Origin of the sequence: Escherichia sp. TW09308 (genome assembly GCF_000208565.1) — a bacterium.
Lineage (GTDB): Bacteria > Pseudomonadota > Gammaproteobacteria > Enterobacterales > Enterobacteriaceae > Escherichia > Escherichia marmotae.
On record NZ_AEME01000001.1, the window covers coordinates 4,137,440 to 4,195,110 of the forward strand.

Genomic DNA, 57,671 nt, shown 5'->3' on the forward strand with positions numbered 1-57,671 from the left:
TCGCCAGAAAATCCACGCCAGCAATCACGAGATAAAGAAAGCGTAAAACGCAGATCGCCAAACCAGAGTTGCCAGGTGGTGGATTGCATATCTGGTTGCGCGAAGACCTGCAAACAATCAGCAAAAGGTAACAAGGGTTCCAGTAAGCGCAGACGATGCAGCCCGCCAATACAAATCGCATTGACTGATTTTACGGGCGAAAACTGTGGTGTCGTACCACGCACCTGTAAATAGTAATCGGTTTTCACCTGCCCTTTGGGTAATGAGCGAAACAGTTGCTGCGCCTGGACTTTTGTGAACTGGTGACCTTTTGCTGATTGCGCAAGATAGACCTGCACACTACTCAAGCCTTTGATCCATTTCACCGGAAGTGGCACTTTGCGTTCAATAACCTTGTGATTTTCCAGATGTAACCCCACCGATTTCTGACCGACGGATAATGTAACATCTCCACTATTGCTTACCCCCGCTAATGCCGAAAGCATGGGCTGGTTAAAATCGACATTGGTCGTGCCGCTTTGTAAAAACTCACCGTTTAAGCCATCGGGCAAAATATCAAGCCGCACATAAACTCCGGCACAATGAGAAAAGCCTTCAAAACGCACCCGTTCATATCCTGCGCTGACAATAGGATCTTTCAGTAGCGCCAGTTGCGCAGGCGAAAGGTTAAAACTCGACTTCACCACATTGGAAAGTGCAATTAAACAGCGCGCCATCATAAAAGGTTGCCTGACCTGGCCGATAAAAAAACAGGGCGCGTCAGACGCCTTTTGAATCTCGCTGTATTTCGCCAGGCGTAATTCATCTTTACCGTTCGTTTTGTGCAAAGCGGATGGGATGTTGTAACTATAAGTGAGTATCTCTTCCATTTATGACTTCCTTGTAAGTTCGTGTTGCAGCTCGTTGAGCTTTTTATAGTTGGTGATTTTTACCGTACTCAAATGGCTATCCATTGCACTTACCATCTCAAGTAATGCCTGATTGTGGCGGAAACTGATATTGATAAGCGACTGCATGGCGAGATCGGTGAAGCGTTTGAGTGGTGCCCAGCTCTCTTTTTCAAGCTGCCCCAGAATGTCGCCGATATGGGCAGAATTGATACCTTGTGGGTAACGTAGCTTCTCAATCCATAACTCTCCGGCAAGTGCACGGACAGTTTTGTCAGAGTGAAGCATACAAAGCGCGGTAAGCAAATGCCCTACTGGAGAAAGTGGCAATGGTAGATCATACAGGGCCTGAAGGATCTCCAGATTCGATTTCGTTGATGAAATGTTTGGATCATGAAAATTCATTTCAATATAACGCATGAGTGTGACATCACCCTGCCAGGGGAAAGCATACAGCGTTCGCCGCTTATACTCTCCGCCAAAGTAACTGTATTTATCGCAAGGCATGAAACTGTCAGCATAGAACAAAGTCATCTCCAGATTTTGAACAGCCGTTGTGACGTCAAAGTTGAATGTTCGAACAGGGAGGTGAGCTTTGTTTTCCTTGATGAACCAGGGGAACATATTGCTTAATAACGCCATCGGTAACGCATGTTTTTCCAGCAATGCATACCCGACATCAAAAGAGGTTGTATCAGCGTTCACCGCACTGCGGGTAATAATGGCCGCCAGTTTCCATTCATCATGCGCAACGTGTGCTAATGCGTCTTGCTCACCGGATAACAAATATCGCACTAATGCAGCATATCCGGGGTTAAGTTGTGAAATGTCAGGCTGATTGCCAATAAATACACACCGTTGAATCGCAAGTTGCATATCCTGACTACAAGGCTCCACACCCGCATTCTGGTATTGCAAAAGGCGCTGAACAAACACCGCCGGGTCAATAAAGCAAGGTAGATGCGTGGGTGTTGAAAGCAAAGGCAGATTTGCCTGGTTTGTTAATAACAACAGAATATTTTTGAAAAACGCAATCCATGAGCGGTTTCGTTTTTTGTTCTCTGTATCATAGGAATGAAACCCCCAGTCTATCTTTTTCCATTTGTCAGTTGTATTTTTTAAACTCTTAAAATCTTCATACATTATTTTAATTTTTGCTGTCTGTAGTGGAAAACGTGAGATAAGTTCTGCCGCATATTCCATAAAGAAAAAGCCCAGCATTCCTTCAAAAAAAGAAATATGTTCAGATGCCTCAAGCGCCTGCATAAACGCCGGTTCCAGTTGGTTCACATTCTCTTCATTAATTTCAGGAGCAAAACGTAATAATGCGGCTGGTAACAGGTCAAAGTGATACGACTCGACGTTATGAAATGCCTGGCCTGCCAGGAAGACAAAATCATCCCAGGTTTCAATTTCTGCGATACGGTTATCTTCACGAATCAGTGGAAATACGGGAGAAAGTTCAGCAGATTTATCGGACGTAAGCGGCGTAACATCAAGAAAGTCGGTTAATAAATCACGAGCGCCTGTAAGCAGATTATCGCCATAACGACTTAATAACGAACTTATTTCTGGTTCTAAGGGACTGGCATATTTTGCAATTAACTTCGCTGCTTTATTTTGTAGCCCGATATCTTTGCTGAGGAATACCGTGGTGAGGTGTTGGCAGATTTCAAATTTTTTATCAGGGTGCAGTTTCGCCAGTTTATCAGCAATCGTTAATGCGCTATCGACAATACCTTTAGTGGTGAAAGAAAATAACTGTGGAAGGCAGGAGATAAACTCATCATGGTGAAATTGCGGATGTTCGGATATTTTTTTGATTGCCTGCAATGCCGTAGTGATAGGTTTACTGTGCGGGCAATAATATGTTGAAAATAGCGCCTCCTGAAGTTGCAAACATTCGTCCGCTGTCGGTTGCAGTGAAGAAAATAACGTTGCGTACCAGCATGTTTGTTCACGATTAAAATTACGATTAACCGCGAGCAAACTTTCTTTTAATACTTTTATTCTGTTGATGCGTTTTTCCGTGATATATTTTTTGAAGAAATATATCCATTTTCGTCCCCCGGCATCCTCAGGTTTACTTTCCTTTGGATACCACTGATCTGACCATGAAACACTGCACGGATAATTAAACACCATCCAGATATGATCGTCTAAAGAAAAACGATGGTTTTCAAGAGTTGATGCTGAAGTAATTTTATTAACAATAACCTGCGGTGTAATATTACCAACATATTTTTCGGCAATCCAGTCGCAGAGAGTGGCATAATCTATTGAAAAATCTCCACCTTTAATATCACCATTAATATAATCAGTAAGCCATTCCGGGCAGTGCCATTTGAGTGTTTGTTTAACTGCCTCATTAGAACTCAACAAGTTACGTTCAATATTTTTACAGTCTTTTCGTGCATAGCAACTGATGATCGCCACGCTAAGCATCTCTAACTGATTTTTTGTACCATCTTGCTGGTAAGTTCTTCCACGAAAACCACCGATGCTTACTTCATGCCATTGATACTCGCCTAATCGTTTCACGTCTTTCTTTATAAGCGGCACTAAATTTTTCCGCTGCTTATCATCCAGCGACTTCAGAAATGCTAATAATTGTTCTGAATTCCCTGATTCAATGATTTTGCTGTAATGCTCTTGAGTCGTATCCATTATTCTCCTCTCTGAATATCTTTTTTTATACGTACTAAATTAGCTTTTACAATGCAGCACCAAACCTTCAAGTTCCTGCCGTAGTTCAGTCAGCTTTTTGTAATTGGTGATTTTTACCGTGCTCAAATGGCTATCCATTGCACATACCATCTCAAGTAATGCCTGATTGTGCCGGAAACTGATATTGATAAGCGACTGCATGGCGAGATCGGTAAAGCGTTTGAGTGGTGCCCAGCTCTCTTTTTCCAACCGTCCAAGGATGTCGCCGATATGGGTAGAATTCACACCTTGTGGATAACGCAGCTTTTCAATCCATAGTTCGCCAGCAAGAGCACGCACCGTTTTGTCGGCGTGAAGCATGCAAAAAGCGGTAAGTAGATGACCCATGGGTGAAAGTGGCAAAGGCAGTTCAAGCATGGCCTGAAGCAGGTTAATGATCTCTCTGGCTTCTTTAGAAGCATTTTTAAAATTAATTGCTATGAAGCGCGCCAGCATTGCCTCACTATGCCAGGGGAAAGAGAATAATATTCGCTTTCGATCTGCACTATGGCCTTCAGGAAACCGCATAAAACTATATTCATAAAATAATGTTGAATTTTCATCGTGCCAATAACGGGGAATATCAAAATGGAGTTGCTTATAAACAATTTCTTTATTGGTATATTGATTCTGGTTAACTTTTGTTAATAATTTCCAATCATACTTATTTTTCAATATTTCTACCGGAGTGTCTCGCTTCGCCAATAACAAATTCCCTCTGGTATAAGAATCAACATCGGGTAAAAAAACCTGACGTGTTAAAATTGCAGTAAGCACTAGATCATCATCATTTACGGCGTCCAGAGAAGAAACATTACCAGAGCGCAAGTAGTTCATCAGTTCTGAATATTGGCGGTTAAAATCATTGGGCAACAGGCTTTCTGTGCCTGGAACACATCGCTGTATCGCGAGTTGAAAATCGAATCCGCAAGGTGATTCTCCAGCCTGCTGGTATCGATATAGACGGTCAATTAAAATACGTGGTTCAATAAAACAGGGAAGATGAGTTGGTGTCGAAAGCAACGGTAGGCCGCTTGATTTTTTAAGTAATGTAAGTGTGTTTAATAAAATATTAATCCATGGCTGAAATACTGCTTTCGTTGATTTCTGCCACTCATTAAATCCCCAATTTAGCTTTTGATACTTATCTTGATGATTAATTAGCTCATGATATTTTTGACATTGCCTGTCAATATTTTCATTGTGATATTTTGTTTGGATAAAATCTGCAAACTCCATAAAGAAACTTGCCAGTATTTTATCGAAACTTCCTTGAGTACCTGACCAGGTATGAAGTGTTTTCAAAGCATTGGCAAAAGCGGGTATCAATTGTTCAATATTGTCTTTATTAATTTGTTCTGAAAAACGTAACAGTGCCGCAGGGAGTTGGTCAAAAGAAAAGGAGTCAAGATTATGAAACGCCCTACCAACCAGGAAAATAAAATCATCCCAGGTTTCAATTTCGGGGATACGATTATCATCACGAATCAGCGGCATAACCGGGTACAATTGTACCGCTTCATCAACAACCATGGGTTTGATATCAAGAAAGTCAGTTAATAATTCCCGAGCGCCAATAAGTATGTTATCGGCGTAACTCATTAATAGTGAGCTTAGTTCAGGTTCAGTAGGGCTACCGTATTTGGCAATTAATTTTGCTGCTTTATTTTGCAAACTGGCATCTTTATTTATAAAGACTCCCGTCAGATGTTGACAGATTTCCGCCCTTTTCTCGGGATTCTGCTTCGCAAGTTTATCGGTAATGGTTAAGGTGCTATCAACAACGCCTTTGGTCGTTGACGATAACAGTAATGGTAATTGGGTAAGAAACTCATCACGATGAAAATCGTCGTTATCAAGGATCTTTTTGATAGCCTGTAGGGACGTCGTAACAGGTTTACTATGCGGACAACAAAATGTTGCTATGAGTTCATCCTGAAGTTGCAAGCATTCATCACCAGTCGGCTCCAGTGCGCTGAATAATGTGGCATAAAAATTCGTTTGATCTTTATTAAAACCACGATTAACGGCCAGAAGGCTTTCATTAAGAAGGCGGAAGCGATCTAAGCGTTGGTTTTTTGTGTATGTTTTTATAGACTCCAGCCATCGGGTAGAAAGATAGTTCGGATAGTGAAATACTAACCAGATATGCTCTTCAAAATAAAAGGGATACTTTTCCAGTGACTCATGTGGAGGAACTAATGTTTGTGCTATTGTTTCATCCTCCAGAGTCTGACGTTCCAGATACCCCTGACTTAACCATTCGGCTAACTCTTCATAAAATATAAAACCGTAGCCACGTTTATGAGATTCCTGTATATACAAGTTTATAAATTTAGCAAACCATGGTGGACAATACCATTGAAGCACTCTGTTAATAGTATTATTTTGGCGAACTAATTGTGGCGAAAGTTTTTTTATATCATTCCACGTAAAACAACTTAGTATAGCGACACCTAACATATCTAATTGAACAGCAGTAGCCTTATACCGCCCACTTTGTCGGTCAAACTGTTCGTATAACCGTTTTACATCCCTTTTAATCAACGGCACCAACGTATTGCGCAGTTTTTCATCCTGCGTTTTCAAGAAAGCAATAAACTGCTCTGAATTTCCCGACTCAATAATATTAGTGTATTGTTCTTTAATATCGGTCACTCTTCACATCCTTGTAGAGTAAATTCATTAAGATAAGCTATTAATTTTTTATAATTAATGGGGAGTTCTTTGTCACCAGCCAGTGTGATGCAATTCTCAACAATTTTCTTTTGGAATTTTCGTACTGCTGGATCGCTGTTGTGGTTATCAAGATATTCTATAAATCTATTAACCGGAGCATACTTATTCATCAATAAATAAGCAATACATTCAGACAGATAGTGACTGTCTATAAAGTTATGCTGGATAGCCAATTGTATATATTCAGCGGCCAAATTGCGGCTAATTTTTTTCTCAAAAAGTAAACAAACTGCAATGTAGATCCAACCTGCGTGATGAACGTGAAGTTGTTTTTCAAGTAAATATTGCAAAGGGTATAAACATTCTTCAACCCCATCGACTTCGTTTCCCGTTGCTGTATCTGGAACAAAAAAACTTAACCAGCAATCTGGATAATTTGGCACCAGGGATAAATAATACAAAAAGTCCTTCCAGTGACAACACTCATCACGACGGAGACTAATATAGTAATAATGAGCAGGATAAGAGTGAAGACTATCTCTCTTCCCGTAATGAATCACACTGTTATTTAATACCAGTCTGTACCAGGTTTTATATTTATTCTTATCAATTAATATGCGATATGTACAGGTAAATGGTTGGAGGATGCCAGGCCAACTCACCAGCTCTTTGGCGATAGATTCATATTGTGGAAACACCCCGTTTGTAGTTCGGGTACGTGTAATCTGCGTCCAGAGTGGTAAAAACGCATCATTTGTTGCCGATATTTCATCAGTGATCCCCAACAAATATTGCACCGCCTGGGCATATTTCCCTGTTAACATTAATGCCTGTTGCTTCACTTCTGCTATTATCTCGCCAGGCAAAATACGATTACAGGCGACAATTAAATCATCAAGATCAACCGGATAATTCTCGCGTTCGTGGGCCAATAATCGCTCCACCAATATTTGCGGCGAAACATAGAACGGCGTGTGACTTGGTGTTGCCAGTAACGTTAAGTGGCAGTTATCACGCAGTCGCGCCAGCACCAGTTGGTTTTGGTTCTGTAAATGCGGTAAACGCCGTTCATGCCACTCTGGCGTTGATGCGTATTCATCATTAAACCACTGCTGAAAAAAATCCCGCAGGCTATAGAGTATTGATGATCCGAGATACTTTTTATGCAATTTTTTATAATAGGGTTGCAATTGTTTTTTATAATCACCAGGAAGTTTATCTTGCAAAGCAATAATCCCGGCATAAAAAATCTCAATATCCAGTTCTTCTTTATTTTCCAACATTTTTCCTGTTTGAAACAACACCCCATCCCAGCTATCAGGAATAATGACCATCTCATGTTGTAGCATGGGAATTACATAACCTTCGCCCAACGGTGAATCACATTGCAACAGTGCCAGTACACTGTGCTTTAAGCTCCCCAACCATGGCTCAGCTAACGCGGCCACATCCTGTGCTGATTGGTATTTCATCATTAATTCAACTGTGCGTAGTTGTAATTTTTCGGTGCGCTGAATTAAGGTGCCAGATACGTTTTTCGCCAGTGTTGTACGATATTGGGGATAGCGTTCTGCCAACACCTCGGCAATATCAAGTGCTAAGAATAATATTTTATCGCATTTTTCACGTCCGCTAATAACCGGAAAATACTGCATAAATGATGAATGGTCAAACTCAGGATGACAGCAAAATGTTTGTATTATCTGAATAACAAAATTTACTACCGTATTATTACTGGCATTCAGTCCTAAAAATAATAATTGCTGGTTAGCAATCCATTCATCCTCTTGCGGGTTAAACATCTTTATTAGACGAATATGCCAGTTAAGGCGATCTTTTTTAAAGTTATTTGTTAATGAAGTTAATAATTCCTTGATTAATTGACGAGGCAGAAGATTTTCCGCAATCAGTTGCATAAACACATCATCCCAGTACTCGGTAACAACACCACACTGATGTGAGTTGTCGGCCTTATGGAAGTGGCTTTGCAAAAGCACTGGGACGTCATATTGCGGGAATGGTAAAATGACCTTTTCTATTACCTGTGAATTCTCCCGCATCCAAACAATTTCATTCTGAGCATTACGAGTATAAATCTCAATGTGAAATAATGCGTTGGCAAATGCTGATTCGTCAAAAATAACCCAACCATGTTTATAGCAGCTCCATAGAAGGCGGATATCTGGGTATGTATGCGGCGTGCGCAAACAATCCTTAAGCACACTATCCAGATAATCAGGAGGGGAATGGGTAAAAAAAGTAATTAGTGCATCGTGTATAGTATGATAACGACTTCTGCTAACTTCATGAAGCAATGTATGTTTCACTGGCCAGCTAACTGGAAACATTTTTTGTTCTGCATAACTGCGAGCACAAACAATTTTTGTCAAAGAGATTACATCGTCTACACATTCACCCAAACAAAGTGATTTATAATCAAGCGTCAACAATTCCTTTAAGGTAGTAATTCGCTCAACTTCGGTTAATGACAATGCCCAGTCTACAATGGCTGAATAATTTTTTTGTTGAATGAGTTCTACAGGTATCATCAGATAGTCTCTTCCATGAAGTTTTATCAATGATACCAGGTTGTTTACCTGTTTTATCAGCCCCCGAAATTCTGATTTTTATAATTTACTTCGTAAGTGTGTCTCCCACAAAAGCCTGCAGCTCCTCCACCGTGCCATTAAACACATTAAAATCCACCGGACCATTTACGCCATCCACCTGTCCACGGTCGGAATGCTGCCAGAAATGCCAGGCCAGGCCGTCATTGTCCGGGCGTCGCTGATAATAATGGGCCACCCACCACGGGTATTCATTGAAATATCCCGCCAGATTCGTGTGATAAAACGTCGCCCCCGCATAAATAATCGGCTTTTTGCCCGTGCTCTTTTCAACCATTTTTAGCCACTGACTTACCCGCTTGCGTAATTCTTTTGCCGATAATTTCCCACGTTCTTCTACGTCCAGCACCGCTGGCAGATCGCCTTGTGAGAAATCCACCGTTTGCAGAAATAATCGCGCCTGAACGGAAGCTGAGACCGACGGAGAAAAATAGTGATATGCCCCGCGCAATAAGCCATTTTTGTAGCTTTGACGCCAGTTACGCGAGAAATACGGGTCTACCAGCTTTTCGCCTTCCGTAGCCTTAATAAAAGCAAACTGTAAGCGGATACCGTTGTCGCGCATTTTTGCGACACGTTGCCAGTCGATCCGCGCCTGCCAGCGTGAAACATCAATACCATGAATGGTGTAATTGGCAGGGATTCGAATAGCAAAAGATTTGACCGGGCGATAACCATAAAAGTGGATGTAGTCTTTAATCTGAATTGCTGTCGACCAGAAAAAATTCACCGTCTGACGAGGATAAATCGCCACGATGGAAATTAGCCCCAGAGCGCAGAACAAGGCGGTGAATTTTTTTCGACTGGCTATTTTTAGCTGCATTGGTTTCATCCCTGAATTTCAGCGCGAACACGCTGAAAAATGCCAAAGCAGCTATAGTATGATGCTCACCACCAGGCGTGAAAGTGGTGAACCGGACCATTCCCGTGGCCAACTTCCAGCGTATCGGCCTGGGCTAACGCCGCTGATAGCCAGCTTTTTGCTTCCTGTACGGTGTCAGCCCAATTCGTGTGACGCGGACGCAGCGCTGCCAGCGCCGCAGATAATGTACAACCAGTGCCATGCGTGTTTTTGGTCATAATACGCGGTGCGGTAAACCGTTGTTCGCCGTCGCGGGTAAACAACCAGTCCGGGCTTTGCTCATCATCCAGATGACCACCTTTCATCAACACGGCACCACAGCCCATCGCCAATAATTCACGCCCCTGCTCCAGCATTTCCTGTTCATTACGCGCGTGTGGAGAATCGAGTAAAGCAGCAGCCTCCGGCAAATTTGGGGTGATTAATGAAACCGTGCGGCAATAATTGACTGCGTAGCGTGGCAACCGCCGAAGGTGAAAGCAGCGGATCACCGCTTTTAGCCAGCATAACGGTATCCAGCACCACGTTTTGGATCTGGTAACGTTGCAGCCGTTCTGCCACCGCTTCAACAATATCCGTCTCTGCCAGCATGCCGATTTTGGTGGTATCGATTCGCACATCGCTGAACACTGAGTCGAGTTGTGCGGCAACAAAGTCAGGCTCAATGCGATACACCGACTGTACACCGCGGGTATTTTGCGCCACCAGTGCGGTGATTACCGAACAACCATAAGCGCCAAGTGCCGAGAAAGTTTTAAGATCGGCCTGAATCCCCGCACCACCACTCGGATCAGTACCGGCAATCGTCAGAGCGTTAACCCGTTTCATGCCTGCACCTCCTGCGTCAGTTGCCAGAGCGCATCAAGGAAATGGGGGATAAAACTGCCCGGCCCTTCGCTTCTGGCGACCGCACGTTCTCCGGCTTGTTTCATCCAGTGGCAGGCAGATGCAACATTTTCCAGCGTATCGCCCGGTAATGCACAACTGGCAGCGACAACTGCCGATAATGCACAACCAGTTCCTACCACTTTGGTCATTAACGGATCGCCGCCGTGAATGCCAACGATGCGACGACCATCGGTAACATAATCTACCTCGCCCGTGACCACGACGACAGCCCCGGTTTCATTCGCCAGTGTTTGTGCTGCGGGTAACGCGTTGGCTGCGGCGTCGGTGGAATCCACACCGCGACCACCATTGGCGATACCAGCTAATGCCATAATTTCAGAGGCATTACCGCGTATCGCCGCTGGCTTTAACGATAAAAGTTCGTGGCAAAAATGACGGCGATATTCGAGTGCGCCAACCGCGACCGGATCAAGCGTCCAGGGGGTTTGGGAGCGTGTTGCCTGTTCTACGGCAGCACGCATCGCTTGTGCTCGTAGCTGCGTCAGTGTGCCTACGTTAATCAACAAGGCACTGGCGATGGCCGCAAACTGACTGGCCTCTTCGGTTTCGATAACCATCGCTGGCGATGCACCGAGCGCCAGTAAGGTATTGGCAGTAAAAGTTTGCACCACATCATTGGTCATGCAATGCACAAGGGGAGAGTGTTGGTGAAAGAGGTGTAACATGCGCGCAGATTGCGCGGAACTCAGCAGGTCGACTTGCATAGTTTGCTCCTGCCATAACGTGAAGAAGCAATGACCTGATGGTCTGTGACTTCCCTACGCTGGCATTATCCAGATCAGGTGATACGGGTATTTCTCAGCCTTCACGCAGAAGGGCACCCCGAGTCGTTTGGTTGAATCTCTATATTTTGTGCCAGCTTAGGGGAAGTGGCTTGCAGATGCAAGCTCGCCTCCATTAATTGCTTCTTCTCTGTGTACCCCATTTTGTACCCCATAGAAGGAATGAAAAAGAAACAATTAACGACTATCATTCAGATGGTGAAAACCATTGATTATATTAATTAGCTAATTAATATTATTTTTCTAAATTTGATAGGTGAGATAAAAAATGACAGAAACCCAGATCTACGAGAACATTAAGCAAGCCATTAGCAGCGCACCACGAAATAGCCAAACGATGGAAATGCACCTCCAGATGATCAAATATGCTGACCATCTTAAAAAGGTTACGGCAAAAGAGTTTTGTGGAGGTGTAGGATTTAAAGCCAGCTTTGGTACAGAGTTCAGCAAAATGAGAAATCTTACCGAGCGACTCAAAGCTGCTGGACTTGACACCACGAAGTTATAACAAACAAATCATCAATATATTACTTTCGTTTTCCAGACTTACTTGCATATGTTTCTAAGGCCAGAAAGAACAATAACCAACACATAGCTAATACCATAATATTTTCATTTTATATTACACAGAGAGATTTTTAGAGAGTGGAATAGATGAATTCTATTTTATTTTTCACTAAATATTGAATCATAACCCTCCTTATTAAAATGGAATATCAAAGTCTTCATATACTTTGGAATGTTTCTTAGAAAAATATGCCTCAATACCATTTGGTAGCTTTAACCTGTGCTTATAGGCTAACGATGTTGCAAATTCTATAAATGATGCTCCTCCTGTTCTTGTATGCTTCTGCTTGATAATAAGAGAGGCAAAATTTTCTAACACATCCTCCCTATCATTCGTTACCTTTTCATCAAATATTGGTGAAACAGGAGTTTCTTCCGTCTCCCACGGTAAAGGCGCATCCAACCAATCATCAAGAACATCAAAAGAAGGCTGTTTATGGCCTTTAGGTTGTTCCTGTGCTTCTTCTGCCTCAGAAAGATCAGAGAGTGATGATTCTCCTGGGGGAGTAATATGTGCATCTGTGAGAGGTAGCGCACGTAATTTTAAAGGACGTTTTGGAATTCGTTCTCCGACCTCTTCTAAAAGACCGATTTTAATCATAAGACCAATCAATTCATTAACTGTCTTACGGCTACAGCTACAAACTTTACTTAACTTCGTTTGTGTTTCAAAACATATTCCCCCTGATTTATCCCAATCTGAAACATAGCAATATAATTTTTGCATTTCTGCACTAAACTTAACTTTTCCACCACCAACACTTGAGGAGTAGATAAACTCAATCTCACAAAAGTAATGAGGTATATTCAAAGTTCGGTCTTTAATTTCTCCTGTTTGTTTATCAACATACTGGTATTTTTCACGAATCAATTTAATTTTAGACATTAGAATAATCTCCTTATAAATCACGCTTAATGCGCTACTAAAGTGAATGAGGATCATTTACCTTTTTTTGTTTGATATTCTCTGCTGCTTCAGTAATGATTCCTAACATCAAATCACTGACCATAATTTGCCTTTTCTTGGCTTCAGCAAATAAAACCTTGAAGGTTTCAGGGTCAACGTGTAGGTAAGTGCGCGGAATTGGTTTCTTAGTTTCGAGCATAGTTTTCTCCTTCTCTTCTTTACTCTGTTTCAGATTCTTTTTCATTTTTTCGCAGTTCATCAATAATTTTTAGTGCTGCATCGAAACATTTTTCACGCTCTGGATAACCACAACGGCGAGCGGTGTTCCTGTACATCCTTACTTTAAAGCGGTTGATCTCACCACGTTTCCAGGCTTCCACTACATCCTGTGGAGTGAAATATTTCATTAATTAACCTCCTTATTCTATTTGGTTAAAAGAAAAAACACCTTGCAAACCTGACGGCTTCAAAGTGCATTGATTTTGATTATTTATAGAAAAGGAAACTATTCTTATCCCTCTAATACCTATTATTACATAGAAAGAGACATTTGTCAATATCTTTTCATAAAAAGTTGATATTTTTAATGTAGTTACATTTTTTCTTAGCAATTCGTGCTCTTATATGTAATGCTATTCTTTATTACCAGCCAAAATGCGCTAAAACGCGTTCTAACGAAGTTTTGATAAAAGCAATACATTCCCTTATGTAATGGCTGCTTAGCTCGCCAGAAGCTTATTTAAGGGGCTTAATTTGTATTTGTCAGGTATATGAAAAGGTGATGGTAGATATAAGATAGAGAGTTCTTAGATTAGTTACTTTATAAAACGTTCTGTAAAGCCCTGTAGTGAGTTTATATATGTAGACAATGCGTTTCTATTCCCTACCCTGCTTAATGCTGTTAGAGAAGCATTTAGACCCCTTATTTTTAATTAACTAAAGTATCCTCTATACCTTGTGTTATGAAAGACCTCTGAATCCTTCATAAAACACATTATGACGCAAAGAACACTTTTCTAAGGTGATTCCCTTCCTGAATGCTGTTTCTTGCGTCAGAGAGCTACACAGAGAGCTTATAAAGCTATTATTAATAATAAAGTAGATAAAGTAAGTAAGATAAAGTAAGAAGATTAACTAAGATAGATAAGATTAATAAGATCAGAATTCTCTTTCGGTGTCGCCTCTGGCTTTTCCACCGAAAACAATTACACGACTACAGAATGTAGGAAGTGAAATTGTATTGAGGCTTAGTGAAATTACACGAGGAAAGCAGAGTGTAATTGAGCTTTAGCCGCTCTCTCTTCGAAGTAATTACACAACTACACGAATAACAGAGTTATTAAATGTAGGAGGGTAATTAAGAGTTAGAGAGAGTTTACACGTAAGCAATCAGTATGATTGTTTAGGTGATTACTCTTACTGCGCACAGCGCAATAGTATTTCTTCGTGGGCGTTACCGCTAACGATAGTTACACGAAGAAAGAGTAACACTTTGCTTTCGGTGTGAGCGTAACGGGCCAGCCACGAAGCCCAAAGGTAGCGGAGTAAGGCTGCTTGCCAGAGAGTGAAGCAAACGCCGGAAGGCAAAAAGATCATATATATAGATATAAAGAATATTATTATGATCTAATTAATAATATAATATAGTTTTATTTAGTATTATAAATAATATATCTTATTGTGTAACCTTTCGTTACATCCAATCATCTTCCGATGTAACGTATCGTTACTACCGATGTGTAATATCGTTACATTCAATAATTATTCTATGTAACGTATCGTTACTACCAACTTTCTTACAGAGAGCATTTCAGATAGCTGAATGTAACCTCTCGTTACATCCATTTGTCACATAGCACTCTGTGTAATGCCTTTCTATGTGTGTGCCATAATCCCCTATATTCCCTGTGTAAATCATAGAATAATGCTCTCTATTCCCTGTGTAATTCCCTACTAAAAAATCCAATGAAAAGTAGCTTAAAAGTGCAATGTTAACTTTCTTCACTTTTACATCACTTTCGCAAAGCCTTGTGTAATGCGGCTTACAGAGCACCATCAGAAATTTTTGGCTAAAAATTGTTCTGCTTGTTTCTGAACGAGTTTTCTCGTTTGTGCAAATTTTAAAATTTATTTTGTTTTTACAGCCTTATTTCGTGTAATGCGTGGCATAGCAAGCCCTTTTCTTGTGTTGTCAAGACATTTGGCAACGTTCAAACATCTGTTTAGAAATGCCAAATTGTTGATCTAACAAATAAACCTGTATAAACAGAACACCATTTAATCTATTCCCCTGTGTATCCATTAGGCATACCAAATGAATACATCTAAATCGAGTAATATTCCGTACCCATAAGGATTGAAACAGATCAAATGAATACGATATACTCATTTGCATTGGAATAGTGCCAAATCGATACATTAAGGGGATTTTATGAGCAATATCGGCTATAAGCGTGTGAGCACTGTAGATCAGAACACTGATCGCCAGCTTGCAGGAGTAAATCTCGATAAGGTTTTTGAAGATAAGCTGTCCGGTAAAGACACTAACCGTCCAGGCTTACAAGCGTGTTTATCCTATCTGAGAGAAGGCGACACCTTACACGTCCACTCTCTTGATCGTCTTGGACGTAACACCTTAGACATTCTTGCTTTAGTTGAACAACTTAATAATCGTGGTGTAATTGTTCGCTTTCACAAAGAAGGGATCATTGCAGACATTACAAGCGCGATGGGAAAAATGATGCTTACTATGTTGTCGGCAGTGGCAACGTGCGAACGTGAACTGATGTTAGAACGTAAACGAGAAGCGCAAGCCGTCAATCCTACAAAGCGTGGTAAAGGTAAGGCAGTGGATAGAGAAGGTATAAAGAAAGCCCTTTCTGATGGCGTGTCAGTGCGTAAAACCGCCGAGATCTTTAATGTTGCTCCTTCGACGGTACAGCGAATTAAGAAGGAAGAAGAGGAGGCGTAATGCCTCCTTGATATTTGACAGGGACGGTCGGCAGAAATCGGGGCTTGCTGATCTCAGCGTTGAGCGGTTCTTGCAATGGTGCCTAGGTGCTCGCTTGTATTCCCCTTCGACAATCACCACTAAGCCACTTATTGCCTTGTGGAGTGGCCCGAAAATTACTGATATCTTATTGATTCAGTCGATCCCATTTAACCGCAGATACAATTCCCCAATTACCACTAGCATTAGGCCTACGCCACTTCGCGGTTTCCATTCCACGAAGGTATTCGAGAGCTTCATTGAACGAACTGAAACGTTTCTGGGCTGATTTTTCCCCTACTCTAAACGAACCATCGCGAGTACTTGCCAATCCTGGATGAAAACACGACCCATCTGCAGCATAAGGAACAAGTACCTCCTGATCATCAGGTTTCCTTGAATCAGAAGCTAGTAACTGCCAAGGCTCAATACGCAAAGCGTCAGCCAGAACCTCAATTGCATCAAGAGATGCATTAGAGCAACCACGCTCAATTCGACTCATATAACTACGTGCAAAACCACACCGATCTGCAAAGGCCTCTTGGCTTAAGCCAATAGCTATACGGAACTCTTTTACTCGTTGTCCAAAAAGGTATCTCAGATTCTTTCGCATGGCACAAAGATGCAATTTGACGCACCAATTAACCACGCACTAATCGTGACATTTTGAATCAATCATGTATTATTAGCATCACCATCCATTTGACACACCAAGGGAGACAAATGAAAAAACTAGTATTTGCCGCTTTGTTAATTCCAGTGATGGGCCACGCCACAACCTTTTCCTGTAAAGCAATACAGGAAGGTCATATTGACTCGGGAAGTCAGAAAGTTTCTGTAGATTCAACTTTTGATATACAAGATAAAAAAATGACCATAAATCTTGGCGGTAAAACTTGGAGACTTGATTTTGTAGGTCAAAAAAGCATCGCAAAGATGTATGCTACACCTGACGGAGGGGTTGCAGCCACATACATTGACAATGGCAGTATACCGATATTTGTATTACGCCCTTCTAATCCCGATGGAGAGATGGCTGTTTACACATTGAGTATGTGTTCTGAAGTATGATTGATCGGCGTGATATTCACGCCGTTTTTGGGGAAATTTGTATATTGAAAAATATAGAAATAGAACTTTCATCAAGCCTATTTATTAACAGGTAGTAATGTCAGATCGCCATAATGGGCTTGTCTATGGCAATTAGGACATAATGCAATAGCATTTTCCACAGAGTCCTCCCCCCCCTTTGAAAGCCACTCAATATGATGAACTTCTAGAAATGGAGTACCATCTTCCTTTAGAAAAGGAGCATCTCGCTTACAATATTGACATTTTCCATTTGCTCTCAAAAGAACTTCAGCAACTACATATGGGCTTCGTTTATAAACTCGAGTTGTTACTTCGATTAGTTCCGGGATTTTACTTTCTGTCGCTAAAATTTGCTTTCGTTCCACTGAAGATAATTTTGCAGCCGTCCCAACAGCTTCTTCGAAAACCGATTTTACTTGACGATAACGCCACATCCCTTCTAAATCCTGGTATAATTCCCAAATACCGTGCACAGATGGTTGATAGATTTCAAAAATATTTCCACGCTTGAACAATCGGTCATACTTATGATGCCGATGAGTTACATCATCAGTTCGTCGGGCAGTTTTGTTGAAACTCCAGTAGCTCCGCTTACAATTAACTGTATTAGCAATTAAATTGAGCCAAGTATTATCTTTATAAGATGGAAATAGCTTTCTAAGATAATCATCTACCTGCTTAGCCGTTGCAGCCCCACCAAACTGATTAGCAATTATCTGTATGGTAATAGCTCTTATCGGTTGATCGCCATACTTGTATTTTTTGCCTAAATTTTTAACCATAGAAGACTCACTAAGCCTAAATTCATCTTAAGTTATTATTGTAAATTAGTTGTGAAAATTTTTGATCTCAGACAATAAAAATCTACAAATTATTAGCTGGTTATACACTAAGAAAGATACACGAATAACTAAGTCTCCCAACAAAGACCATCGATCACATAACAAACGGTGGAAAGTGGGAATGTGTGCAGATAACGCTGGGTAATCCCTACTCCACTCTTTTCATGACCTACCACCTGTTGCAGATGCGCCAAATTACTCACCCAACCAGCTAAACAAGTAGAAATCATAGTATGCCGGAAACTATGCACCAAGCGCCGCTGCCCATAATCATCAAGATAAGGAATATCAAGCTGATCACGAACATCTGAAAGAACTTTACCTATCTTTGACATATTTCGACCTGAGACTTCCGAAAAGATTTTATCTTTCCATTGGCGGTTAACAAAATCCAGAAACCCCCACTCAATCAGTTTGGGATGAATCACTACCTGTCTTGTAGCATTCTCAGTTTTACCCAGCCTTCTTTCCGCGATCAGAAGATAGTGCCGCTGGCTATCTTCATCAAATTTGATCTGCGACTTCTCCAGTTTAGCAATCTCACCTCTTCTGGCTCCTGTGTACGCCAACAACAAAGTGATCCACTTCTGCCATCCATCAGGCTGCTTTAGTGCCCATCCTACAAATTTTTTCATTTCTGCTGCACTGTATGCACCAAACCTAGCTTTGGATGGTGCCGCTACTATTCCATCAGTCGGAGACTTAGATAGAATATCTTTGTTTTCAGTCAGAAATGTTTTGAATAACGATTTGTAGATTTTAAGGTGCTTATGTACAGCCTCAGCACCAACTAAATCCTCTGGCAGCACATCATCACATTCGATTAGTTGCTGAATAGTCATTGACCTATACGGTTGCACTACACGCTTTGGTAAGTTTTCGACAGTTTCCATTACTCGCTTAATATCTTGTTTGGTGATTGCCGTTACGTCTGTTTCTTTTCCCAAGACAACAAGCAATACCTCCATATAACGCTCATTTGCCATTGAGATCGATTTTGTCCAATTTCGACCTCTTTCCTCCTTGTACATAGCCCACGCATCAACAAGTGTTAGCACCTTTTCCGGTTTGGCTGGTGGTTGAAGCTGCAAAACTTCTTTAGAAATATTGTTCAATTGCTGAGGGAGTGGCAACGGAATCATTACGTTACGTGACGAAGCGATCAAGTTTGAAACAAACTTATTAAATTGCGGCAACGGAGTAGCGAGTGATTTAACGAAAGGAATGTGCGGAGTAAGGCCAATCATCAACGCCGATGCTTCGCGATAACTGTCAGTAAAAAGTGATTTTTTGTATATCCGACCATCCGAAAGCCGGATTTGTAGATAGTAATTACCGTTTCGCTGAAATGTGTATGGGAGAGTTCTTGACCTCATAAACGACCCCTTTTTGTACCTTAACAGCATGATTTATGGTCAAAAAGAGATACAACCACATAATTTTCAAGACTATTTTGGCCCCCTACGCTGGCATTATCCAGATCAGGTGATACGGGTATTTCTCAGCCTTCACGCAGAAGGGCACCCCGAGTCGTTTGGTTGCGATGATGGATCGCAGATAAGGATGGTAAGGCCCCGCGCACACGTTGTAAACGAGGAAAAACGGCGATATTACAATAACGTTGTGAAATTATTTTATATAAGAATCCAGCACCTTCAGAACGACATCCAGATCTTCTTCACGCTTTAATTCATCGCCCTGATGAACAATGTGTTCCGTCAGATGGCCTTTAATCACTTCTCGCATCAAGCCGTTTACCGCACCACGAATGGCGGCAATCTGTTGTAGTACGGCAGCACATTCGTGCGGCTCGTCGAGCATTTTCTTGAGCGCAACAACCTGTCCCTGAATCTTACTGGCGCGCGCTTTCAGTTTCTGTTTGTCACGGATGGTATGAGACATGGCAACACCTGGTTAACAAGATAATGAAAAATCATAGCACTATTAATCTACTGGGGGGTAGTATAATGTATTGGGGGGGGAGTAGAATCAGGGCGTCGATTTAATACTAAGAATTATTATCATGACCGAATTTACCACTCTTCTTCAGCAAGGAAACGCCTGGTTTTTCATCCCCAGCGCCATCTTACTTGGTGCGCTTCATGGGCTGGAGCCAGGGCACTCAAAAACGATGATGGCAGCGTTTATCATCGCCATTAAAGGCACCATTAAACAGGCGGTGATGCTTGGACTGGCGGCAACTATTTCACATACGGCGGTGGTCTGGTTGATTGCCTTTGGCGGGATGGTGATCAGCAAACGCTTTACTGCGCAGTCAGCGGAGCCGTGGCTTCAGTTGATTTCCGCGGTGATCATTCTTGGCACCGCATTCTGGATGTTCTGGCGTACCTGGCGCGGTGAAAGAAACTGGCTTGAGAATATGCACGAGCATCACCATCATGACCATGAACATCATCACGACCATGATCACGAACATCATCACCATCACGAGCATGGTCAGAGCGACGAGTATCAGGATGCTCATGCGCTGGCCCATGCCAGTGACATTAAACGACGCTTTGATGGTAGAGAGGTCACCAACTGGCAAATTTTGCTGTTTGGCTTAACCGGCGGGCTTATCCCCTGCCCTGCGGCAATAACAGTGTTGTTGATTTGCATTCAGTTGAAAGCCCTCACATTGGGTGCAACTCTGGTCGTCAGTTTCAGCATCGGCCTGGCATTAACGCTGGTCACCGTAGGCGTTGGCGCAGCAATCAGTGTTCAGCAGGTTGCAAAACGCTGGAGCGGATTTAACACTCTCGCTAAACGCGCCCCCTATTTTTCCAGTCTGTTAATTGGTTTAGTCGGATTGTATATGGGAGTGCATGGCTTTATGGGTATTATGAGATAAAACAATCACCTGGGCTTCGTTATCCCTTTAGCCCAGGATGATTCTTAAATCAGCTTATTCCGCTCACTTCTCGCTCAATGAGGATGCTTTTGCTGCATCCTTTCATTTACACTTTTTACGAAATCATGGGATCACTAACAAAATATCTCTTGTCGGTTATATTGTATGGCAGGAAAGATATGCGACTGATTTTACTGATCCCCAAAGTGGAGAGTATATGACCATAAAAAATAAGATGTTGCTGGGTGCGCTTTTGCTGGTAACCAGCGCAGCATGGGCCGCACCAGCCACCGCGGGTTCGACCAATGCCTCGGGAATTTCGAAGTATGAGTTAAGCAGTTTCATTGCTGACTTCAAGCATTTCAAACCAGGTGACACCGTACCAGAAATGTACCGTACCGATGAGTACAACATTAAGCAGTGGCAGTTGCGTAACTTGCCCGCACCTGACGCTGGAACCCACTGGACCTATATGGGCGGTGCATATGTGCTGATCAATGATACCGACGGAAAAATCATTAAAGCCTACGACGGTGAGATTTTTTATCATCGCTAAAAAAAGCCCCCTCGGAGAGAGGGGGAAATGCAGACACCTTATTATTTTTTATTATTAGCCACTTGCTCGTCTTGTTTGTTATTAGTCGTATTTCACGTTGATCAGTGCGGTTGCCTCAAGTGCACCCGATTTAACTTTATTTTTATCGTATACATAGTAACTGGCCAGGACAGGTATATTAATAATATTACTATTTAAAGGAGCTCCGGGTTTATCTGTTTTCCATAATGATGTCGCCGCGCCCTGATCGCCGCTAGCAGAAATTTTGATGGCTGCTTCAGTCCCTTTTGGTGGTTCTTTTAGATCCAAAACAAATCCTACACCATTATCTATGTTGCCACGCAAAATTGTATTGCTTCCTGTAACTAAGTCACTGCTGGAAAGATATACGACCATATTCCGCGATGCTTGTTTTGTGCCGCCGAAAAGATTATCACACTTCAACGTAATTATTCCTTCCTTACTGTTCGCCGTAATCTTTCCCTGACTTCTGAGTTGGGACAAGGCAATATCATCTACTTTTATTATTGTGTTTTCAGGCTTACAGGTCGTATTTTTAGGATAATAGGAAATACTTAACCCAAGCGTAAATGTATCCCCCGCCAGTTTACTGGTGAGATAACTTACACACCAGTTAATCTTCAATGTCTTACAAATGCCCAACCAAAAGTCAATGGATGAAGATGACTCACCGCCAATATTTGCAATCACAGTATCTGAAATAAACCAGGTAGGTTTTCTTTCTCCAGTAAAATCAGGTGTACCTTTGGATATTTTAACCACATAGGGTAATACTGCCTGCGCATTGCTGGATTTCCCAATCGTGTCACTGGTTTTACCTAAAGACTCTATTTTAACCTTTAACTTTTCGCCATTACCAAAAGGTCCAACTTCAACCCAATCACTTTGGATATTTTTATAGACTATTTTATCCGTGCTCGTATCACAAGATATCCCCGTAAACACGGCACTTTTACTAAAGGAAACCTCATTCGCTAAAATCTCCCCCACATTAATACTATCAGTAATATTTAATGATGCAGTGGTACGACATCCAGCCCAGGTAAAATTAGCCCATAAAATAAAAATTAGTAACATTCCATTTCTGAAAATCATATTCCACCTCTCACCGACAGATATAATTTTTACTTTCATCAATCTCTTTACCGAAGGTGATTGTGCATGAAAGCCCTTGTTGCTTATCAATTGCCACATTAACCGCTGGTGGTATTTCATTGGTGCGAATAAAAAGCTGACTTCCCTGGCCGACAACGCCAATATTATGACCGTGGATATCATTGACTTCGTAGCCAAATGTTAACGGTTGCCCATCCACTCTTAATGCTTTTATAAACCAGGGTTTGCGTTGATCGGTGTCGAAATTGACCAGAACGACCGCGCCGCGATAAGGGGCGGCAATTTTACGGTTACCGCGTAATTCTGTTTCACTGTCACTTTGCGATACATCCAGCATCAGGTGATTTTCCCGATGAGGAGTTATTCCGTCGTATATCACGACACCATTACGGTTCGTGGTGCGATATTTTTGCCCATTCACATAAGCATCTTTAATTCCCGGCGCATGCATCACGGCAAAAGTTTCAGAAAGACGATTCGCCAGATTAACGCCACCCGACCAGGCGACAATGCCCCCTGAAACACTGGCTCCAGCCTGCCGATAATTACTCGACTGACTATAACTGCCATTCACTGTCGCCACAGGCGCGTTCCAGGTTAAATTCGCCCCTGCTGTCGTTTCATTTCCCTGATGTTGATGACTCAGGTTGACACCATAATTGAACTGATCTCGACTCCCTACTGTTCCTGATAATCCCGTATTATTTGAGGCAAAACCCTGATCATCAAACGTCGTTGAGTTAGACATATATATTTGCCGACGAGGCGTCGTAACGTCATCTCCCCAGTCAAAGGGTATCGATATAAAAATATTAAAGCGTTTCTCTTCATGATGATTCTCGTCATATGCCTGACTTGCCGCGAGGGTATAGCTTATCCGTTGCAAATTATTGGAATAACTCAACTGATAATCTTTACTGCTGCCGCTACGCCCCCAGTAATCCCGCCATAAAGTACTTAATGACACAGATCCCCAGCCTTCTGGCATTGACTGACTCATATTGGCGGAAAAGCTATTTTTGCGACCAAAATCATTCTGGTAATAATCGGCAATGTCATAGACATCGTTTTTATCACGACGATAATTATCTTTATTATTTGCCCACACATAATCGTTAAACGTCCGGTAATCACGCGACGAATAACGCCAGGCCGCCAGACCAAAACGTGTCGATGTTTGGCTCAAAAATTTGTTATAAGCAATTTGATAACTTTGCCCGTCAAACACATCACCATTGTCTTGCTTACTGTGCGATTTAGTTGCGTCGACTGAAATTGCGCCAATGCGCGTGTTCCAACCTGTTCCCAGGGTAAACGCGTAGTAATTATTAGCAATCATCGTGCCGCCATACAGCGTCAATAAGTTATTAAAACCATACTGATAACCTGCCTGGACAAAATCACTTTGCTTGCTCGCACCTTCAATATGACTACGGCCCGCTGCAAAATCATATTTCGACACGCCGGGTTGCAGCATATTAGGTACTGCCGCATAAGGCACCAGATATGTAGTAACTGAACCATCGGCTTCCTTAACACTCACATCAAGATCCGCACCTCCGCCCGCTAACTGCAAATCACTAATCGAAAACGGGCCTGGTGGAACCTCTTTCTGATAAACGACAAAACCGTTCTGTTCAATAGTTACCAGCGCGTTACTCTGGGCAATCCCCTGTACCCGCGGGGTAAAATTTTGCTTCGAGTTTGGCAACATCTGCATATCACGAAATAACCGAACTCCGCTGAAGCGAACGGAATCAAATATATCGGCTGACGTGTACATATCACCAATACGCAGCGTGCCGAGAATTTGAGAAAATCCACGTTCCAGATACAGTGTATTGCTTTTCCACTCCCCTGTATTGTTATCTGTTTTGCTAAAACTGGCATCAGAATGCAGTTGCCACCCCAGAAAATTTAACCCGCTGTTAAAACGTACATAGGTACTTTTGCTATTTCCCGACGCTTTATAGTCGCTGTAATACTGACTCACATAATAAGAGGTGTAAACCGCATTAATTCCCCGTTCCCAGTTTTCCGGTGGAACATAGCCACTTTCCAGCTCTTCCACCCAGGCTTGCGGAACACTGAAATCGAGACGAAAAACGCCGATATCCCAGGCATAACTCCCCCCCTGAACAAGTTGCTCTAATGTTAAACATTGCTTGTCGCTGGCAAAGTTATCGGTATTAATACCTAACCGTTTGATAATATCCCTCGATAAACACGTTTCTTGCGGATTATCTTTAACGCTAATTTCATATTTACCGCGCCATTGTTTATTAACATAAATATCGATTTCATATTGGCCAGGCAAAGGTTGATTATCATCCAGACGAATATGAGCAACCTGTTGGTCTTTCATTCCACCCATCATAAAATGGGTATCAAAGGTTTCTTCAGCCGCATAAGCTTCAATGCCGAGCAATAACGCAACGATTGCTGATGCAAGTGGGGTCATTCTCAACATAGGCAGCTCCTGCAATTAAATTTTGTCACTAATATAGTTGCCATGATCATCAATAATGGTCAGATGCCAGCTATTTGCATTATTATTTTTGACGTTAACGCTCTGACTTTCTAATGGTGCAATCATGATAGTTTCATAATTAACTTTGACATTATTGGCTTTTACATCAGAAATCGTTACCCAATTCGCTGAGTCATTTTTTATCACCAAATGATTACCACTGCGATTCACCAGCAATTTTTTAAATATTGCTTTGTTTACCGGTGGGATACCCGCCGGTCGATAAAACAATTTAATTCTGTTTTGCATCGCAAACTTCAGTGCATTCTTGCCTTCTTGTTCTGGACTATTTGGTGGAATATCCAGAATATTCAGATAAAAAATACTCTCTTTATTAGTGGGCAGTTTATTCGGCATGATTTTAATTTTTACTTGCTGCCCGGAATTTGCCCCTATTTTTGCCACTGGTGGCGTTAACATAAAAGGAACCTGGATTTTTTCTGGTGGGAGTGAAGTATCACCATCATCAATCCACGCCTGAAGCAGCGAAGAGCGATCACCCTGATTCATCAACTGTACCATCACTTCTTTTTTTTCTGCCGGGTAAATAATACGTGTCCCGTAGATAACAACTCCGGCATGTGCAGGAAAAACCATCGAAGAGATGAGCAAGGGTAATAATCCTTTCATCTTAATTCCTCTTTAAATTAAAAAGCCGCCATGGGGATAGCGGCCATGTTTATTACCTGGAGAAACTTGCAAATTTATTTAATTATTAATCCTGGGCTACACGCATAACTAAAGAAGATACTACATCACCTGATTGCACTGAGTTTTCTGTCAGTTTCAGATATTTCGCTTTAAACGGGATCGCATATTGACCATCCGCTGTTTTATAACTTTCAATATTAAAAGGTGCAGAAACATCCAGGACATCGCTGTTATCACCTAAATAGAGATAGTAGCCCACGGTATCGTTACTACTGGCTATAGCTTTATCGTTGCCAATTATTTTATCGTTGGTAATCAACGAAAGTTTTACACCAGCAACCTCTTTCGGACAGCTAATTTTTAACATGCTACTGGTTACACCGACCGCATCATCATAGGTAGAATATTTAGATTTACCATCAAAGACAGTAGTTGGTACAGTCGGCATATTAATACTTACTGAATCACCACCTGCTTCGAATTTACATGGGGACTCTGCAATATTCCCTTTAATGGTTAAAGTCCCGGTATCAACATCAGCAGCAAATACCTCAGCACTCATGAAAAAAGAAGAAAAGACAGCGGCAGCAATAATTGAACGTTTCATAACATGTTCCTTAATAGAATTTATTTTTGGTTGTTAAGAGTCTGTATCTCCTGGGAACAAATTTCTCATGCTTCAAAAGTTACCGCAATGTAAACATATTGTTTTATTGATTTAAAGCAAATTAACTATTGCAATATAAACGCAACAAATAGCTAATGGTATTAAATATTTATCAAATCTATTAATTAATACGAATTACTGTAGCTGTCATTTTTAATATCAATAAAAAAGCTGAAATCATTCACATGAATGATTTCAGCTTTCTAAACTCTTTAACCCCGATATTGCCAGATTTAATCGTAGCGATTTAAAACGATTTGCCGTTTGTTCCCATTACCCGCAGCAACCAGCTCTGTCGTGACGCCTTTTACCGGTGAAGAAATCCGATGGCGGGAATCAACGCTTTGCAATACCTGACCGCAATGCTGTTGGGGCTGGCTATTAACAATATCCATACTGCATGTCGGGGGGCTGATCCTGCCATTGATAGTTAATGTGGCGGTATCTGATGAAAACGCGGGAGACGCCAATCCATAGGCGAGAAAAATAATTCCTGACAGCCAATACTTATTCATTGAACGTTATCCCTGTAGTAAAGGTTATGCCTGGATAGATTGAGTGCATAACAAACTATAGCTGTACATCCACTACACAGCCACGAAGGATGGTAAATGGGCATTGCCTGCACGATCAATCTACTTTGTTCAGTTTCGGACGAAGATCCGCAGAATATTCGCAGCATTAAAAAAGCTGTTCATTATAGCTGCAAAAATAAATACACCGCATCAATGTAACATTGCTGCGGTGTATGAAGTGTACCCAGAAAGGTTAATACGCGTTAGACTGCGCGGAAGGAGATCTCGCCAGGAATAACTTCTCCCTGCCAGTAGAGCTGGGCAGCAACGCGGTCAGCCAGTTGACGATAGATAGCGGTAAATTCGCTCTCTGGACGGCTGATAACGGTCGGTGTGCCTTTGTCGAGGTCTTCACGCAGGCTAATGTGCAGCGGCATCTGACCCAGCAACTGCGTGTGATATTTCTCAGCCAGTTTCTCTGCACCACCGGTGCCAAAAATCGGCTCGTGGTGACCACAATTACTGCAGATATGCACGCTCATGTTCTCGACAATGCCCAGTACCGGCACTTCGACTTTCTCGAACATTACAATGCCTTTTTTCGCATCAATCAATGCGATGTCTTGCGGCGTAGTGACCACTACAGCACCGGTCACTGGAATATTCTGCGCCAGTGTCAATTGAATATCACCGGTGCCTGGCGGCATATCAAGCACCAGATAGTCCAGATCGGGCCATAAGGTTTCTTGCAACATTTGCATCAGCGCCTTGCTGGCCATCGGGCCGCGCCACACCATCGCATTGTCGTCAGTGACCAGATAACCAATCGAGTTGGTTGCCAGACCATGAGACATAATCGGCGCCATGTGAGTGCCGTCCGGCGAGGTCGGACGCTGATTTTCTGCCCCCAGCATGGTTGGGATCGACGGGCCATAAATGTCGGCATCCAGAATGCCGACTTTCGCTCCTTCCGCCGCCAGCGCCAGCGCCAGGTTTACCGCCGTGGAGGATTTACCCACGCCGCCTTTGCCGGAACTGACCGCGATAATGTTCTTCACGCCGTTAATTCCCGGCTGATTTTTAACGCGTTTCAGCGTGGCAATGCTATGCGACAGTTTCCAGTCGATAGCTTTTGCCCCGGTGATACGCAGCAATTCGGCGCTACATTGCTCTTTTAACTCTTCGAACGCGCTATGCCAGACGAACGGCATAACCAGTTCCACATGCAGCGTGTCGTCCATCCAGGCGACATGATGCAATGCTTTCAGCGTGGTGAGGTTATGCTTCAGGGTTGGGTGCTGAAAATTAGCCAGTGTCCCGGCGACCATTGCGCGCAAGGCTTCTGGTGATTTGGCCTGGGATTGTTCGTTCATCCCGACTCCTTATTTATATAGATAAACCATCAGCTAAATAGTTTACCTGAAGAAAATAGATAAGTACTTACTTAACATTTTCCCATTTGGTACTATCTAACCCCTTTTCACTACTAAGAAGTAATGCCTACTATGACTCAAGTCGCGAAGAAAATTCTGGTGACGTGCGCACTGCCGTACGCTAACGGCTCAATCCACCTCGGCCATATGCTGGAGCACATCCAGGCTGATGTCTGGGTCCGTTACCAGCGAATGCGCGGCCACGAAGTCAACTTCATCTGTGCCGACGATGCGCACGGTACGCCGATCATGCTGAAAGCTCAGCAACTCGGTATCTCCCCGGAGCAGATGATTGGCGAAATGAGTCAGGAGCATCAGACTGATTTCGCAGGCTTTAATATCAGCTATGACAACTATCACTCGACGCACAGCGAAGAGAACCGCCAGTTGTCGGAGCTTATTTACACTCGCCTGAAAGAGAACGGTTTTATTAAAAACCGCACTATCTCTCAGTTGTACGACCCGGAAAAAGGCATGTTCCTGCCGGATCGTTTTGTGAAAGGCACCTGCCCGAAATGTAAAGCGCCAGATCAATACGGCGATAACTGTGAAGTATGCGGTGCGACTTACAGCCCGACTGAACTGATTGAACCGAAATCGGTGGTTTCTGGCGCTACGCCGGTAATGCGTGATTCCGAACACTTCTTCTTTGATCTGCCCTCTTTCAGCGAAATGTTGCAGGCATGGACCCGCAGCGGCGCGTTGCAGGAACAGGTGGCAAACAAAATGCAGGAGTGGTTTGAATCCGGTCTGCAACAGTGGGATATCTCCCGCGACGCGCCTTACTTCGGTTTTGAAATTCCGAACGCGCCGGGTAAATACTTCTATGTCTGGCTGGATGCGCCGATTGGCTACATGGGTTCCTTCAAGAATCTGTGCGACAAGCGCGGCGATACCACCAGCTTCGATGAATACTGGAAGAAAGATTCCACCGCCGAGCTGTACCACTTCATCGGTAAAGATATCGTTTACTTCCACAGCCTGTTCTGGCCAGCCATGCTGGAAGGCAGCAACTTCCGCAAGCCGACCAACCTGTTTGTTCACGGCTATGTGACGGTGAACGGCGCGAAGATGTCCAAATCTCGCGGCACGTTCATTAAAGCCAGCACCTGGCTGAATCACTTTGACGCTGACAGCCTGCGCTACTACTACACCGCGAAGCTCTCTTCACGCATCGATGATATCGACCTGAACCTGGAAGATTTTGTTCAGCGTGTGAATGCCGATATCGTTAACAAAGTGGTTAACCTGGCCTCCCGTAACGCGGGCTTCATTAACAAGCGTTTTGACGGCGTACTGGCAAGCGAGCTGGCTGACCCGCAGTTGTACAAAACCTTTACCGATGCCGCTGAAGTGATTGGCGAAGCGTGGGAAAGCCGCGAATTTGGTAAAGCAGTGCGCGAAATCATGGCGCTGGCTGACCTGGCTAACCGCTATGTTGACGAGCAGGCTCCGTGGGTGGTGGCGAAACAGGAAGGCCGCGATGCTGACCTGCAGGCGATTTGCTCGATGGGTATTAACCTGTTCCGTGTGCTGATGACGTATCTGAAGCCGGTTCTGCCAAAACTGACCGAGCGTGCAGAAGCATTCCTGAATACGGAACTGACCTGGGATGGTATCCAGCAACCGCTGCTGGCGCATAAAGTGAATCCGTTCAAAGCACTGTATAACCGCATCGACATGAAGCAGGTTGAAGCACTGGTGGAAGCATCCAAAGAAGAAGTGAAAGCCACCGCCGCGCCAGTTACTGGCCCGCTGGCAGACGATCCGATTCAGGAAACCATCACCTTTGATGACTTCGCCAAAGTTGACCTGCGCGTGGCGCTGATCGAAAACGCAGAGTTTGTTGAAGGTTCTGACAAGCTGCTGCGCCTGACGCTGGATCTCGGCGGTGAAAAACGCAATGTCTTCTCCGGCATTCGTTCTGCTTATCCAGACCCACAAGCGTTGATTGGTCGTCACACCATTATGGTGGCTAACCTGGCGCCGCGTAAGATGCGCTTCGGTATCTCCGAAGGCATGGTGATGGCTGCCGGTCCTGGCGGGAAAGATATCTTCCTGTTAAGCCCGGATGCCGGTGCTAAACCGGGTCATCAGGTGAAATAATTCCCCTTCAAGGCGCTGCATCGACAGCGCCTTTTCTTTATAAATTCCTAAAGTTGTTTTCTTGCGATTTCGTCTCTCTCTAACCTACATAAATACTGTTAGCATCTGTATTCAACTGGATAAAAATACAGGGATGCAGAATGAGACAGTTTATCTATCAGGACGAAAAATCACATAAATTCTGGATGGTGGAGCCGCATGGCAACGAGCTGCATATCAGTTGGGGCAAAGTTGGCACCAACGGACAAAGCCAGGTAAAAAACTTTGCGGACGCTGCAGCAGCGGAAAAAGCGGAGCTGAAGCTGATTGCGGAGAAAACGAAAAAAGGCTATGTGGAAGACGCTTCGGCAAATGTGAATCTCCCGCCAGCCACCAAAGCCAGAGTCACTCCTGAAGTTGAAACTCCTCCTGTAAATAAGAATAAATGCCCCTGGCTTGCTGATGATGCGACGATTCCGGTAACTGACGATATTAATCGATTTGCTTTTCCTCATCGCCGCAGGCCGAGAGAAATCGGTTACCTGTATAAAGATGGTGAAATATGGAAGCGCATCGCAGATAACACCAATATGTATCTTCCCTATAAACGGTACACTTCTTATCCTGAAAACTGGCAGCAGGCATTTGCTGAGTTACAAATGCGAATCCAGCAAAACCAAAACTCAGGGAGCTTGCAATCCGATGCCGCATTGCTCTGGCGCTTCTGGCACTCTTATTTTGCAGATGAACTTGTTGATGACTTAGTCGTTCACCGTGGTCTGGAAACTACTGTTGAGATCGCCATCCTGTCTTTGCAACTAATTGCAATATCTAATGAATTATCAAGAGAGTATGAAGTAAATGTGACAACAGATATTGCTCCTGATCTCGAAATTGAATCTCGACCAGACTGGCATCAGCGTCTATGCCATTATCTTTCACTCGCTTCAGAAGATGAGTGGCAACGCTGTGTAGATAAAGTACTTACCGCCATTCCCTCGCTCTCCCCGGCACGGCAACCTTTTGCGGCGCTACTGATCCCTGAACGACCGGATATCGCCAATGCTATGGCGCTACGTTATGTAGATCAAAACGTTCCGGCAATGACCTGGTTAAGACTGGTGGTAACCGATAATGCAGCTCTGAGCACAGCGGAAAAATACGACTTCCCACCGTTGTATCGTGATTTTCGCGCTTACCTGGCAATGTTGCTGGCAAATCATGAGATATGCGGTGTAAGCCGGATACTTCTTGAGTTAACGGAAGACCATTCTGACAATCCCACTTATCTCTTCGAGCGCATCAGCGAGACTGAAGATCTTGTCAAATGGTTATGGAAAACGAATCACCCGGATGCGATTCAAATTCTGATCCTTGGTGTAATTGGCAAGAAAAAGCACCTGGAATACTTAAGCAAAGCCTGCCAAAAACATCCCGCTGCGGCTATTGCCGCTTATGCAACTTTACTGGCAATACATGAAGATGCACAGTGGCGTAACGCACTTGTCAAACTGATTACCGCCACGCCAGAGTTGGTATGTGACGTTATTCCCTGGGTTAATGCTAAAGCAGCAGGCATATTATCTGAATGTCGTCCGCAACCTGTGACTGATGAATGTGAATATGCCACTGCGGATATGTTGCCGGAGCTGTTTGTTTCACCACCGTGGATGACCAAAGAGAAAAATACACAGGCGTTTAATCTTCCTGTGCTTCCAGTTCCTTCTGTTTCGGATATCACTCCAGAGATTACCAAAAAACTGACCCGTACTTACCTTGTCACCCGCTTCCAGCAAATAGCCCAACAGCAGGCAACAAAACAAACATTGTTTACCGACATGCCGCCGATGGAAAAAGCAAGCTGGGAGACACACTTAGTTCCCCTTACGCCAGAACAGCAAATTCTGTGGTGTCTGGGTTTTGATGAATGGATGAAAGGTGAAGGCGAAGGAAAGTATGAAAAAATTCCGCCCCCCCAAAGCGCCATCGATGCCCTGCTTCGATTCGACTTTCCGGCGCTGAAAGAGGAATTTACACGTTATCACAACCAACACAGCGATCACTGGCATTCCTGGAATGCCTGGCACCTTTATGCCCTCTGTTACTTACCAGGTAAGCAGTCTATTGAATTTCTCAACAAGATTATCAATGAAGAGAGATTCAAAGGGGAACTGGATATTCTGGCAATTTTTGGTAGCGCCGCCATTCCTGCATTTATGACCTGCGTGCAACGTGAGCCACAACGGTTGTGGATATTCACCCTCTTCCTTGGTGTCAGTGAACTGGCATTGCCAATGGCGCAACGACTCCAGAAAAAAATGTCTTATGAAGATGCGCGAAACTGGCTAACGGATTACCCACGCCATGCCACCGCCGGGCTACTTCCTGTGGCACTGGGCAAACAAGGAAAAGATCGTGATTGTGCCCGCCAGGCGCTCCGCCTGCTGGTGAAATTAAACCAGCGAGAAACGATTGAGGAAATCGCCCAGGGGTATAATCAACCTGATGTTTTAGCTGCGCTGGCAACATTATTTGATTGCGACCCGCTGGAAGAATATCCCGCAAAAATCGCCCCACTGCCCGGCTTTTATCAGTTCACCTTATGGCGCAGACCACGGCTTAAAAGTAACAACCTGCCTCTGCCAGATGACGCTATGCGCCACCTCGGCACAATGTTGAGCTTTCCTCGCGACATTACCCCCTACGCTGGGCTGGCGATCATCAAAGAAACCTTCACCCGCGAATCACTGGCTGACTTTGGCTGGGATCTCTACACGGCATGGACAGAAGCTGGCGCACCCGCAAAAGAAAACTGGGCATTTACCTCGCTGGGGATTTTAGGCAATGACGACACCGCGCGTAAACTAACCCCGCTCATCCGCGCCTGGCCGGGTGAATCCCAGCATAAAAGAGCTGTTTATGGTTTGGATGTGCTAGCCAATATCGGTAGCGATATTGCGCTGATGTTGCTTAATGGTATTGCGCAAAAGATTAAATTCGTTGCATTACAGGAACATGCCAGCGACAAAATCAACATGGTCGCTGAAAATCGCGGACTGACAATGGCCGAACTGGAAGACCGCCTGGCACCGGATTTAGGGCTTGATATCAACGGCTCGCTGACACTGGATTTCGGCTCACGCCAATTCACCGTTGGTTTTGATGAAACCTTAAAACCCGTCGTGCGCGACGAAAACGACAAAGTTCTGAAAGATTTACCTAAACCCAACCAGAGTGATGATAAAACACTGTCAACTGACGCAGTTATCCTCTTCAAACAGTTGAAAAAAGATGTTCGTGCTATCGCCAGCCAGCAAATTACCCGTCTGGAACAAGCCATGTGCCAGTGCAGACGCTGGACGGCAGAGCAGTTCCGTCTCTTTCTGGTGGAACATCCGCTGATGTGTCACTTAACCCGACGGCTGTTATGGGGAGTATATAACGATGAAAACACCCTTATAGCCTGTTTCCGCGTGGCAGAAGACAGCACCTACAGCGATGCACAAGATGAGCTATTCACGCTGCCAGCAGGAAACATCGGTATTCCGCATGTGCTGGAAATTCCCGCTGAATCCGCCGCTGCATTCAGACAAATTTACGCTGATTACGAACTGCTTCCCCCCTTCCAACAGCTCGATCGTGGTAGTTATCGTCTTGCTGATAATGAACGTAGCGCCCACGAACTGACGCGCTGGAGCGGGCGGCTTTGCCAGGCCGGGCGCATTGTCGGACTGGAACGCCGAGGCTGGCAACGTCTGGAAGAAAGCGGCAGCGTTTATGCGATGCGCAAATCTACTCCTTATGGCGATCTCGAACTTGAAACAGAACCTTTTTCATTGATTTACGGCGAAACGGGATATGGCGACCTGCTACCTGTTGAAAGCGTAAAAATGACTTCACCAGGGGAACGCTACAGTACACAGCCCTCGCTCACGTTCTCCGCGCTTGATGCCATCACCGCCAGCGAACTGATTAACGATATTGAATCACTGTTTGATTAAAAGGACTTTGCAATGAAAACCTATATTTATCAGGACGAAAAATCACATAAATTCTGGGCGGTTGAGCAGCAAGGCAACGAGTTGCATATCAGTTGGGGTAAGGTCGGCACCAACGGGCAAAGCCAGGTCAAAAACTTTGCGGACGCGGCGGCGGCGGAAAAGGCAGAGCTGAAACTGATTGCGGAGAAAACAAAAAAGGGATATGTGGAACAAGCGGAGACAAATGCTAAATTAACAGCGGTGTCAGTGAAAAAAGAATCTGTCGCAGCGAAAAAACAGGAAGACACCATAAATGATCATCAGGTAGCGGCGAACAATTTTCCCTGGTTAGCAGACAACGATCCCATTATTCTTCCCCCAAATATTGCTCGCTATGCTCTCAGCCACCGCCTTTGGCCGGGAGATCCGGTAAAAAAAACCACCCAACCTGAGAAACGAAATTTAATTTCTCGGCTGGCAAATCGAACCTACCACTATTATAAGAATCTGACTTTCGATTACAGCTCATGCTCCGATGAATGGAGTAATGCCATCAGTCAGGCAATCAGCTTAATTAATGCACGAAAGCCTGAGATGTCTGCACGTACTATGGCTGTACTTACCTTACTGGAAATTTGTTTTTGTCAAAGCTGGAATGATGAAACCTCATCCGAGTTGTTGGATGAAATTGTAAGCACCTTCGGTATTGAATACGCAACTGAAACTGTCATCTACTGGTGGCAAATTGATTTCGATTTTGATTATAAAAAGGAACATTTGACCTTCTTTATTAATAATTCAGATTACAGCAAGGATAACTATAGAAGGAATAGAGACAACTTTAGTTTACGTCTGCGTAAACATTTATCGCTGGCTGAAGAGGAAGTCTGGCAAAATTGCATTGCTAAATTACTCGTCGCGTTGCCGCATATATCACTCTATCGCCAGCCGTTAATTGCTATTTTAATACCAGAAATACCCGAAGTGGCCCATGATATCGCACGCCAGTTGCATCAAGTGATGAACATTCCACAACTGGAAATGTTAAAACTTGTAGCGACAGATCCACAAATACTGGAAATATTAGAGCCATATCAGGATACTAATGTATTTGGAAGAAGTTGGTCTGCCACTGTACTGCGAGAACAAGGCATCAAGGCTCTTACTCGCCTGCTTCCCTATGCTGGAGAAGATAATTGCGGTGACGTACTAAAATGTATCAATCATCCGCTGGCTGTTACGGGACTTATAGACGCCGCAGATTATAATAAACGTTGTTATGACCGACTGATAAAAAGTGCCGAAAGTTTTCCTTCTGCCACAATAGCGGCATTAGCCGAAGCATTAATAAAAAATAACGATCAACGTAAACATACTTTGCTGGTTTCACTACTTAATGCAAATCCTTTATTGGTCGAAAAATTAGGCCAATGGCTATCGTCACAAGCTGCGAAATTAGTACATCAATGCCAACAATTGCTGAATAGTCGCGATGAAGATTTCGCAAACTCAGAAATTCTGCCAACAGTGTTAGTCTCGCCGCCGTGGGTGGTTCGAAATAAAAATGACGACAACAGTCCTTTGGCTAAATACCCGACGAAAATTCCCTCTTTACCGCTATTTTATCAACCTTCGTTATGGACACGCCCGGTACTAAAAAATAGTAGCAAGATATTACCAGATAACGCCCTCCTCCACCTCGGTGAAATGCTTCGCTTCCCTCAGGAAGAAGCACTGTATCCGGGATTATTACAGGTGAAAGATGCCTGTACCCCAGACTCACTGGCTGAATTTGCCTGGTATCTGTTTATCGCCTGGCAGACTGCTGGCGCGCCGTCGAAAGAGAGTTGGGCATTCAGTGCGTTAGGTGTTCTCGGTAACGATGACACCGCCCGCAAACTAACGCCACTTATTCGCGTCTGGCCTGGCGAATCCCAGCATAAACGCGCCACCGTCGGGCTGGATATTCTCGCCGCTATCGGCAGTGACATTGCCCTGATGCAACTTAACGGTATCGCCCAGAAGCTGAAATTCAAAGCATTGCAGGAGCGGGCAAAAGAAAAAATTGCCAGCATTGCCGAAAGCCGCGAACTGACGGTAGCAGAACTTGAAGACCGGTTAGCCCCGGATTTGGGGCTGGATGATAACGGCTCCCTGCTGCTGGATTTCGGCTCGCGTCAGTTCACCGTCAGCTTTGATGAAACCCTAAAACCGTTTGTGCGCGATGCGTCCGGCAGTCGCCTGAAAGACCTGCCCAAACCGAACAAAAGCGATGATAAAACGCTGGCTGCCGATGCCGTTAACCGCTTTAAACTGCTGAAAAAAGATGCCCGTACCGTCGCCGCTCAACAGGTAGCAAGGCTGGAATCAGCCATGTGCCTGCGCCGCCGCTGGGCAGCGGAAAACTTTCAACTCTTCCTGGTTGAGCATCCGCTGGTTCGCCACCTAACCCGTCGCCTGATTTGGGGCGCGTATAACACCGACAACCAGTTGCAGGCCTGTTTCCGCGTGGCGGAAGATAACAGCTACAGCACCGCTGACGATGATCTCTCCACTCTCCCAGAAGGTGATATAGCGATTGGTATCCCTCACGTTCTGGAAATATCACCGACGGATGTCGCCGCTTTTGGTCAGCTTTTTGCCGACTACGAACTGTTACCGCCATTCCGCCAGCTTGATCGTAACAGTTACACCCTGACAGAAGCCGAACGCAATGCCAGCGAACTGACCCGCTGGACAGGCAGAAAATGCCCGAGCGGTCGGGTGATGGGGCTGGCAAATAAAGGCTGGTTGCGTGGCGAACCGCAGGATGCAGGCTGGATCGGCTGGATGATCAAACCTCTGGGCCGCTGGTCGTTAATCATGGAAATCGATGAAGGTTTTGCTGTAGGCATGTCGCCAGTCGAACTCAGCGCTGAGCAACTCTTAAGCAAATTATGGTTATGGGATGGAAAAGCAGAGAGTTATGGCTGGGGAAGAAATTCTGCACAGGAAGCACTGTTCTCCGTGCTCGATGCCATCACCGCCAGCGAGTTGATTAACGACATCGAAGCACTGTTTGAATAAGGAAAGAACATGAACAAGGAATTACTGTGGCTGGCGGACGACGCGCAACTGGAACTGAAATTTAAAAAAGGCAAAACGCCGCTAAGCCATCGCCGCTGGCCGGGCGAACCGGTGCCCGCTGTCACTGAAAGTCTCATTCAGACATTAGGAGATGAATTACTACAACAAGCAGGCAAGAAGCAAAATATCACCTGGCATTACGACTGAGACACGGCGTCGCATCAGGCATTTGGCACAGTTGCCGGATGGTGTGGGAATTTGTAGGCCTGATAAGATGCGGCGAGCGTCGCATCAGGCATTTGGCACCATTGCCGGATGCGGTGTAAACGCCTTATCCGGCCTACGGATAGCGCGGGAATTCCCCGGCCTGATACGATGTGCAAGCGTCGCATCAGGCATTGGCACCGTTGCCGGATGCTTCGCACCCGGCAATCGAAATCAGTTCTTTTTCACAAACTCAGATTTCAGTTTCATCGGGCCAAAACCATCGATTTTGCAATCGATGTTATGGTCACCTTCAACCAGGCGGATGTTTTTCACTTTGGTGCCGATCTTCAGCATCGAAGAGCTACCTTTTACCTTCAGGTCTTTAATGATGGTAACGCTGTCGCCGTCAGCCAGCAGGTTGCCGTTAGCATCTTTAACGATCAGCTCGTCGCTTTCCTGTGCAGGTTCAGCGTCGTTCCATTCGTAGGCGCATTCCGGGCAGATGTACATGCCGTTATCTTCGTAAGTGTATTCGGAGTTGCATTTCGGGCAGTTTGGTAATGACATGTGGATTTCCTCAAAGTCAGCAGGGCAAAAGCGCCAAAAAACGGCAGATTGCCGAAAAAGGCCGCAATTATACACAAAATCCCTGAGTTTGTCGGGGGTACTGCTGATTTTAGACGACAAACGTTTTCATTTGAAAGACAACGCAAAAAGAAAATAATCTTTTTGCCTCCATTTATTATTTAAGTTAAGGTTAACTCTCTTCTTGTTCTTTTTTAATTCAATTATTATTTCTATCTTTCTGACATTTTAAATGTATCGGAAGAGGCTTATTCATTCGGATAAAAAGACTATATTAATTATAAGAGTTATTTACTGCTGTAATTATAAAATCCGAAAGCAGAACTAAAAAACAATCTGGCTAAATAAAAGTAATAAAATTTGCTTTAAGGAAGAATTTTCCATGTACACACAGACAATATATGAGTTAAGTCAGGAGGCTGAACGCCTGTTACAGCTTTCCCGACAACAGTTGCAGTTACTGGAAAAAATGCCTCTCTCTGTACCCGGAGAAGATACACCACCACTGACTTTGCCCTGGGGGCAGCATAATATCGACGAGCGTCATGCCATGTTGAGTAATGAGCTGCGTAAAATCTCCCGTCTGGAAATGGTGCTGGCGATTGTTGGCACCATGAAAGCAGGGAAATCAACCACCATTAACGCTATTGTTGGCACTGAAGTTCTTCCTAATCGCAACCGTCCTATGACTGCGCTACCGACGCTTATTCGCCATGCTCCGGGGCAAAAAGAACCGGTGTTGCATTTTTCGCATGTCGCGCCAATCGACCGTTTAATCCAACAATTACAACAGCGCTTGCGTGATTTCGATATTAAACATCTGACCGATCTGCTGGAAATAGATAAAGATATGCGCGCACTTATGCAGCGGATCGAAAATGGCATCGCTTTCGAAAAATATTATCTTGGTGCCCAGCCTATTTTTCATTGCCTGAAAAGTTTGAATGATTTGGTGCGTCTGGCGAAGGCGCTGGACGTCGATTTTCCCTTTTCAGCTTATGCCGCCATTGAGCATATTCCAGTGATTGAAGTGGAGTTTGTCCATCTGGCGGGGCTGGAGAGTTATCCCGGGCAGTTAACGTTACTGGATACTCCCGGGCCAAATGAAGCCGGGCAACCACATCTACAAGAAATGCTTAACGAGCAACTGGCGCGCGCCTCCGCAGTGCTAGCGGTACTGGATTATACGCAACTGAAGTCAATCTCCGATGAGGAGGTTCGTGAGACGGTTTTAGCGGTGGGGAAATCAGTACCGCTGTATGTACTGGTCAATAAGTTCGATCAGCAGGATCGGAACAGTGACGATGCCGAACAGGTGAGGGCGCTGATTTCCGGGACGCTGATGAAAGGTTGCGTTACGCCTGGGCAGATATTTCCGGTGTCGTCGATGTGGGGCTATCTGGCGAATCGGGCACGCCATGAGTTAGTCAACAACGGTAAATTACCAGTACCGGAGCAACAACGCTGGGTGGAGGATTTTGCCCATGCGGCGCTGGGCAGGCGCTGGTGTAACGCCGAGCTGGCGGATATCGACCATATTCGTCATGCTGCCGATCAACTGTGGGACGATTCGCTATTCGCCCAACCGGTTCAGGCGTTACTCCATGCCGCCTACGCTAACGCGTCGTTATATGCTCTGCGATCTGCATCGCATAAGTTGTTGAATTACGCCCTGCAGGCGCGGGAATATCTGGATTTTCGCGCACACGGGCTGAACGTCGCCTGCGAACAATTGCGGCAAAATATCCGCCAGGTTGAAGAAAATATGCAGCTATTGCAGCTCAATCAGGTACAGGTGAGTGGCGAGATTAAACATGAAATCAAGGTGGCCCTGACGTCAGCCACCGACTTTCTGTGTCAGCAGCAAAATGAGGTGAATGCCCAGTTAGCTGCGCTGTTTCAACATGATTCGTGGCCGTTAAGTGAGATCCGCACCCGCTGCGAGACGTTGTTACAGACGGCACAAACCAAAATCAGCCGTGACTTCACGCTGCGTTTTACTGAACTGGAATCAACCCTTTGCCGGGTGTTAACCGATGTTATTCGTCCCATTGAGCAACGGGTTAAAACGGAATTGAGTGAGTCCGGGTTTCGTCCTGGATTTCATTTTCCTGCTTTTCACAGCGCAGCTCCCCACTTCAATACTCGTCAGTTGTTCAGCAATGCAATATCTCGCCAGGAAAAAACGGATGAGCAGATCACCCGTTTTGGCATTGTGCGTGAGACTTTCTCGCGCTGGCTGAATCAGCCCGACTGGGGGCGGAGTAGTGAGAAATCTCCGCCGGAGGCTATTGATTACAGCGCGCTACAACGAATGTTAACCGCGGAAGTCGACCTTTATTGCCAACAAATGGCTAAAGCTTTGGCGGTTCAGGTCGATGATTCTGTCACGGCAGACATGAGCACTTTTTTTGCTGATTTCGCTTTATGCTTGACGGAATTACAGACGCATTTACGCGAAAGCCTGGCTCTGCGTCAACAAAATGAATCTGTAGTTAAGATGATGCAGCAGCAATTGCAGCAGACTGTGATGACTCACGGCTGGATTTATACGGACTCTCAGTTGTTACGCGATGATATTCAAACACTTTTCACGGCAGAACGATATTGACTAAGACGTTACTGGACGGCCCCGGTCGCGTGCTGGAGTCGGTTTATCCCCGCTTTTTAGTGGATCTGGCGCAGGGCAATGACGCCCGCTATCCACAAGCCCATCAGCAGCAGTTTCGCGAACGGCTGATGCTGGAGATCCTTGCTCGCACACAGCTTCAGACGTGGGCGAACGCAGGAATGTTAAATGCGCCGCTTAGCCTGCGCCTGACATTGGTGGAAAAACTGGCGGCGATACTTGATCCCGCTCATCTGGCGCTGACGCAGGTCGCGCAACATCTGGCACTATTGCAAAAAATGGATCACCGCCCACAATCTGCTTTTCCGAAACTTCCGCAGCAAATTGCCGCGTTGTATGAGTGGTTTTCCAGCCGTTGTTGCTGGAAGGAAAAAGCGTTAATGCAACGAGGATTACTGGTGCAGGCGGGCGAGCAGAGCGCGCAAGTTTTTACCCGCTGGCGTGCTGGTGCGTATAACGCCTGGTCGTTGCCTGGGCGTTGTTTCATTGTTCTGGAAGAGTTGCGCTGGGGGGCGTTTGGTGATGCCTGCCGTCTGGGAAGCCCGCAAGCGGCGGTGTTGTTGCTTGACGATTTGCGCGTGAAAGCGACGCAATATCTGGCCGAAAGTATCAACGCAGCACCGACTACTCGTCATTATTACCCTCAGTGGTTTACCTCTCCCACTACCCCGACTGGCGGAGATTATGCTGACTTTTTAAGCTGGCTGGGCAAGTGGTCCGATGCCGATAAACAGCCCGTTTGCTGGTCAGTAACCCAACGCTGGCAAACTGTCGCGCTGGGGATGCCACGGCTCTGCTCAGCACAGCGTCTGGCGGGGGCGATGGTAGAGGAAATCTTCACTGTAAATTAAGTGTAAATAATCGGTTACACCAATGAGTGTTAAACGAAATCCATGTGTGAAGTTGATCACAAATTTAAACGCTGGTAGGGTAAAAAGGTCATTAACTGCCCAATTCAGGCGTCAACAGGTTTGGTTGTACAGTTCTTAATCAGAACGTGTAAATAAACCCGCTACGCTTGTTACAGAGATTGCACCCTGCAATTCCCGCTCCCCTTTTGCGGGCGCCACGTCGATTTGCCTGACGTGTGCGGAAATGGGCTTACTCTGCGAGGAAAGCTATGCTGAAAAGGAAAAAAGTAAAACCGATAACCCTTCGTGATGTCACTATTATTGATGACGGTAAACTGCGAAAAGCCATTACTGCAGCATCGCTGGGTAATGCAATGGAATGGTTTGATTTTGGTGTTTATGGTTTTGTTGCTTACGCATTAGGTAAAGTCTTTTTCCCTGGGGCTGATCCCAGCGTGCAGATGGTTGCTGCACTTGCCACCTTCTCCGTTCCCTTTCTGATTCGACCGCTTGGCGGGCTCTTCTTTGGTATGTTGGGCGATAAATATGGTCGCCAGAAGATCCTCGCTATCACCATTGTGATTATGTCGATCAGTACATTCTGTATTGGATTGATACCGTCCTATGCCTCGATTGGTATTTGGGCACCGGTTCTGCTGTTGATTTGTAAGATGGCGCAAGGTTTCTCGGTCGGCGGCGAATATACCGGAGCATCGATATTTGTTGCGGAATACTCTCCTGACCGCAAACGTGGCTTTATGGGTAGCTGGCTGGATTTCGGTTCTATTGCCGGGTTTGTTCTGGGCGCGGGTGTGGTGGTGTTAATTTCTACCATCGTCGGTGAAGAGAACTTCCTCGACTGGGGCTGGCGTATTCCGTTCTTTATCGCTCTGCCGTTAGGGATTATCGGACTTTATCTACGTCATGCTTTAGAAGAGACACCAGCGTTCCAGCAACATGTTGAGAAACTGGAACAGGGCGACCGCGAAGGTTTGCAGGATGGCCCGAAAATCTCGTTTAAAGAGATTGCCACGAAGCACTGGCGCAGCCTGTTGACGTGTATTGGTCTGGTGATAGCCACTAACGTGACTTACTACATGCTGCTGACCTATATGCCAAGTTATTTGTCGCATAACCTGCATTACTCCGAAGATCACGGGGTGCTGATTATTATCGCCATTATGATCGGGATGTTGTTTGTGCAGCCGGTAATGGGCCTGCTGAGTGACCGTTTTGGCCGTCGCCCGTTTGTGATCCTCGGTAGTGTTGCGCTGTTTGCACTGGCGATCCCGGCGTTTATTCTGATTAACAGTAATATCATCGGTCTGATTTTTGCCGGACTGTTGATGCTGGCAGTGATCCTCAACTGTTTTACGGGCGTTATGGCCTCAACGCTGCCAGCGATGTTCCCGACGCATATCCGTTACAGCGCGCTGGCGGCGGCATTTAATATTTCGGTGCTGATTGCCGGTCTGACGCCAACGCTGGCGGCATGGTTGGTAGAAAGTTCGCAGGATCTGATGATGCCAGCGTATTACCTGATGGTAGTGGCGGTGATTGGTTTGATTACCGGCGTGACCATGAAAGAGACGGCGAATCGTCCGTTGAAAGGCGCGACACCGGCGGCGTCAGATTTGCAGGAAGCGAAGGAAATTCTCGTTGAGCATTACGATAATATCGAGCAAAAAATCGAAGATATTGACCACGAGATTGCCGATTTGCAGGCGAAACGCACTCGCCTGGTACAGCAACATCCGCGAATTGATGAGTAACCTGAAATGGATTACCTGATGCGACGCTGTCGCGTCTTATCAGGCCCCTCAATCGGTCTGACCCGACTCTTAAGGTTCACTTAATCTCTGGCGTGCATACTCTCCTCCAGTTCAATGGAGGAGAGTGCAATGAAAAACCGTATTTATGAAAGTTTAACTACCGTGTTTAGCGTGCTGGTAGTAAGCAGCTTTCTTTATATTTGGTTTGCCACGTATTGATCTTTCTTCAGCCGTATCCAGGCGCGCGTGCCGGAAGTCTCTTCCCGGTTTTGCAGGAAAAACTGCCCGTGATGCAACTGCGTGATGCGGCTGACAATACTTAATCCCAGACCAATTCCGCCATAACGGCTGTCCATCCGTACAAACGCTTTGCTCAACTCTCCGCATTTACTCTCATCAATACCAGGCCCTTCATCTTCAACTGCCATTACCGCACCGCCATCTTCTTGCAGTTTAATCATAATGTTGCTGCCTTCGGGACTATAGCGATGGGCGTTTTCTACCAGGTTACGCAACAACATGCGTAGTAGAGTGGCGTCGCCCTGGACAGTGATGTCGGCGGCGCTTTCTGGCAACAGCAAGGTTTGCTGACGCTGGTCGAGCATGGTGCTGAGTTCGTCATAGGAGGGCAGGATCACATCATCCAGCAACTTTACATGCTGGTAATTACCCGAAGAGAATGACTGTCCGGCGCGCGCCAGTTGTAACAACTGGGAGACGCTGGCCATCATCTGATCGAGCCGCGCGACTAACGGCGCTACGTCAATGTTGTGCGTTTTCGCCATTAACTCCAGATGCAAACGTACCCCTGCCAGCGGCGTTCGTAGTTCGTGAGCGACGTCAGCGGTAAACAGCCGTTCGTTATCCAGCGTGCTGGTCAGGCGACTGACCAGATCGTTCAATGCAGAAACTACCGCTTCGATTTCGAGGGTGGCACTGTGAATAGCAATAGGTGTCAGGTTGTCGGCGGTACGCGCTTCCAGCTCTTTTTGCAGTTCCGCCAGTGGGCGGGTGATGCGAAGTACCGCCTGATAGCAGATAAACAGCGTCAGACTGACCATAAACACGCCAGGAACAATCAGACTGGCGACCGCCTCACGGATTTCACGCATGATGTGGCGATCGTTGTTGCGATTGTCGCGCAGCGCCTGCTCAAATAGCTGAATCTGCTCGGTGCTTTCATGCCATAGCCAGAAAACGCTGATCAGCTCAAACACCAGCAGAATTGCCCCAATGGTTAATATCAGCCGTTGACGCAGCGATATTGGTCGACGCAGAAAACGCATCAGGTTCAATTAGTTTTCCTCATTAGCGACCAGCATATAGCCAAAGCCGCGCACGGTGCGGATACGGGCTTTGCCCACTTTGTCGCGCAAGTTATGGATATGCACTTCCAGGGTATTCGTTGAGGGTTCGTTGTCCCAGTTGTAAATGTCGTTGTAGAGAATTTCCCGATGCACCGGACTACCCGCCTTGAGCATCAGGCGCGACAGCAGGGCATATTCTTTTGGTGTCAGGATCAGCTCTTCACCGCCCATCCATACCTGACGGCGACCCATATTCAGCGTCAGGTTGCCAACCTTCAGCTCGCTTTCGCCCTGATTATTATGGCGTCGCAGCAGGGCGCGGATGCGGGCGTGCAACTCTTCCAGCGCGAAAGGCTTCACCAGATAGTCGTCGGCACCGACATCCAGCCCGGCGATTTTGTCGGTAAGCGTGTCGCGGGCGGTGAGGATCAGTACCGGCAGGGTGTATTTTTTCTGCCGGATACGAGCGAGAAAATGCAGTCCATCTTCGTCGGGTAAACCTAAATCCAGCACCACCAGGCTGTAATGACCGGCTTCCAGGCTTTGTTCCGCCATCCGCGCGGTCGTGACGCCATCACACGCGTAGCCTTCAGTTTGTGCCGCCAGAATCAATCCCTGCAATAACAGTGTATCGTCTTCAACAATTAGAATTTTCATTCAGTCGTTCTCCTGCATGCCTGCAGAATATCATCCGCGGCTTGATAATACTTCGTCTCGACGCCGGTTAATCCCAACAGGGTTGAGAATAAATTGTCCTGTGAATAGTGCTGCGTTTGTGCTTGTTTTTGCAGGCAGCTTTGATCAACCTGATACCGTTTTTGATAATCCTCCGACAACCACAGCAGCATCGGAACCTGCTTTTGGCTATCCGGGGCGATGCTATAAGGCAAGCCGTGTAGATAGATGCCATTTTCACCTAACGATTCACCGTGGTCAGAAAGATAAATCAGGCTGGTGGTAAATTTATCCTGATGTTCTTTCAGCAGATTAATCGCTTTATCAACAATATAGTCGACGTAGAGCAACGTATTGTCGTAAGTATTGACCAGTTGCTCTTTGGAACAGGTCTGGATCTCGTTGGTGTCGCAGGTGGGAGTAAATTTCCTGAACTGCGGTGGATAGCGGTTGTAATAGGTCGGGCCGTGGCTGCCGATGGTGTGTAAGACAATCACCCCATCGCCTTGCAGATTATTGATGTACTCCTCCAGCCCGTGGAACAGCACTTCGTCATAGCATTCGCCGTTGATGCACTGACCGGGTAAGTTCAGGGCAGTGACGTTCTGATGAGGCACGCGGTCACATGCGCCTTTGCAGCCGCCATCGTTGTCATTCCATAGTACGTTGATGCCTGCCCGCTGAATGATATCCAGCACGCCTTCCTGGTGTTGTGCCAGCTCTTCTTTGTAATGCTCGCGCGGCATATCTGAGAACATGCACGGTACGGAGACAGCCGTTGCTGTGCCGCAAGACGCAGTATTAGGAAAATAGATCACGTTATCTTTCGCCAGTCGCGGGTTGGTTTCACGCGGGTAGCCATTGAGTGAGAAATTCTCCGCCCGCGAGGTTTCCCCGACGATCAAAATGGTCAGGTTTTTCCGGTTTCCTTTTTGCATTAACGGGTTGCGGTGTGCGTCCTCACCAATGCGTACCAGTGGCAGATTTGCCAGTCGCTGGTGGGAATACCATGACCAACTGGCAACAATGCTGTTGGAGGGGCTTAAAGATTTCACCAGCTCTTTGTTGTTGCGAAACAGCGAGGCGTAGTCTTTATAAAAAAGCACGGCAACCAGCACAATCAGCAGTACAGATATCAGGATACTGGCTCCACGGAAAAGAACACTGCGCAGGCGCGAGGCAGCAGGTTTGATTTTTATCCAGCAGGCAATCAGCGCAGCAAGTACGCCGCTTAACCCTAGCGTTAGTAACATGCGTGGCGTCATCAACGCATAACTTTCCGCCGGTGTGGTATCAATGATATTGGCAATCATCGAACGGTCGATGACGATGCCATAAGTCATGATGAAATATTGCGCAGATGCGCCAACGAGAATAAACAGACAGGCTAGTGGTCGATTAAGCCATAAGAAAGAGCCTAGTGTCAGAACAATATTAATCACGCTGAACGCGACGACTGGCATCGACAAGAAAACCAGCACGTTATGCAGCGAATCCAGCGGTAACGCCTGTAACACCTGTTTAAAAAAGGCAATGTTCAGGCAGATAGCAATATAAAAAGAGGCCAGCAATAGCCAGGCGAGTAAATTCAAAGAGGGTCTTTTTAAAAGGCGCTTTAACATCACGGTGTTTCCATCGAACAAAGTGCGCATATGCTCGCAAAGCAAAGTTAAGCCAACCTTAAGTTCTTAAGGTTGGCTTTTATGTTTGCTGGATTAAGGAGGCTTAATCTTTGCTAATGGGTGGATCTAAAGGATACGGGTTTTTATGCAGCCGGTTGTAGTTCAGCGTGTACATAGCGGTGATCACCATCAGAGTGACAAATGACCACATGACTTCTTGTGCACCAGAACCAACCACCGCCCAGATGCAGTAAAGGAAGGCGATAGTTGTGATGACCAGATACGCCGGACGCGCTTTGCCAAAGTGACCGTGGCCTAAAAGCAGTAAAGCTGCACAGGTATAAAGATAAGGCACCAGGGTAAAGATAACCGATACGGAAGAGACCAGACCGAACTCTTTGGTTGCGTTTGGTGAGATGCTGCTGAACTGGAAGATAGTCATCAGGATACCAACGATAATCAACCCGGCTACCGGTGTGCCTGCTTTGTTGACGCGGGCAAAAATCGGTGGGAACAAACCGTCATCGGCAGCGGCTTTCGCCGTTTGTCCAGCCAGTAACGTCCAGCCGCCGAGCGAACCCAGGCAACCAGCCGCCGCACAGAAGGAGACAATGGCTCCTGCGGTATCACCCAGCGCCATCCGTGCAGCATCACCGAATGGCGAGGCGGAAACGCGCAGTGCGGCATTCGGGATCATCCCCATAATTGCCGTGGTCGAGAGCACATAGCAGACGGCAGCAATCAGTACCCCACCAATGGTGGCAATAGGGACGTTGCGTTTCGGGTTTTTCACTACACCCGCTGCAACAGAAGCACTTTCTACCCCGATAAATGACCACAGCGTTACGTTTAAGGTGCTTTGAATTGCGCCGAAAGTGCCCAGACCGCTAACGTTCCAGGCCGCCATATAGGTTTCTCCGTGGAACCAGAACCAGCCGAATACGGCAATCCCGACGATGGGGATCAGCGCCAGTACAGTGGCGATGGCCTGCACGCGGGTAATCATTTTCGGCCCGACGATATTAAGCAGAACGAAGATCCACAGCACCACAACACAGGTGATAGTTAATACCAACGGATCTTTCAGTACCGGGAAGAAATAGCTCAGGTAGCCGACGCCAATGACCACCATAGCAATATTGCCGATCCAGCAGGCCAGCCAGTAGAGAACGTTAGTTTGATACCCGAGGAAAGGACCAAAACAGCGGCGCGCGTAGGCATATGAACCGCCAGGGCTGGGATCGAGGAACGACATTTTGGCGTAAACCATCGATAAAGCCAAAGCACCGATAATTGTCACCAGCCAACCATATATAGCAATCCCCCCCGTCGAGGCCAGATTTGCAGGTAACAGAAAAACACCTGACCCCATAATATTCCCCGACACCATTAGGGTGACGGGGATTAAGCCCACTTTGTGAGCATCAGCATCCGAAGACATAATAAAACTCCTGCGAAGGCGAGCTTCGTGACAATAAATTACGTCATATCATACGCCTGCATTCGCGCGTTGAATTATCGTCGGCTGGCTTATCGCTGATGCTGTTATTAATATATCTCTTCGTTAAGGTTATAAATCAGGCGATAGAACGTTCTCTATGCTGGCTAACATAATGGAGTGGGGTCATGCCATAGAAATCTTTAAATACAGAAATAAAGTAAGACGTACTGTTGTAGCCACAGGACTGTGACACCTGTGAGATATTTTTACCATCCATCATTAATTCATTTACGGCATAACGCATCCGGCAGGTGGTTATTATTTGGCTATAACTGGTGTTTTCGCTTTTCAGCTTTTTCTTTAACAAACTTGGGCTAAGGCATAAACAACTGGCTACCATACTAAGATTCCAGTCTTTATGGATATCGCTTTCAATGATTTGATAAACGCTGTCGCTAACACAATTACGTAACATATGCATTAGCAGTGAAAGGAATTTTTTACTGTCGAGAAAACGAGATAGTACAGTGAATAATAATGCACGTGTTCGTTCCTTTTCCGATTCTGTTTCAGCGGGCATTATGCTGTGTTGCGCTGCGACGCGAAACACCTCTGGTGTCAGGCATGACAGGGAAATAAAAGGCGTGGCGCTACGCTGCCAGACCGGTATTTTCGAGAGATCTTTATTCAGAAAACGGAGATAATCTTTGATGATGTCGAGGCTAATATACGCAACCAAAGTGTTATTCAGAGAGGAGACGTCGATAATATTGTTTTCACAACTTAATAACGTTATATGGTTAGCTTTCAAACTTATAGGTTCTTTCCCATTCACTCTTAGCCAGACATCTTTTTCAGTTAATAAAACTATACAAGGTTGGTTGCTGCAAATCCTCATACATGTACTCCTGAAATGCAAAGAAAATAGTGGATCTCGCCAACATAGAGAGATACCGGGGACTGGTTATATAATTGTATGACGAATCAAAACATGCATAAAAATAACGTGTTTTGCTAATATTACAAATTTTTATAGTAATTTCTCATGTACAAAAATTTTTACAGAGTGAAGAAGTGTAAATAACAAACAAAAAAAGCGCGGGGTGGGACCGCGCAAAAAGTATGACATTTTTGTTTGCAGCAATTTTTATGAAAACGTTGCCATACTCAAAAGGCCTCAGGCCAGGCGGCGTAATGTTATTTAAACAATTACGCCTTCAGCGGAATAGTGGTTACGCTTTCACACACATTACGTGGTAAATACCGTCAATAATTTCGGTGCCTTCCGTTTCGTGTTCAAAACCAGGGAAATGATGATCCCAGGATTGCAGTGAGCGTAAATAGCTTACTTGTGGGCTGTTTTTATCGCCAAAGTTTTCACCGGAAAGCAGCATTGGGATCCCGGGCGGATATGGGATGACTGAGTTCGCCGCAATACGTCCCGGCAGGTTTTCAATGGATACCAGTTCAACGTTGTTATCGACAATTGCGTTGTATGCTTCGCGCGGAGTGATTTCTGCCACCGGCAGGCCGGAATAGGCTTCGTTCAATCGTGCGCCAGGATTGTTTTCTTTCAGCCAGGCAAACATTTTGTCGCCCAGATCGTGAATACCCATGTTCGCATAAGTGTCAGGATATTGTTCAACAAGTTCCGGCATTACCTGAGCCAGCGGGGTGTTAGCGTCGTAGTGGCGTTTGAAGGAACAGAGGGTGTTAGCCAGCGTTCCCCATTTCCCACGGGTTACGCCCATTGAGAACAGGAACATAATCTGGAAGTCGGTGGTACGGGTGGGCACAATGCCGTGGCGACCCAGCCATGCGGTAACCAGTGCCGCCGGAACACCGGTTTCTTCCAGTTCACCGTCTTCACCCATCCCCGGAGCGAGGATGCTGACTTTAATCGGGTCAAGCATACTCCAGTTATCCGGAATATCTTTGAAGCCGTGCCAGCTTTCGCCCGGATGCATTACCCAGCAGTCCTGAACGGTGGTCAGCAGTTTGTGCGGTGCGTCGGCAAAGTCATAGGTTTTGCCGGTTTCCGGATCGGTAACCACTTCTTTATTCCACGGCTTAAAGAACCAACTACCTTCGTCAGCAAACTCTTTGTACAACCGTGCCATTGCCTGGCGGAAATCGACCGCTTCGTCGATCACTTCCTGAGTCAGCGACAGGCCGCTGTTGCCGTCCATCATTGATACAGCCACATCGTTTGACGCGCAGATGGCATATAACGGGGAAGTGGTGGCATGCATCATGTATGCCTGATTGAAGCGGGAGAAGTTAATCGCGCCGCGGCCTTCACGTACATGAATATAAGACGCCTGCGACAGTGCATTCAGCAGTTTATGAGTGGAGTGAGTGGCGAAAACGGTAGGACCGCTGTGATCACCCGGCTCACCGCGCATCGCGTAGTGATCGGCATAGATCGGATTAAAACGTGCGTAACCGTACCAGGCTTCGTCGAAGTGCAGACGATCGGCGGTTTTTTCCAGCAGATCCTGCGCGTCTTTGGCGTTATAGCATACGCCGTCATAGGTGCAGTTGGTTACCACGCAGTAAGAGGGTTTTTGCCCGACTTTGTCTTTGGTCAGCGGGCTTTCGCTGATTTTCTTCTGCAAGGTTTCAGGCTGCATTTCCTGCGGATAGATTGGCCCGATAATGCCGTAGCGGTTGCGGCTTGGCACCATGTATACCGGTTTCGCGCCAGTCAGCATTAAACCTTGTTCGATGGATTTGTGGCAGTTACGGTCAACAACAACCACGTCGTTATCTGTCATGCAGGCTTGCATGATGGTGCGGTTAGACCCTGAAGTGCCGACGACGACTGACCAGGAGCGGTCGGCACCAAATACGCGCGCGGCATATTTTTCGCTTTCGCCAAATGCGCCAGTATGGTCAAGTAAAGAACCGAGGGAAGTTCGTTCGATGCCCATGTCGGTGCGGAACAGGTTTTCACCATAGTAGTCATGGTAGAAACGTCCGGCGGGGGTTTTAGTGAAGCCAACACCGCCCTGGTGACCTGGCGCGGCCCAGGAGTACTCATGGATGTCGCTATATTTCATCAGCGCGCTGAACAGTGGCGGCAATAGCTGTTGGCGGTAGCGGGACATCGCTGCGATGGCGCGTCCGGCGATAAAGTCAGCGGTATCTTCCAGAATCCAGGCGAATTCATCGACAAGCTCCAGCAGATCGCGATCCAGCGCGGCGATTGATTTTTCCCGGTCGCCTAACAGGAATACCGGCACATTTTGCTGACGCTCATGAAGCTTACCGATCAATTCTCTGACATTTTGGTGTTCGTCCGGATGCTCCATTTGATAACTGAACATCAGACAATCAATGGCTTCATTTGAAGAGAGAATGGCAAAGCCATCATCAAAGGAGGTGGATTTAATCACGGTAACATTTTGTTGGCTCAAGGCATTTGCCAGACGCTCAACGGCGCTACCGACCCAGGTGTCCTGATGTAGAAACTCGCTTTCAACAATTAATACTTTCATCATTGCTTACCCGGTTGTGAAGGAATCTTCGCTGCGGGCAAGTATCTTCCGGGCTAGTCGTGCGTTAATGCCAAATGCGCCGCCCTGAAGCAGCGCATCCGGCAATGACGTACTTACTCTTTCGGTTTAAACCGCAGCAACCGGTTGGCGTTGCTCACCACGGTAATCGACGAGAGTGCCATGGCTGCCCCGGCAACCACCGGGTTAAGCAAGGTTCCGGTGAACGGCCATAAAATACCGGCGGCGACGGGGATCCCAATGCTGTTATAGATAAACGCACCAAGCAGATTCTGCTTCATATTACGCAGCGTTGCGCGGGAGATGGCGAGCGCATCAGCAACGCCCATCAGACTATGGCGCATCAGAGTAATCGCTGCGGTTTCAATCGCAACATCACTTCCACCGCCCATTGCAATACCGACATCAGCCTGGGCCAGTGCTGGCGCGTCGTTAATACCGTCACCCACCATTGCGACCTGACGCCCCTCGCTTTGCAGACGTTTAATCGCTTCGGCTTTACCATCCGGCAATACACCCGCAATCACTTCATCAATCCCCGCTTCTTTGGCGATCGCATTGGCGGTCGTTGGGTTATCCCCGGTCAACATCACCAGACGATATCCCGCTTTATGCAGCCGTTGCAGCGCCGCCACGCTATCACTACGTAATGGATCGCGTACTGCCAGCAGGGCTACCGCTTTACCGTCAACCGCCAGCAGCACTGGCGTTGATCCTTGCGATGCCTGGGCGGTAATCTCCGCTTCGATAGCTTTCGTATCTACTTGCTGATCATTTAACAGCGCCTGATTCCCCAACAGCAGCGCATGGCCTTCTGCTTCACCGCTCACGCCCAGCCCGCGCAATGTGCGGAAGCCGTTGACTTGTGGCAGTTGCATATCGCCTGCTTTATCGAGGATTGCCCGCGCCAGTGGGTGGCTGGAACCTTGTTCCAGTGCCGCCGCCAGACGCAGCGCCTGCGCTTCGTCAACATCAGCAAAGGTTTTCACAGTGACAACCTGCGGCTTCCCTTCGGTCAGCGTCCCGGTTTTATCGAAAACTACGGTATCCAGCGTACTGGCACGTTGCAGTGCGTCGGCGTCACGCACCAGCACACCGAACTCTGCCGCGCGGCCGACACCAGAAATAATCGACATCGGCGTTGCCAGCCCCAGCGCACACGGGCAGGCGATAATCAGCACCGTGGTGGCAATCACCAGGGTATAAACAATTTGCGGTGCCGGACCAAAGAAATACCAGATTGCCGCACTGATCAGCGCAATCACCACCACTACCGGCACAAACACGGCAGAGATTTTATCCGCCAGTTGGCCGATTTCCGGCTTACTGCTCTGGGCCTGGCGCACCATGCGAATAATCCGCGACAAGGTAGTATGGCTGCCAACCGCACTGGCGCGAAACAGCACGCTGCCGTCCTGCACCACCGTCCCGGCATGGACACTATCGCCTTCGCCTTTTTGCTGCGGAATAGGTTCACCCGTCAGCATTGCTTCATCCAGCCACGCTTCGCCCTGGGTAATCTCACCATCTACCGGCACACGATCACCGGTCGTCAGGCGCAGCAACATACCTGGCTGCACTTCAGCCAGCGGCACACTTTTTTCACCATCTTCGGTGACCAGTCGTGCCGTGGGCGGGGTTAAATCGAGTAATTTCTCCAGCGCTTTAGAAGAGCGCTGACGTGCGCGCGCTTCCAGCATATGGCCGAGATTAATCAGACCGATAATCATCGCGCTGGCTTCGTAATAAAGATGTCGCGCTTCCATCGGGAACCACTGCGGCCACAGGTTGACGCTCATCGAATAGAGCCACGCCACGCCTGTACCCAGCGCTACCAGCGTATCCATCGTCGCCGCGCCGTTCAGCAGGCTTTTCCATGCGCTGCGGTAAAAATGCCCACCCGCGAAAACCATCACCGCCAGCGTAATCAGGCCGATAACCAACCACAGGTTGCGGTTGTCGGCAGTGACCATCATGTTCTCGCCAATCATCCCCCAGACCATCACCGGGATACCCACCGCCAGGGCGACAATCGCCTGCCAGCGGAAGCGTTTCATAGTCGCGACGGCGGTTTCCTGCTGGCGCTCGCGGCGTTTAGCATCATCTTCAATCGCCTCTGCGCCGTAGCCCGCTTTTTCCACCGCCTGCACTAAATCTTGTGGGGAGGCACTGCCCATCACCAGCGCAGTGCGCTCCGCCAGGTTTACCCGTGCCTGGGTGACGCCCGGTACGCTTTGCAGCGCGTTCTGCACCCGGGTGACACAACTGGCGCAGCTCATGCCGCTCAGCAGCAACTGCTGACTATCGTCTTCGGCGGTCGCTGCCGGAAGCTCATCAGGAACCGCTGTCAGTGCTTCCGACGGGATTGATGACTCCGCCAGCGGTTTAGCCTTTGGGTGGCTTACTGATGCGTCATAACCCGCTTGCTTGATAGTTTCGATAAGCTGTTCTGCGCTGGCAGTACCGGTAACGTGCGCTTCAGTGATAGACACGTCCGCCTGCTCAACGTCCGGGCGCTGCTCAAGACTCTCTTTTACGCGTTTAACGCAGTGACCGCAGGACAAGCCGTCCAGGGTCAGGTCGATTGTTTGAGACATAATTCACTCCTTTAAGACAGTGTTGACTGACTGAGATAAAGGGTAAACCTTCCAGCAAGGGGAAGGTCAAGAAATTAATTAATCACCAGGATAAAAGTCAGTGAAGATTAAAAAATTGGCTCAATTTCCATCAGAATCAGACAATTATCTCTTTGTTTTCCTGTAGTTAATTTGCGGGTGCTAAGTTAAATCAGGATGCCTGAAAATTGGCATCGGGGTGAGGAATAACCTCCCGCATCTATAAAAAGGAGTTAACAAAAGATGTCAGATGCAAAAAATTTACAGCAGGCAGTGGACCAGGCATATACCCAATATCATTCACTGAGCGGCGGACAAAATGCCGATTACATTCCCTTTCTGGCGAATGTCCCCAGCCAACTGGCGGCAGTGGCTATTGTGACTTGCGATGGTAGCGTCTATCGCGCGGGTGACAGTGATTACCGCTTTGCGCTGGAATCCATCTCGAAAGTCTGTACGTTAGCCCTCGCGCTGGAAGATGTCGGCTCGCAGGCGGTTCAGGACAAAATTGGCGCTGACCCGACCGGATTGCCTTTTAATTCAGTCATCGCCTTAGAACTTCATGGCGGCAAACCGTTGTCGCCACTGGTGAATGCAGGTGCTATCGCCACTACCAGTCTGATCAAAGCCGACAATGCCGAGCAACGCTGGCAGCGGATTTTACACATCCAACAACAACTGGCTGGGGAGCAGGTGGCGCTCTCTGATGAAGTGAATCAGTCAGAGCAGACCACCAACTTCCACAATCGCGCAATTGCCTGGCTACTGTATTCCTCCGGATACCTCTATTGCGATGCGATGGAAGCCTGCGACGTGTACACCCGTCAGTGCTCCACGCTTATCAATACCGTTGAACTGGCGACGCTTGGCGCGACGCTGGCGGCGGGCGGTGTTAATCCGCTAAGCCAAAAACGTATTCTTCAGGCCGATAATGTACCGTACATCCTGGCCGAAATGATGATGGAAGGACTGTATGGTCGCTCCGGTGACTGGGCGTATCGCGTGGGGTTGCCCGGAAAAAGCGGCGTTGGCGGCGGTATTCTGGCGGTCGTACCTGGCGTGATGGGTATTGCCGCGTTCTCGCCACCGCTGGATGAAGAAGGCAACAGTGTTCGCGGACAAAAAATGGTGGCATCGGTCGCTAAACAACTCGGCTATAACGTGTTTAAGGGCTGATCATGATGAACACGGAAGGTGATAACGATAACAAACCCCTCGGGCTATGGAATGTTGTTTCCATCGGCATTGGGGCGATGGTGGGGGCGGGGATCTTTGCCCTGCTGGGGCAGGCCGCGTTGTTAATGGAAGCCTCGACCTGGGTCGCCTTTGCCTTTGGCGGTATTGTGGCGATGTTTTCCGGTTATGCCTACGCGCGGCTTGGGGCGAGCTACCCCAGTAACGGCGGGATTATTGACTTCTTTCGTCGGGGATTAGGTAATGGCGTCTTTTCGCTGGCTCTATCGTTACTGTACCTGATGACGCTGGCGGTGAGTATCGCGATGGTGGCTCGTGCCTTTGGCGCTTATGCCGTGCAGTTTTTGCATGAAGGCAGCCAGGATGAGCATCTTATTTTGCTGTACGCACTGGCGATCATTGCGCTGATGACACTATTTAACTCCTTAAGCAATCATGCGGTAGGGCGGCTGGAAGTGATCCTCGTCGGCATCAAAATGATGATCCTGTTGTTGTTGATCGTCGCAGGCGTCTGGTCGCTACAACCAGCGCACATTTCTGTCTCTGCACCACCCAGCTCCGGCGCGTTCTTCTCCTGTATTGGGATAACCTTCCTTGCTTATGCGGGCTTTGGCATGATGGCAAACGCAGCGGATAAAGTGAAAGATCCGGCGGTCATTATGCCACGGGCGTTTCTGGTGGCGATTGGCGTTACCACGCTACTCTACATTGCGCTGGCGCTGGTGCTACTTAGCGATGTTTCGGCATTAGAGTTAGAAAAATATGCCGATACCGCCGTAGCGCAAGCCGCTTCTCCGTTGCTCGGACATGTGGGTTATGTGATTGTGGTCATCGGCGCTTTACTGGCGACGGCCTCAGCCATCAACGCCAACCTGTTTGCCGTGTTTAACATCATGGACAATATGGGCAGCGAGCGCGAACTGCCGAAATTAATGAATAAATCCCTGTGGCGGCAGAGTACCTGGGGAAACATCATCGTAGTGGTGTTGATTATGCTGATGACGGCGGCGCTGAATTTAGGCTCGCTCGCCAGCGTCGCCAGTGCCACTTTTTTGATCTGCTACCTGGCGGTGTTTATGGTCGCTATCCGCCTGCGTCATGATATTCACGCCTCGTTACCGATCCTTGTTGTTGGCACGCTGGTTATGTTGTTGGTGATCATCGGGTTTATTTACAGTCTGTGGTCACAGGGCAGCAGTGCGCTGATGTGGATTATTGGCGCACTATTACTAAGCCTTATTGTGGCAATGGTAATGAAACGGAATAAAACGGTATAAACTTTTCTGTGCGCGGTGCTTTCTGTACTGCGCTTTTATTTTTATCCTTAAATTAATCTCCTTTCTTATGCCTTTAATAAATAATTCACAAAAAAAAGATATATAGACGATAAAACTGTGATTTCTATCACTTCCTGGTATGGATTATTCTTAACAAGGATGATGGTAATCTAAAAGTCGTAGTGTATTCTTAATAAATGACGTATAAGCTTTTCAACTGCATTTCTTTTAAAGGGGGAAGTAAAAACGAAAGAGATGCGCAAGTTATTACCCTTCTTAAATAAAATGATGCTGGTTATAAAGATCAGTTAAAATAATGACCTGGAAGGAAGTGACTTACCTATGGCGCGATTACAATTAAAAAACCGTAAAAATAAAGGTCTGATATTTTTAATAAGTTTTATTGTGATGGGAGGAGACGCGCTTGCTGCACCGTTACCACAATGGGCTAATGCCCCTGCGGTTACGCCGGTTGCCAGTTTATCCTTACAGGAAAGTATATTACGCGCATTTGCCCGCAATCCTGACGTCACCCAACAGGCGGCGCAGATAGGTATTGGCGAAGCGCAAATCGATGAAGCCAAAAGTGCCTGGTATCCGCACGTGGGTTTAACCGGCAACGCAGGCCCGTCGCGACAAACTGACTCCAGCGGCAGGC

40 protein-coding genes, 5 pseudogenes and 2 riboswitches (2 of these 47 running past the window's edge) are annotated in these 57,671 nt (G+C 46.3%); of the genes and pseudogenes, 17 read left to right on the forward strand and 28 right to left on the reverse strand.

The genetic code is table 11. The features are described from left to right. From ESM_RS0120015 to thiM, 7 genes and pseudogenes are all read right to left on the reverse strand, one after another. A protein-coding gene (locus ESM_RS0120015) for an SWIM zinc finger family protein (RefSeq protein WP_000391260.1) crosses the window boundary here: on the reverse strand, nucleotides 1-869 show its 5' portion. It extends 475 nt beyond the left edge of the window; the window shows 869 of its 1,344 coding nt (coding positions 1-869); it begins with the start codon at nucleotides 867-869; the stop codon falls past the left edge of the window. Next, on the reverse strand, nucleotides 870-3,554 hold the full coding sequence (locus ESM_RS0120020) for a DUF6493 family protein (protein WP_000381769.1): 2,685 nt from the start codon (nucleotides 3,552-3,554) through the stop codon (nucleotides 870-872). It lies immediately after the preceding gene. A gap of 39 nt (nucleotides 3,555-3,593) precedes the next feature. After that, nucleotides 3,594-6,251 carry a DUF6493 family protein gene (locus ESM_RS0120025; protein ID WP_000129674.1) on the reverse strand — a complete coding sequence of 886 codons (2,658 nt, stop codon included), beginning with the start codon at nucleotides 6,249-6,251 and terminating at the stop codon, nucleotides 3,594-3,596. After that, nucleotides 6,248-8,821, reverse strand: a complete 2,574-nt coding sequence (locus tag ESM_RS0120030) for a DUF6493 family protein (protein ID WP_024257704.1) — start codon at nucleotides 8,819-8,821, stop codon at nucleotides 6,248-6,250. The genes ESM_RS0120025 and ESM_RS0120030 overlap by 4 nt, the downstream gene beginning before the upstream one ends. Before the next feature lie 85 nt (nucleotides 8,822-8,906). Beyond that, a complete protein-coding gene (locus ESM_RS0120035) occupies nucleotides 8,907-9,722 on the reverse strand; it encodes a glycoside hydrolase family 25 protein (protein WP_010379942.1) in 816 nt (271 codons plus the stop codon). Between the two features lie 65 nt (nucleotides 9,723-9,787). Next, nucleotides 9,788-10,589: pseudogene (gene thiD, locus ESM_RS01000000125410) on the reverse strand (bifunctional hydroxymethylpyrimidine kinase/phosphomethylpyrimidine kinase). Continuing rightward, nucleotides 10,586-11,374 carry a hydroxyethylthiazole kinase gene (gene thiM / locus ESM_RS0120045; protein WP_001195641.1) on the reverse strand — a complete coding sequence of 263 codons (789 nt, stop codon included), beginning with the start codon at nucleotides 11,372-11,374 and terminating at the stop codon, nucleotides 10,586-10,588. The pseudogene thiD and the gene thiM overlap by 4 nt, the downstream one beginning before the upstream one ends. A 34-nt stretch (nucleotides 11,375-11,408) precedes the next feature. Beyond that, nucleotides 11,409-11,505: riboswitch (TPP riboswitch) on the reverse strand. 215 nt (nucleotides 11,506-11,720) lie between these two features. Here thiM and ESM_RS0120055 point away from each other — a divergent pair. Next, entirely contained in the window at nucleotides 11,721-11,960 is a 240-nt protein-coding gene (locus ESM_RS0120055; protein ID WP_000141033.1) for an HTH-like domain-containing protein, read from the forward strand. A gap of 195 nt (nucleotides 11,961-12,155) precedes the next feature. On the opposite strand, the gene ESM_RS0120060 is transcribed toward ESM_RS0120055, so the two are convergent. The 3 genes from ESM_RS0120060 to ESM_RS0120070 are packed head-to-tail and all read right to left on the reverse strand — an operon-like array spanning nucleotide 12,156 to nucleotide 13,333. Continuing rightward, complete coding sequence (locus ESM_RS0120060; RefSeq protein ID WP_000034849.1) at nucleotides 12,156-12,905, reverse strand: hypothetical protein; 750 nt, start codon at nucleotides 12,903-12,905, stop codon at nucleotides 12,156-12,158. 37 nt (nucleotides 12,906-12,942) lie between these two features. Further along, a complete protein-coding gene (locus ESM_RS0120065) occupies nucleotides 12,943-13,125 on the reverse strand; it encodes a hypothetical protein (RefSeq protein WP_000894473.1) in 183 nt (60 codons plus the stop codon). 19 nt (nucleotides 13,126-13,144) lie between these two features. Next, on the reverse strand, nucleotides 13,145-13,333 hold the full coding sequence (locus ESM_RS0120070; protein WP_000873436.1) for a hypothetical protein: 189 nt from the start codon (nucleotides 13,331-13,333) through the stop codon (nucleotides 13,145-13,147). Between the two features lie 2,024 nt (nucleotides 13,334-15,357). On the opposite strand from ESM_RS0120070, the gene ESM_RS0120075 reads away from it, so the two are divergent. Next, entirely contained in the window at nucleotides 15,358-15,897 is a 540-nt protein-coding gene (locus tag ESM_RS0120075) for a recombinase family protein (protein ID WP_000065230.1), read from the forward strand. 166 nt (nucleotides 15,898-16,063) lie between these two features. Here ESM_RS0120075 and ESM_RS0120080 read toward each other — a convergent pair whose 3' ends face one another. Continuing rightward, nucleotides 16,064-16,528 (reverse strand): helix-turn-helix domain-containing protein, encoded by a 465-nt coding sequence (locus ESM_RS0120080; RefSeq protein ID WP_001316486.1) that lies wholly within the window; start codon nucleotides 16,526-16,528, stop codon nucleotides 16,064-16,066. Nucleotides 16,529-16,638: 110 nt separating this feature from the next. Here ESM_RS0120080 and ESM_RS0120085 point away from each other — a divergent pair, with 110 nt between their 5' ends. Continuing rightward, nucleotides 16,639-16,986: a hypothetical protein gene (locus ESM_RS0120085; protein WP_000737406.1), complete on the forward strand. Its 348-nt coding sequence runs from the start codon at nucleotides 16,639-16,641 to the stop codon at nucleotides 16,984-16,986. 77 nt (nucleotides 16,987-17,063) lie between these two features. Here ESM_RS0120085 and ESM_RS0120090 read toward each other — a convergent pair whose 3' ends face one another. The 3 genes from ESM_RS0120090 to rcnR form a co-directional block, all read right to left on the reverse strand. Continuing rightward, nucleotides 17,064-17,789: an HNH endonuclease gene (locus tag ESM_RS0120090; RefSeq protein ID WP_000240374.1), complete on the reverse strand. Its 726-nt coding sequence runs from the start codon at nucleotides 17,787-17,789 to the stop codon at nucleotides 17,064-17,066. A gap of 128 nt (nucleotides 17,790-17,917) precedes the next feature. Next, nucleotides 17,918-19,225, reverse strand: a complete 1,308-nt coding sequence (locus ESM_RS0120095; protein WP_001257777.1) for a tyrosine-type recombinase/integrase — start codon at nucleotides 19,223-19,225, stop codon at nucleotides 17,918-17,920. A gap of 66 nt (nucleotides 19,226-19,291) precedes the next feature. After that, nucleotides 19,292-19,387, reverse strand: a riboswitch (TPP riboswitch). A 91-nt stretch (nucleotides 19,388-19,478) separates the two neighbouring features. Continuing rightward, nucleotides 19,479-19,751: a Ni(II)/Co(II)-binding transcriptional repressor RcnR gene (rcnR, locus tag ESM_RS0120100; protein ID WP_000019944.1), complete on the reverse strand. Its 273-nt coding sequence runs from the start codon at nucleotides 19,749-19,751 to the stop codon at nucleotides 19,479-19,481. Nucleotides 19,752-19,872: 121 nt separating this feature from the next. On the opposite strand from rcnR, the gene rcnA reads away from it, so the two are divergent. Together rcnA and rcnB are read left to right on the forward strand one after the other, a co-directional pair. Continuing rightward, nucleotides 19,873-20,700 carry a nickel/cobalt efflux protein RcnA gene (gene rcnA / locus ESM_RS0120105; protein ID WP_000134639.1) on the forward strand — a complete coding sequence of 276 codons (828 nt, stop codon included), beginning with the start codon at nucleotides 19,873-19,875 and terminating at the stop codon, nucleotides 20,698-20,700. A gap of 217 nt (nucleotides 20,701-20,917) precedes the next feature. After that, nucleotides 20,918-21,256, forward strand: coding sequence for a Ni(II)/Co(II) efflux transporter accessory subunit RcnB (gene rcnB / locus ESM_RS0120110; protein WP_000153060.1), 339 nt, complete (start codon nucleotides 20,918-20,920; stop codon nucleotides 21,254-21,256). Nucleotides 21,257-21,337: 81 nt separating this feature from the next. Here rcnB and ESM_RS0120115 read toward each other — a convergent pair whose 3' ends face one another. The 6 genes from ESM_RS0120115 to apbC all read right to left on the reverse strand — a co-directional run bounded on the left by ESM_RS0120115 (nucleotide 21,338) and on the right by apbC (nucleotide 28,129). Further along, nucleotides 21,338-22,372 carry a fimbrial protein gene (locus ESM_RS0120115; protein WP_024257705.1) on the reverse strand — a complete coding sequence of 345 codons (1,035 nt, stop codon included), beginning with the start codon at nucleotides 22,370-22,372 and terminating at the stop codon, nucleotides 21,338-21,340. 10 nt (nucleotides 22,373-22,382) lie between these two features. Continuing rightward, on the reverse strand, nucleotides 22,383-24,863 hold the full coding sequence (locus ESM_RS0120120) for a fimbrial biogenesis outer membrane usher protein (protein ID WP_000945481.1): 2,481 nt from the start codon (nucleotides 24,861-24,863) through the stop codon (nucleotides 22,383-22,385). 15 nt (nucleotides 24,864-24,878) lie between these two features. Next, nucleotides 24,879-25,553, reverse strand: a complete 675-nt coding sequence (locus ESM_RS0120125; protein ID WP_000677379.1) for a fimbria/pilus periplasmic chaperone — start codon at nucleotides 25,551-25,553, stop codon at nucleotides 24,879-24,881. 85 nt (nucleotides 25,554-25,638) lie between these two features. Further along, nucleotides 25,639-26,181, reverse strand: a complete 543-nt coding sequence (locus tag ESM_RS0120130) for a fimbrial protein (protein WP_000830451.1) — start codon at nucleotides 26,179-26,181, stop codon at nucleotides 25,639-25,641. 293 nt (nucleotides 26,182-26,474) lie between these two features. After that, complete coding sequence (locus tag ESM_RS0120135) at nucleotides 26,475-26,756, reverse strand: DUF2574 family protein (protein ID WP_001516679.1); 282 nt, start codon at nucleotides 26,754-26,756, stop codon at nucleotides 26,475-26,477. A gap of 263 nt (nucleotides 26,757-27,019) precedes the next feature. Continuing rightward, complete coding sequence (apbC, locus tag ESM_RS0120145) at nucleotides 27,020-28,129, reverse strand: iron-sulfur cluster carrier protein ApbC (protein WP_001005460.1); 1,110 nt, start codon at nucleotides 28,127-28,129, stop codon at nucleotides 27,020-27,022. A gap of 132 nt (nucleotides 28,130-28,261) precedes the next feature. Between apbC and metG the strand changes: the two genes are divergently transcribed. The 5 genes and pseudogenes from metG to ESM_RS0120165 form a co-directional block, all read left to right on the forward strand. Further along, entirely contained in the window at nucleotides 28,262-30,295 is a 2,034-nt protein-coding gene (metG, locus tag ESM_RS0120150; RefSeq protein WP_001516682.1) for a methionine--tRNA ligase, read from the forward strand. Nucleotides 30,296-30,435: 140 nt separating this feature from the next. Further along, nucleotides 30,436-34,275 (forward strand): WGR and DUF4132 domain-containing protein, encoded by a 3,840-nt coding sequence (locus tag ESM_RS0120155; RefSeq protein ID WP_001248722.1) that lies wholly within the window; start codon nucleotides 30,436-30,438, stop codon nucleotides 34,273-34,275. Between the two features lie 12 nt (nucleotides 34,276-34,287). After that, nucleotides 34,288-34,434, forward strand: a pseudogene (locus ESM_RS1000000129695) (WGR domain-containing protein); the annotation flags it as partial. A 1,398-nt stretch (nucleotides 34,435-35,832) separates the two neighbouring features. Further along, a pseudogene (locus ESM_RS1000000129700) lies at nucleotides 35,833-37,320 on the forward strand (DUF4132 domain-containing protein); the annotation flags it as partial. 9 nt (nucleotides 37,321-37,329) lie between these two features. After that, nucleotides 37,330-37,524, forward strand: a pseudogene (locus ESM_RS0120165) (hypothetical protein); the annotation flags it as partial. Nucleotides 37,525-37,758: 234 nt separating this feature from the next. Here the strand turns inward: ESM_RS0120165 and ESM_RS0120170 are convergent. Then, on the reverse strand, nucleotides 37,759-38,094 hold the full coding sequence (locus tag ESM_RS0120170; protein ID WP_000056775.1) for a zinc ribbon domain-containing protein YjdM: 336 nt from the start codon (nucleotides 38,092-38,094) through the stop codon (nucleotides 37,759-37,761). Nucleotides 38,095-38,494: 400 nt separating this feature from the next. Between ESM_RS0120170 and crfC the strand changes: the two genes are divergently transcribed. From crfC to pmrR, 4 genes are all read left to right on the forward strand, one after another. Next, entirely contained in the window at nucleotides 38,495-40,723 is a 2,229-nt protein-coding gene (gene crfC, locus ESM_RS0120175; RefSeq protein WP_000288532.1) for a clamp-binding protein CrfC, read from the forward strand. Continuing rightward, nucleotides 40,720-41,592 carry a diguanylate cyclase regulator RdcB family protein gene (locus ESM_RS0120180; protein WP_000169201.1) on the forward strand — a complete coding sequence of 291 codons (873 nt, stop codon included), beginning with the start codon at nucleotides 40,720-40,722 and terminating at the stop codon, nucleotides 41,590-41,592. Before crfC ends, ESM_RS0120180 begins: the two co-directional genes overlap by 4 nt. Before the next feature lie 269 nt (nucleotides 41,593-41,861). Continuing rightward, a complete protein-coding gene (gene proP / locus ESM_RS0120185; RefSeq protein WP_001517596.1) occupies nucleotides 41,862-43,364 on the forward strand; it encodes a glycine betaine/L-proline transporter ProP in 1,503 nt (500 codons plus the stop codon). A 129-nt stretch (nucleotides 43,365-43,493) separates the two neighbouring features. Continuing rightward, nucleotides 43,494-43,583: an LpxT activity modulator PmrR gene (gene pmrR, locus ESM_RS1000000127225; RefSeq protein WP_001517597.1), complete on the forward strand. Its 90-nt coding sequence runs from the start codon at nucleotides 43,494-43,496 to the stop codon at nucleotides 43,581-43,583. Here the strand turns inward: pmrR and pmrB are convergent. From pmrB to copA, 7 genes are all read right to left on the reverse strand, one after another. Continuing rightward, nucleotides 43,559-44,659, reverse strand: coding sequence for a two-component system sensor histidine kinase PmrB (gene pmrB, locus ESM_RS0120190; protein WP_001052120.1), 1,101 nt, complete (start codon nucleotides 44,657-44,659; stop codon nucleotides 43,559-43,561). The two genes, pmrR and pmrB, sit on opposite strands and share 25 nt — an antisense overlap. Continuing rightward, nucleotides 44,660-45,328: a two-component system response regulator BasR gene (gene basR, locus ESM_RS0120195; protein ID WP_000697920.1), complete on the reverse strand. Its 669-nt coding sequence runs from the start codon at nucleotides 45,326-45,328 to the stop codon at nucleotides 44,660-44,662. Continuing rightward, on the reverse strand, nucleotides 45,325-46,968 hold the full coding sequence (gene eptA / locus ESM_RS0120200) for a phosphoethanolamine transferase EptA (protein ID WP_001517598.1): 1,644 nt from the start codon (nucleotides 46,966-46,968) through the stop codon (nucleotides 45,325-45,327). Before eptA ends, basR begins: the two co-directional genes overlap by 4 nt. Nucleotides 46,969-47,071: 103 nt before the next feature. Then, complete coding sequence (gene adiC, locus ESM_RS0120205; RefSeq protein ID WP_000093135.1) at nucleotides 47,072-48,409, reverse strand: arginine/agmatine antiporter; 1,338 nt, start codon at nucleotides 48,407-48,409, stop codon at nucleotides 47,072-47,074. Nucleotides 48,410-48,545: 136 nt separating this feature from the next. Then, nucleotides 48,546-49,307, reverse strand: coding sequence for an AraC family transcriptional regulator (locus ESM_RS0120210; protein ID WP_001217088.1), 762 nt, complete (start codon nucleotides 49,305-49,307; stop codon nucleotides 48,546-48,548). Between the two features lie 334 nt (nucleotides 49,308-49,641). Beyond that, a complete protein-coding gene (gene adiA / locus ESM_RS0120215) occupies nucleotides 49,642-51,909 on the reverse strand; it encodes an arginine decarboxylase (protein WP_077627741.1) in 2,268 nt (755 codons plus the stop codon). Nucleotides 51,910-52,022: 113 nt separating this feature from the next. Beyond that, a complete protein-coding gene (copA, locus tag ESM_RS0120220) occupies nucleotides 52,023-54,524 on the reverse strand; it encodes a copper-exporting P-type ATPase CopA (RefSeq protein ID WP_000083928.1) in 2,502 nt (833 codons plus the stop codon). 261 nt (nucleotides 54,525-54,785) lie between these two features. Here copA and glsA point away from each other — a divergent pair, with 261 nt between their 5' ends. From glsA to ESM_RS01000000125420, 3 genes and pseudogenes are all read left to right on the forward strand, one after another. Continuing rightward, nucleotides 54,786-55,718 (forward strand): glutaminase A, encoded by a 933-nt coding sequence (glsA, locus tag ESM_RS0120225; RefSeq protein ID WP_001278189.1) that lies wholly within the window; start codon nucleotides 54,786-54,788, stop codon nucleotides 55,716-55,718. Nucleotides 55,719-55,720: 2 nt separating this feature from the next. Continuing rightward, nucleotides 55,721-57,013 (forward strand): APC family permease, encoded by a 1,293-nt coding sequence (locus ESM_RS0120230; RefSeq protein ID WP_000982141.1) that lies wholly within the window; start codon nucleotides 55,721-55,723, stop codon nucleotides 57,011-57,013. 342 nt (nucleotides 57,014-57,355) lie between these two features. Continuing rightward, nucleotides 57,356-57,671, forward strand: a pseudogene (locus tag ESM_RS01000000125420) (TolC family outer membrane protein); it runs 1,040 nt beyond the window's last position.

Bases quoted from the DNA above. Each gene is read 5' to 3' on its own strand.
- ESM_RS0120020 (WP_000381769.1), bottom strand. From the start codon at position 3,554: ATGGATACGACTCAAGAGCATTACAGCAAAATCATTGAATCAGGGAAT.
- ESM_RS0120030 (WP_024257704.1), bottom strand. From the start codon at position 8,821: ATGATACCTGTAGAACTCATTCAACAAAAAAATTATTCAGCCATTGTA.
- ESM_RS0120035 (WP_010379942.1), bottom strand. From the start codon at position 9,722: ATGCAGCTAAAAATAGCCAGTCGAAAAAAATTCACCGCCTTGTTCTGC.
- thiM (WP_001195641.1), bottom strand. From the start codon at position 11,374: ATGCAAGTCGACCTGCTGAGTTCCGCGCAATCTGCGCGCATGTTACAC.
- ESM_RS0120055 (WP_000141033.1), top strand. From the start codon at position 11,721: ATGACAGAAACCCAGATCTACGAGAACATTAAGCAAGCCATTAGCAGC.
- ESM_RS0120060 (WP_000034849.1), bottom strand. From the start codon at position 12,905: ATGTCTAAAATTAAATTGATTCGTGAAAAATACCAGTATGTTGATAAA.
- ESM_RS0120065 (WP_000894473.1), bottom strand. From the start codon at position 13,125: ATGCTCGAAACTAAGAAACCAATTCCGCGCACTTACCTACACGTTGAC.
- ESM_RS0120070 (WP_000873436.1), bottom strand. From the start codon at position 13,333: ATGAAATATTTCACTCCACAGGATGTAGTGGAAGCCTGGAAACGTGGT.
- ESM_RS0120075 (WP_000065230.1), top strand. From the start codon at position 15,358: ATGAGCAATATCGGCTATAAGCGTGTGAGCACTGTAGATCAGAACACT.
- ESM_RS0120080 (WP_001316486.1), bottom strand. From the start codon at position 16,528: ATGCGAAAGAATCTGAGATACCTTTTTGGACAACGAGTAAAAGAGTTC.
- ESM_RS0120085 (WP_000737406.1), top strand. From the start codon at position 16,639: ATGAAAAAACTAGTATTTGCCGCTTTGTTAATTCCAGTGATGGGCCAC.
- ESM_RS0120090 (WP_000240374.1), bottom strand. From the start codon at position 17,789: ATGGTTAAAAATTTAGGCAAAAAATACAAGTATGGCGATCAACCGATA.
- ESM_RS0120095 (WP_001257777.1), bottom strand. From the start codon at position 19,225: ATGAGGTCAAGAACTCTCCCATACACATTTCAGCGAAACGGTAATTAC.
- rcnR (WP_000019944.1), bottom strand. From the start codon at position 19,751: ATGTCTCATACCATCCGTGACAAACAGAAACTGAAAGCGCGCGCCAGT.
- rcnA (WP_000134639.1), top strand. From the start codon at position 19,873: ATGACCGAATTTACCACTCTTCTTCAGCAAGGAAACGCCTGGTTTTTC.
- rcnB (WP_000153060.1), top strand. From the start codon at position 20,918: ATGACCATAAAAAATAAGATGTTGCTGGGTGCGCTTTTGCTGGTAACC.
- ESM_RS0120115 (WP_024257705.1), bottom strand. From the start codon at position 22,372: ATGATTTTCAGAAATGGAATGTTACTAATTTTTATTTTATGGGCTAAT.
- ESM_RS0120120 (WP_000945481.1), bottom strand. From the start codon at position 24,863: ATGTTGAGAATGACCCCACTTGCATCAGCAATCGTTGCGTTATTGCTC.
- ESM_RS0120125 (WP_000677379.1), bottom strand. From the start codon at position 25,553: ATGAAAGGATTATTACCCTTGCTCATCTCTTCGATGGTTTTTCCTGCA.
- ESM_RS0120130 (WP_000830451.1), bottom strand. From the start codon at position 26,181: ATGAAACGTTCAATTATTGCTGCCGCTGTCTTTTCTTCTTTTTTCATG.
- ESM_RS0120135 (WP_001516679.1), bottom strand. From the start codon at position 26,756: ATGAATAAGTATTGGCTGTCAGGAATTATTTTTCTCGCCTATGGATTG.
- apbC (WP_001005460.1), bottom strand. From the start codon at position 28,129: ATGAACGAACAATCCCAGGCCAAATCACCAGAAGCCTTGCGCGCAATG.
- metG (WP_001516682.1), top strand. From the start codon at position 28,262: ATGACTCAAGTCGCGAAGAAAATTCTGGTGACGTGCGCACTGCCGTAC.
- ESM_RS0120155 (WP_001248722.1), top strand. From the start codon at position 30,436: ATGAGACAGTTTATCTATCAGGACGAAAAATCACATAAATTCTGGATG.
- ESM_RS0120170 (WP_000056775.1), bottom strand. From the start codon at position 38,094: ATGTCATTACCAAACTGCCCGAAATGCAACTCCGAATACACTTACGAA.
- crfC (WP_000288532.1), top strand. From the start codon at position 38,495: ATGTACACACAGACAATATATGAGTTAAGTCAGGAGGCTGAACGCCTG.
- proP (WP_001517596.1), top strand. From the start codon at position 41,862: ATGCTGAAAAGGAAAAAAGTAAAACCGATAACCCTTCGTGATGTCACT.
- pmrR (WP_001517597.1), top strand. From the start codon at position 43,494: ATGAAAAACCGTATTTATGAAAGTTTAACTACCGTGTTTAGCGTGCTG.
- basR (WP_000697920.1), bottom strand. From the start codon at position 45,328: ATGAAAATTCTAATTGTTGAAGACGATACACTGTTATTGCAGGGATTG.
- eptA (WP_001517598.1), bottom strand. From the start codon at position 46,968: ATGTTAAAGCGCCTTTTAAAAAGACCCTCTTTGAATTTACTCGCCTGG.
- adiC (WP_000093135.1), bottom strand. From the start codon at position 48,409: ATGTCTTCGGATGCTGATGCTCACAAAGTGGGCTTAATCCCCGTCACC.
- ESM_RS0120210 (WP_001217088.1), bottom strand. From the start codon at position 49,307: ATGAGGATTTGCAGCAACCAACCTTGTATAGTTTTATTAACTGAAAAA.
- adiA (WP_077627741.1), bottom strand. From the start codon at position 51,909: ATGAAAGTATTAATTGTTGAAAGCGAGTTTCTACATCAGGACACCTGG.
- copA (WP_000083928.1), bottom strand. From the start codon at position 54,524: ATGTCTCAAACAATCGACCTGACCCTGGACGGCTTGTCCTGCGGTCAC.
- glsA (WP_001278189.1), top strand. From the start codon at position 54,786: ATGTCAGATGCAAAAAATTTACAGCAGGCAGTGGACCAGGCATATACC.
- ESM_RS0120230 (WP_000982141.1), top strand. From the start codon at position 55,721: ATGATGAACACGGAAGGTGATAACGATAACAAACCCCTCGGGCTATGG.